This is a genomic window from Paenirhodobacter ferrireducens, from assembly GCF_004022265.1.
In the GTDB taxonomy this organism is placed as follows: Bacteria; Pseudomonadota; Alphaproteobacteria; order Rhodobacterales; family Rhodobacteraceae; genus Rhodobacter; species Rhodobacter ferrireducens.
In genome coordinates, this window is record NZ_SAVB01000031.1 from 1 (window position 1) to 43,338 (window position 43,338).

General features: G+C 68.1%; 41 protein-coding genes and 1 other RNA gene. 23 read left to right on the forward strand and 19 right to left on the reverse strand.

Annotation, left to right across the window (positions count from 1 at the left end):
- Nucleotides 1-48: 48 nt before the first annotated feature.
- The 4 genes from EOW65_RS18645 (at nucleotide 49) to EOW65_RS18660 (ending at nucleotide 3,956) form a co-directional block, all read left to right on the forward strand.
- Nucleotides 49-693, forward strand: coding sequence for a 3-oxoacid CoA-transferase subunit B (locus EOW65_RS18645; protein WP_128151000.1), 645 nt, complete (start codon nucleotides 49-51; stop codon nucleotides 691-693).
- A 245-nt stretch (nucleotides 694-938) separates the two neighbouring features.
- Nucleotides 939-1,919 (forward strand): lysylphosphatidylglycerol synthase transmembrane domain-containing protein, encoded by a 981-nt coding sequence (locus tag EOW65_RS18650; RefSeq protein WP_240664791.1) that lies wholly within the window; start codon nucleotides 939-941, stop codon nucleotides 1,917-1,919.
- Nucleotides 1,920-1,929: 10 nt separating this feature from the next.
- On the forward strand, nucleotides 1,930-3,225 hold the full coding sequence (locus EOW65_RS18655) for an FAD-binding oxidoreductase (RefSeq protein ID WP_128152014.1): 1,296 nt from the start codon (nucleotides 1,930-1,932) through the stop codon (nucleotides 3,223-3,225).
- Entirely contained in the window at nucleotides 3,225-3,956 is a 732-nt protein-coding gene (locus EOW65_RS18660) for an SDR family NAD(P)-dependent oxidoreductase (RefSeq protein WP_128152016.1), read from the forward strand. The genes EOW65_RS18655 and EOW65_RS18660 overlap by 1 nt, the downstream gene beginning before the upstream one ends.
- A gap of 171 nt (nucleotides 3,957-4,127) precedes the next feature.
- Here EOW65_RS18660 and EOW65_RS18665 read toward each other — a convergent pair whose 3' ends face one another.
- Both EOW65_RS18665 and EOW65_RS18670 read right to left on the reverse strand, forming a co-directional pair.
- Complete coding sequence (locus EOW65_RS18665) at nucleotides 4,128-5,561, reverse strand: UbiA family prenyltransferase (RefSeq protein ID WP_128152018.1); 1,434 nt, start codon at nucleotides 5,559-5,561, stop codon at nucleotides 4,128-4,130.
- A gap of 2 nt (nucleotides 5,562-5,563) precedes the next feature.
- Nucleotides 5,564-6,433, reverse strand: coding sequence for a lytic transglycosylase domain-containing protein (locus EOW65_RS18670; protein ID WP_113899650.1), 870 nt, complete (start codon nucleotides 6,431-6,433; stop codon nucleotides 5,564-5,566).
- A 352-nt stretch (nucleotides 6,434-6,785) separates the two neighbouring features.
- Here EOW65_RS18670 and EOW65_RS18675 point away from each other — a divergent pair, with 352 nt between their 5' ends.
- From EOW65_RS18675 to EOW65_RS18730, 12 genes are all read left to right on the forward strand, one after another.
- Nucleotides 6,786-6,995 carry a hypothetical protein gene (locus tag EOW65_RS18675; protein ID WP_128152020.1) on the forward strand — a complete coding sequence of 70 codons (210 nt, stop codon included), beginning with the start codon at nucleotides 6,786-6,788 and terminating at the stop codon, nucleotides 6,993-6,995.
- A gap of 207 nt (nucleotides 6,996-7,202) precedes the next feature.
- Complete coding sequence (locus tag EOW65_RS18680; RefSeq protein WP_128152022.1) at nucleotides 7,203-7,400, forward strand: hypothetical protein; 198 nt, start codon at nucleotides 7,203-7,205, stop codon at nucleotides 7,398-7,400.
- A gap of 78 nt (nucleotides 7,401-7,478) precedes the next feature.
- Nucleotides 7,479-8,348 carry a Flp pilus assembly protein CpaB gene (cpaB, locus tag EOW65_RS18685; RefSeq protein WP_128152024.1) on the forward strand — a complete coding sequence of 290 codons (870 nt, stop codon included), beginning with the start codon at nucleotides 7,479-7,481 and terminating at the stop codon, nucleotides 8,346-8,348.
- A 202-nt stretch (nucleotides 8,349-8,550) separates the two neighbouring features.
- On the forward strand, nucleotides 8,551-9,984 hold the full coding sequence (locus tag EOW65_RS18690; RefSeq protein WP_128152026.1) for a type II and III secretion system protein family protein: 1,434 nt from the start codon (nucleotides 8,551-8,553) through the stop codon (nucleotides 9,982-9,984).
- Nucleotides 9,985-9,987: 3 nt separating this feature from the next.
- Complete coding sequence (locus tag EOW65_RS18695; protein WP_128152028.1) at nucleotides 9,988-10,656, forward strand: OmpA family protein; 669 nt, start codon at nucleotides 9,988-9,990, stop codon at nucleotides 10,654-10,656.
- Nucleotides 10,657-10,891: 235 nt separating this feature from the next.
- Nucleotides 10,892-12,154, forward strand: coding sequence for an AAA family ATPase (locus tag EOW65_RS18700; RefSeq protein ID WP_128152030.1), 1,263 nt, complete (start codon nucleotides 10,892-10,894; stop codon nucleotides 12,152-12,154).
- Between the two features lie 24 nt (nucleotides 12,155-12,178).
- The gene (locus EOW65_RS18705) at nucleotides 12,179-13,651 is read left to right on the forward strand and encodes a CpaF family protein (RefSeq protein ID WP_128152032.1); all 1,473 of its coding nucleotides are present in this window, start codon (nucleotides 12,179-12,181) and stop codon (nucleotides 13,649-13,651) included.
- Nucleotides 13,652-13,660: 9 nt separating this feature from the next.
- Nucleotides 13,661-14,629 (forward strand): type II secretion system F family protein, encoded by a 969-nt coding sequence (locus tag EOW65_RS18710; RefSeq protein ID WP_128152034.1) that lies wholly within the window; start codon nucleotides 13,661-13,663, stop codon nucleotides 14,627-14,629.
- A 10-nt stretch (nucleotides 14,630-14,639) separates the two neighbouring features.
- Complete coding sequence (locus EOW65_RS18715; protein WP_128152035.1) at nucleotides 14,640-15,644, forward strand: type II secretion system F family protein; 1,005 nt, start codon at nucleotides 14,640-14,642, stop codon at nucleotides 15,642-15,644.
- Complete coding sequence (locus EOW65_RS18720) at nucleotides 15,644-16,207, forward strand: tetratricopeptide repeat protein (RefSeq protein WP_128152037.1); 564 nt, start codon at nucleotides 15,644-15,646, stop codon at nucleotides 16,205-16,207. Before EOW65_RS18715 ends, EOW65_RS18720 begins: the two co-directional genes overlap by 1 nt.
- Before the next feature lie 26 nt (nucleotides 16,208-16,233).
- On the forward strand, nucleotides 16,234-17,100 hold the full coding sequence (locus tag EOW65_RS18725) for a tetratricopeptide repeat protein (RefSeq protein WP_128152039.1): 867 nt from the start codon (nucleotides 16,234-16,236) through the stop codon (nucleotides 17,098-17,100).
- 3 nt (nucleotides 17,101-17,103) lie between these two features.
- Complete coding sequence (locus tag EOW65_RS18730) at nucleotides 17,104-17,607, forward strand: prepilin peptidase (protein ID WP_128152041.1); 504 nt, start codon at nucleotides 17,104-17,106, stop codon at nucleotides 17,605-17,607.
- 4 nt (nucleotides 17,608-17,611) lie between these two features.
- On the opposite strand, the gene EOW65_RS18735 is transcribed toward EOW65_RS18730, so the two are convergent.
- A complete protein-coding gene (locus EOW65_RS18735; protein WP_128152043.1) occupies nucleotides 17,612-19,261 on the reverse strand; it encodes a hypothetical protein in 1,650 nt (549 codons plus the stop codon).
- Nucleotides 19,262-19,377: 116 nt separating this feature from the next.
- On the opposite strand from EOW65_RS18735, the gene EOW65_RS18740 reads away from it, so the two are divergent.
- Nucleotides 19,378-20,688: an ATPase gene (locus tag EOW65_RS18740; RefSeq protein WP_128152081.1), complete on the forward strand. Its 1,311-nt coding sequence runs from the start codon at nucleotides 19,378-19,380 to the stop codon at nucleotides 20,686-20,688.
- Nucleotides 20,689-20,695: 7 nt separating this feature from the next.
- Here EOW65_RS18740 and EOW65_RS18745 read toward each other — a convergent pair whose 3' ends face one another.
- The 16 genes from EOW65_RS18745 to EOW65_RS18820 form a co-directional block, all read right to left on the reverse strand.
- Nucleotides 20,696-21,529 carry a LytTR family DNA-binding domain-containing protein gene (locus tag EOW65_RS18745; protein ID WP_128152045.1) on the reverse strand — a complete coding sequence of 278 codons (834 nt, stop codon included), beginning with the start codon at nucleotides 21,527-21,529 and terminating at the stop codon, nucleotides 20,696-20,698.
- A gap of 112 nt (nucleotides 21,530-21,641) precedes the next feature.
- Nucleotides 21,642-22,532 (reverse strand): bifunctional methylenetetrahydrofolate dehydrogenase/methenyltetrahydrofolate cyclohydrolase FolD, encoded by an 891-nt coding sequence (gene folD / locus EOW65_RS18750; RefSeq protein ID WP_128152047.1) that lies wholly within the window; start codon nucleotides 22,530-22,532, stop codon nucleotides 21,642-21,644.
- Nucleotides 22,529-22,834 carry a chorismate mutase gene (locus tag EOW65_RS18755; protein WP_128152049.1) on the reverse strand — a complete coding sequence of 102 codons (306 nt, stop codon included), beginning with the start codon at nucleotides 22,832-22,834 and terminating at the stop codon, nucleotides 22,529-22,531. Before EOW65_RS18755 ends, folD begins: the two co-directional genes overlap by 4 nt.
- Before the next feature lie 66 nt (nucleotides 22,835-22,900).
- Nucleotides 22,901-24,568, reverse strand: coding sequence for a formate--tetrahydrofolate ligase (locus EOW65_RS18760; protein WP_128152051.1), 1,668 nt, complete (start codon nucleotides 24,566-24,568; stop codon nucleotides 22,901-22,903).
- A 53-nt stretch (nucleotides 24,569-24,621) separates the two neighbouring features.
- The gene (locus EOW65_RS18765) at nucleotides 24,622-25,215 is read right to left on the reverse strand and encodes an MOSC domain-containing protein (protein WP_128152053.1); all 594 of its coding nucleotides are present in this window, start codon (nucleotides 25,213-25,215) and stop codon (nucleotides 24,622-24,624) included.
- Nucleotides 25,215-26,009 (reverse strand): methyltransferase domain-containing protein, encoded by a 795-nt coding sequence (locus EOW65_RS18770; RefSeq protein ID WP_128152055.1) that lies wholly within the window; start codon nucleotides 26,007-26,009, stop codon nucleotides 25,215-25,217. The genes EOW65_RS18765 and EOW65_RS18770 overlap by 1 nt, the downstream gene beginning before the upstream one ends.
- A gap of 15 nt (nucleotides 26,010-26,024) precedes the next feature.
- Nucleotides 26,025-27,920, reverse strand: a complete 1,896-nt coding sequence (gene ftsH / locus EOW65_RS18775; protein WP_128152057.1) for an ATP-dependent zinc metalloprotease FtsH — start codon at nucleotides 27,918-27,920, stop codon at nucleotides 26,025-26,027.
- Nucleotides 27,921-27,997: 77 nt separating this feature from the next.
- A complete protein-coding gene (gene tilS, locus EOW65_RS18780; protein WP_240664793.1) occupies nucleotides 27,998-29,221 on the reverse strand; it encodes a tRNA lysidine(34) synthetase TilS in 1,224 nt (407 codons plus the stop codon).
- Nucleotides 29,218-30,063 carry a tol-pal system protein YbgF gene (gene ybgF, locus EOW65_RS18785; protein ID WP_128152059.1) on the reverse strand — a complete coding sequence of 282 codons (846 nt, stop codon included), beginning with the start codon at nucleotides 30,061-30,063 and terminating at the stop codon, nucleotides 29,218-29,220. Before ybgF ends, tilS begins: the two co-directional genes overlap by 4 nt.
- Before the next feature lie 4 nt (nucleotides 30,064-30,067).
- On the reverse strand, nucleotides 30,068-30,601 hold the full coding sequence (gene pal, locus EOW65_RS18790) for a peptidoglycan-associated lipoprotein Pal (protein ID WP_128152061.1): 534 nt from the start codon (nucleotides 30,599-30,601) through the stop codon (nucleotides 30,068-30,070).
- Nucleotides 30,602-30,669: 68 nt separating this feature from the next.
- On the reverse strand, nucleotides 30,670-31,989 hold the full coding sequence (gene tolB / locus EOW65_RS18795) for a Tol-Pal system beta propeller repeat protein TolB (RefSeq protein WP_128152063.1): 1,320 nt from the start codon (nucleotides 31,987-31,989) through the stop codon (nucleotides 30,670-30,672).
- 107 nt (nucleotides 31,990-32,096) lie between these two features.
- Nucleotides 32,097-33,500 (reverse strand): cell envelope biogenesis protein TolA, encoded by a 1,404-nt coding sequence (locus EOW65_RS18800; RefSeq protein WP_128152065.1) that lies wholly within the window; start codon nucleotides 33,498-33,500, stop codon nucleotides 32,097-32,099.
- A 12-nt stretch (nucleotides 33,501-33,512) separates the two neighbouring features.
- Nucleotides 33,513-33,998: an ExbD/TolR family protein gene (locus tag EOW65_RS18805; protein ID WP_121532022.1), complete on the reverse strand. Its 486-nt coding sequence runs from the start codon at nucleotides 33,996-33,998 to the stop codon at nucleotides 33,513-33,515.
- A 3-nt stretch (nucleotides 33,999-34,001) separates the two neighbouring features.
- Nucleotides 34,002-34,697, reverse strand: a complete 696-nt coding sequence (gene tolQ / locus EOW65_RS18810) for a protein TolQ (protein ID WP_128152067.1) — start codon at nucleotides 34,695-34,697, stop codon at nucleotides 34,002-34,004.
- 163 nt (nucleotides 34,698-34,860) lie between these two features.
- Complete coding sequence (ybgC, locus tag EOW65_RS18815; protein WP_128152069.1) at nucleotides 34,861-35,262, reverse strand: tol-pal system-associated acyl-CoA thioesterase; 402 nt, start codon at nucleotides 35,260-35,262, stop codon at nucleotides 34,861-34,863.
- Nucleotides 35,259-35,918 (reverse strand): DUF2927 domain-containing protein, encoded by a 660-nt coding sequence (locus EOW65_RS18820; RefSeq protein ID WP_240664795.1) that lies wholly within the window; start codon nucleotides 35,916-35,918, stop codon nucleotides 35,259-35,261. The genes ybgC and EOW65_RS18820 overlap by 4 nt, the downstream gene beginning before the upstream one ends.
- A gap of 378 nt (nucleotides 35,919-36,296) precedes the next feature.
- Here EOW65_RS18820 and ileS point away from each other — a divergent pair, with 378 nt between their 5' ends.
- The 6 genes from ileS to EOW65_RS18850 form a co-directional block, all read left to right on the forward strand.
- Nucleotides 36,297-39,203, forward strand: coding sequence for an isoleucine--tRNA ligase (ileS, locus tag EOW65_RS18825; RefSeq protein ID WP_128152071.1), 2,907 nt, complete (start codon nucleotides 36,297-36,299; stop codon nucleotides 39,201-39,203).
- Between the two features lie 124 nt (nucleotides 39,204-39,327).
- Nucleotides 39,328-39,426, forward strand: an RNA gene (gene ffs, locus EOW65_RS18830) — signal recognition particle sRNA small type.
- A gap of 98 nt (nucleotides 39,427-39,524) precedes the next feature.
- The gene (locus EOW65_RS18835) at nucleotides 39,525-40,445 is read left to right on the forward strand and encodes an endonuclease/exonuclease/phosphatase family protein (protein WP_128152073.1); all 921 of its coding nucleotides are present in this window, start codon (nucleotides 39,525-39,527) and stop codon (nucleotides 40,443-40,445) included.
- Nucleotides 40,446-40,565: 120 nt separating this feature from the next.
- The gene (locus EOW65_RS18840) at nucleotides 40,566-41,054 is read left to right on the forward strand and encodes a cell wall hydrolase (protein ID WP_128152075.1); all 489 of its coding nucleotides are present in this window, start codon (nucleotides 40,566-40,568) and stop codon (nucleotides 41,052-41,054) included.
- A 114-nt stretch (nucleotides 41,055-41,168) separates the two neighbouring features.
- The gene (locus EOW65_RS18845; RefSeq protein WP_128152077.1) at nucleotides 41,169-42,011 is read left to right on the forward strand and encodes a class I SAM-dependent methyltransferase; all 843 of its coding nucleotides are present in this window, start codon (nucleotides 41,169-41,171) and stop codon (nucleotides 42,009-42,011) included.
- 94 nt (nucleotides 42,012-42,105) lie between these two features.
- A partial coding sequence (locus tag EOW65_RS18850) for a DNA polymerase III subunit gamma/tau (RefSeq protein ID WP_128152079.1) occupies nucleotides 42,106-43,338 on the forward strand: 1,233 nt, incomplete at its 3' end.

Consider the following 43,338-nt stretch of genomic DNA (forward strand, 5'->3'; position numbering starts at 1 on the left):
CGAGAAACGCATCGAACAGCGCACCGTGCGCAAGCGGGAGGAAGCGTGATGGCCGAAGTGGTGAAGGGCTGGGACCGCAACCAGATGGCCGCACGCGCCGCGCTCGAGCTGCACGACGGCACCTATGTGAACCTCGGCATCGGCATCCCGACGCTGGTGCCGAACTTCATCCCCGCGGGGGTGAACGTGACGCTGCAGTCGGAAAACGGCATGCTCGGCATGGGCCCCTTCCCCTATGAGGGCGACGAGGATCCCGACCTGATCAATGCCGGCAAGCAGACGATCACCGAACTGCCGCAGACCGCCTATTTCGACTCCGCCACCAGCTTCGGGATGATCCGCGGCGGCAAGATCGCGATGGCGATCCTCGGCGCGATGGAAGTGTCGGAAAGGGGCGATCTGGCGAACTGGATGATCCCGGGCAAGCTGGTCAAGGGCATGGGCGGGGCGATGGACCTCGTCGCGGGCGTCAAGCGCGTCGTGGTGGTGATGGACCACACCAACAAGCACGGCGAGTCGAAGGTGCTGAAGGCCTGCACCCTGCCGCTGACCGGTCAGGGCGTGGTCGACCGGATCATCACCAACCTCGGCGTGCTCGACGTGACGCACAAGGGGCTGCACATCGTCGAGCTCGCCGAGGGCGTGAGCGAGGAGCAGCTGCGCGCCGCGACCGAGGCGACGATCGTCGACTGACGCGTCCGCTGCACACCGACCCGCAAGGCCCCGCCCACCCGCGGGGCCTTTGCATTCGTCCCCCCGGCCCCCTGTCCCTCCCCGGCCTCCAATCGCCCGAAATATCCCGGGGGTGAGGCCGAAGGCCGAGGGGCCAGCGCCCCTCTCTCCGACCAGTCCCGAAGCGCCGCCCGTCCCGGAAATTGTCTCCATTCCCGCAACAGCATCACAATTCCGCCTGAATCCCAGAGTATCCGAGGCCAATGATGCACCTGCACCCCACCTCTGCCCCCTGCGAGCCCCGGCGGCGCGACCGGCTGCTCATTGCCGCGCTCGTCCTCGCGGTGCTGGGCGGGCTTGTCGGGCTGGTTGCAGGCACCGGCTGGGACGAGATCCGCGATCAGATCGGTGCGGTGCGGCCCTGGCAGCTTTGCGCGCTCCTTGGTCTCTCGCTTGCGAATTATCTCGCCCGGGCGCTGCGCTGGCACCTGCTCGCACGCCGTCTCGGCCTGCCCACCGATCTCGTGCAGGATGCCCGCCACTATCTCGGCGGCTTCGCGATGGCAGTGACACCGGGCCGGGTGGGCGAGCTGGTGCGGATGCGCTGGCTGCGCCGCGAAACCGGCTGGAGCGTGACGCGCACCGCCCCGCTCGCGCTGATGGACCGCGCGGGCGACCTGGCCGCGATGGGGCTCTTGCTCGCGCTCGCGGTCGCGCTGGCCGCGGGCGGTATCGCGGGCGCGCTGCCGGTCACCGGGCTTGCGCTGGCGGCGGCGGTGATCGCCACCCGCCCGGCGCTGCTCGCCGCCCTCGTCACCCTCGCCTTCCGCGCGCTCGGCCGCTTCCCGCGCGCCTTCGCCCGCGCCCGCGGTGCGGCGCGCTCGCTCGCCCGCTTCAGCCACGGCCCGACGCTGAGCCTTGCGCTTGCCCTCGGCCTTGCCGGCTGGGGCGCCGAGGCGTTTTCCTTCCACCTGCTGCTCGGATGGATGGGCGCCGATGTCGGGCTGTGGAAAGCCGTCGCGATCTTCGTCTTCGCCACGCTCGCAGGCGGGCTCACCGGTGCGCCGGGCGGGCTTGGCGGGGCCGAGGCGGCGATGGTCGCGCTGCTGACGCTCGAGGGCGTGCCGCTCGCCGTCTCGGTGCCGGCCACCGCCCTCATCCGCCTCACCACACTTTGGTTCGCGATCGCGATCGGCCTTGCAGCCTTCCCGCTCGCCGAACGCGCCTCCCTGAAAGCCCAAGGATAAGGGTCTGACAATGGACTGGAAACAGGCAGACTACACTGGCTGGGGCCGCGCCCTCAGCGCCCGGGGCGAGATCGCCCGCCCCGAACGGCGCATGGCGCTTGCAGGTCTCGACGCCGCTCCCGCCTTTGGCATGCGACGCTCCTACGGCGATGCCGCGCTGAACGCCGGAGGGCGGGCGATCGACATGACGCGGCTCGACCGGCTGCTCGGCTTCGTCCCCGAGACCGGAGTGCTCTCGGTCGAGGCCGGCGCCCGGATCGGCGATCTTGCCCAGGCCTTCGCACCGCGTGGCTGGCTGCCTGCGGTGATGCCCGGCACCGGCTTTGCCACGGTGGGCGGCTGCATCGCGCAGGACGTGCATGGCAAGAACCACCACCACGCCGGCAGCTTCGGCGCCCATGTCAGCGAGATCACCCTGCTGCAGGGCGGAACCGAGATCACCGTCGAACCCGGCACGGCCCTTTTCCGGGCGACGGTGGGCGGGCTTGGCCAGACCGGGGTGATCGTCGCGGCAAAGCTGCGGCTCACGGCCTGCAAGGGCGACGTCGTGCTGGTGACCGAGCGGCGCGCCCGCGACTGGAACGAACATGTGGCATTGCTCGACGGTTCGACCGCCACCTATACCGTCGGCTGGATCGACGCGACGGCGACCGGCAAGGCGCTTGGCCGCGGCATCGTCGAGGAAGGCGAGACCGGCGCCGGGCTCGTCCGGCGGCGTGAAAAGGCCCGGCGCGTGCCGATGGATGCGCCGAATTTCGCGCTCTCCGCCCCGGTCGTGCATCTCTTCAACCGCGCCTATTACGGCCGGGTGCCCGCCCGTGGCCGGACGCTGGTGAAGCCGATCGGCGATTTCTTCTTCCCGCTCGACAAAATCCACGACTGGAACCGGCTCTATGGCAAGCGCGGCTTCCACCAGTTCCAATGCGTCGTGCCGCTGGCCGCCGCGCCCGCGCTGCGCGAGATGCTGGCCGAGATCGCGACCTCGGGCCTCGCCTCGCCGCTGGCCGTGCTCAAGCGCATGGGCCCCGGGCGGGCGGGCTTTCTCAGCTTCCCGATGGAGGGCTATACCCTCGCCGTCGACTTCCCGAACCGCGAGGCCGCACGCACCCTCATCGCCCGGCTCGAGGACCGCACCGCAGACGCCGGCGGGCGGCTTTACTTCGCCAAGGATGCGCTCGCCCGCGGCGCGCAGATCCGCGCGATGTATCCCGAGCTTTCCGACTGGCAGGCCGAGGTGGGCAGGGTCGATCCCGACCGCCGCTACGAGACCGACCTTGTCCGCCGGCTGAAGCTGAGGAGTGCGTGATGGAAACCTGGATCCTCCTCGGCGCGACCTCGGCCATCGCCCGCGCCTTCGCCCGCCGCCTCGCGGCCGAGGGTGCCACCCTCTTCCTTGCCGGTCGCGACGAAGCGGAGCTCGAGGCGATCGCCGCCGATTGCCGGCTGCGCGGTGCGGCCGGGGCCGAGGTTCTGGCCTTCGACGCGCGCGACCCGGCGGGTTACCCAGCGCTGATCGGCCGGCTCGCGGCGCAGGAGGGGGTGCTGAACGCCGCCTCCTTCGTCGGTTCGATGCCCGAACAGACGGCGATCGACGCCGAACCGCGGCTGATCGCCGGCGTCATCGCCGACAGCTTCACCGGCCCCGCGACCTTCCTGCAGATGCTCGCGCCGCTCCTCGAGGCACGCGGCACCGGCACGATCGTCGGCATCGGCTCGGTCGCGGGCGACCGCGGCCGGCTTGGCAATTACGTCTACGGCGCGGCGAAAGCGGGCTTTGCCACCTACCTCTCGGGCCTGCGCAACCGCTGCGGCCGCAAGGGCGTGCATGTGCTGACAGTGAAGCCGGGACCGGTCGACACCTCGATGACCTGGGGGATGAAGATGCCCTTCATGACCAGCCCCGAGGCCGTCGCCGCCGACATCGCCCGCGCGGTGAAGCACCGGCGCAACGTGATCTATTCGGCACCGATCTGGCGGCTGGTGATGGCGGTGATCCGACTGATCCCCGAACCCGTCTTCAAGAAGATGTCGTTCTGAACGGGCAGGCAGCCGCGCCGCCGCCAGCGCCGCACGCCTCCGGCGGGAGGATTTGGGCCAGGGAAAGCCCTGGCCCTTTTTCTTGGCGAAAATACTCCCGGGGGTGGGGGGGGGGGGGGGGGGGGGGGGGGGGCCGCCCCCGCGCCCCCCCCCCCCCCCCACCCCCCCCTCTCAGCCAGCGAACCACTTCGCCCAGAGCCCCGCGGCCCAGAACATCAGGCTGAGCGTGATCATCAGAAGACCAAGCCCGAACTTGTCCTTCATCGCGAAGACGATTGGGTCGTAATCCTGCTTGCCGAACCAGCCCAGCATCACCATCCGCACGAGCCACCAGCCCATCGGCAGCATGGCGAGCCACAGCAGCCAGGTGTCGGGGTAAAGCGCCTGCCCCTGCGGCGAGACCGAATAGAGGAAGAAGATCACCAGCGCGCCGGCGACACCGATCCCCGCGACGTTCAGCAGGTCGCCCCGGTCGGGCCGGCCATAGCCGCGCCCGGGCAGCCGCTCGTCATTCTTCGCAAGCGTCAGCTCGGTCAGCCGCTTGACACAACCAAGCGCGAGGAACACCGGGAAGACGAAGATCAGCATGTAGATCGAGACATCGACCTGCCCCGCCGCGGCCCCCGCCACCACCCGGAGCGTGTAAAGCGTGGCGAGCGTCGCGATATCGACCCAGCGCATCCGCTTGAGCTTGAGCGAATAGGCCAGCGACAGCACCATATAGAGCAGCACCACGCCCACGAAACCCGCGTTCAGCGCCGCACCAAGACCCAGCGCCAGCACGATCAGCCCGGCGCAGGCGATCATGCCGACCCGGATCGGCACCGCGCCCGAGGCGAAGGGGCGGCGGCATTTCGTCGGATGCAGCCGGTCCGCCTCGAGATCGAGCAGGTCGTTGACGATATAGATCGCCGAGGCCGCGGCCGAGAAGGCGATGATGCCGAGGACGACCGGCCAGAAGGTGGCGCTGTCGAAGCGATGCGCTGCGATCAGCGGCAGCAGCAGCAGCACGTTCTTCACCCATTGATGCGGCCGCATCGCCTTCCACAGCGCGGCGGCACTCCAGCCGCCGGGCACCCGCGCCACGGTCTGGCCGAGGGTCTCGAGCTGGGTGACCTCGGCCACCTCGCCCACCACCACCGCAGCGCGGGCCGCGCGCCAGACTGGCAGATCGGCGGCCTCGTTGCCGGCATAGTCGAAGCCCGCGCGACCGAAAGCGTCGATCAGCGCGCCGGCCTTCGCCTCGCCCTTCAGGTTGGTGACGCCGTCCGAGGCGAAGACCCGCGCCGAAAGCCCGTAATCGGCGGCCAGCGCCGAGACCAGACGCCGGTCCGAGGCGGAGGCGAGGCAGACCTCGATTCCCTCGGACATCGCCTCCTCGGCCATCGCCGCAATCTCGGGGTTCAGCGGCATCAGACCGGTGCGCACCGGCGCGATCTCCGCAAGCTCGGCCTTCAGCCGTGCCGGATCGCGCCAGTATCGCGCCGCGGCGGCGAGCGTGGCCAGCGGATCGCGGCCAAGCCCGACCCAGAATGTCTCGAACAAAAGGTCCGTCTTCAGGAACGTCCCGTCGACGTCCAGCACCAGCGGCCGGGTATCGGTCATGGTTATCCTTTCAGGGCGAAGACGCAGCCGTCCGTCACCAGCTCGGGCGGCGAGAGGCACAGCCCCCGCGCCACCTGCCAGGCGGCGAGCACCTTCGGAACGTAATCGCGGGTCTCGGCATAGGGCGGCACGCCCCCTGCCCGCTTCACCGCGTTCTCGCCGGCGTTATAGGCGGCGATGACCATCAGCGGATCGCGGTCGAATTCCTTCATCAGCCAGTCGAGATAGGCCACCCCGCCGCGGATGTTCTTGCCCGGGTCGGTGCTGTCGTCGACGTCGAATCGCGTGGCCGTCGCGGGGATCAGCTGCATCAGCCCGACCGCGCCCGAGCGCGACACCGCATCCGGCCGCCCGCCCGATTCGGTCGAGATCACCGCCAGCACCAGCGCCGGCGAAACCTCGGTACCGATCGTCGCCGCGAGAATATCGCGGCCATGGCGGTCGGCGATGTCTTGCAGATGCGCCAGACGCGGCGCGCGCACGCTTTGCCCGCCCGGGCCGGAGGAGAGCGCCTCAAGCGCCTTCTGGAATCGCCCGGCGCGGTCGCCAAGCGTGGGCGAGACCGTCGTCCAGTACCAGCCATAGGAAGACGGTGCGCCCTGCGGCATCACCCCGCCCGGGGTGATGATCTCGGCCCCCGGCATCCGGGTCACCGGCGCAAAGGGACGGGACGCGGCGGCGGCCAGCTCGCGCGCCTGTTCCTCGGGGTTGATCTGGATCGTCAGGAATCGCTTCGTGCCCGGCGCGGGCGGCAGCACGCGCTTCGGCTTGAAGAAATTCACGGTCGGTGTGTCATGGCGCACCTCGGCCGCCAGCGGCGCGGCCAGAACTGCCGCGCAGACCAAGAGAGTCGCTGCCCATCTGCTGCGCATCTGCGCTGTCCTGCTCGTTGCGGGTCTGCTGCCCTTTGCTCCGTTATCCGCGAGAATCGGAAAAAAATCCAGAAGGCGGAACAGAATCGGGCGAAGCCGCGGCCGATTCGCCACCCCGCCCCCAGAAATCCTCCGGGGCGACCTTTTTCAAACCAAAATAAACCAAGCCAGATCAGAGCGTTAATGGCGCATCCGGGAAAAAGTTCATTTTCCGTAAAAACGCCAGCCCGCTGCCCCAATCGGGCCACGATCCGGGAGCTAACTGCACTCATCCCGCAAGGCGAAGCGCCAAGGTAGACACTGGCAGCCAAGGCGCGGAGCAACCAAAAACCAGATCCCAGGAGAGACAGAGATGAAATTCTTCAAAATCGCCCGCAAGATCCGCACCGAAGAAGACGGCGCCGTGACCGTTGACTGGGTCGTGCTGACCGCCGCCGTCGTCGGCCTCGGCGCCGCCGCGCTCGCCACCATCAGCACCAACACCAAGAAAGCGGCTGGCAATATCGGCAGCTACCTCGGGTCGGTGGATGTCACCACCACCACCCCCGCGGTAGACGGCTGAGCCACAGCGGCAAGCATCCGCACGGGAAGGCCGCACCTCGGGTGCGGCCTTTCCCCTTTCGGCCGGCGCCCCCCGGCTTTTCGCCCGCAGAAGACGCCCACGAGATTGCATGCCAGCGCCGCATTTTTGCCAATAAATCCGGTCAGAAAGACACGATGGCGCGGTCGGACGCGTGATGAACCCACCCTGTACAGGAGAGATACTGCAATGCAGAAGGTCCGCCACAGGCTTCGGAGGCTCCGTTCCGAGGAGGGGGCAGTCACTGTCGACTGGGTCGTTCTGACGGCCCTGCTGGTCCCGCTCGGCATGGTGGTCGGCACTCTGATCTGGGGGCCGACCGAAAATGCAGCCGAACATGTCGCAAGTTTCATCGGCGCGCAGACGACGCTGGTGCCCGGTAACTGACCGCATCCTCCCGGCGCAGGCCGGCCGGCTGCCCCTCTGACCGGGACCACCCCGGCCCCGAGCGAAAGGAAGTGTAAAATGCGCCTCGTCGTCGTTCTTGTCCTCGCTCTCGGCGTCACGCTCGCCGGCGCTGCGGTCTACCTGTTCCAGGGACAGCTGACGCAGTTTCAACAGCAGCGCGACATGCTGATGGCGGTGCAGGCGAAGATCCCGCCGCTGACCGATGTCGTGATTGCCAAGCGCGCCCTGAAATACGGCGAGCGCTTCACCATCGCCGATCTCGACATTGCCAAGGTCCAGGCCGACAAGGTGCCCGCGGGCGCCTTCCACCTGCTGACCGCACGGCAGGGCACGCCCGAAGCGCAGCTCGCCGCCTTCCTCGAGGGCGAGACGCGGCCGCGCGCCGCATTGCGTTCCTTCGAGGCGAACGAGCCGATCCTCGGCACCAAGATCACCGTTCCGGGCGTCGATGCCGGGATCATGGCCAACCTCGCCCCCGACAAGCGCGCCTTCACCATCCAGGTCGATGTCGCCTCGGGCGTGTCGGGCTTCCTGCGGCCGGGCGACCGGGTCGACGTCTACTGGTCGGGCGCCGTCAACGGCGAGCCGGTGACGAAGCTGATCGACACCAACCTGCAGCTGATCGCCATCGACCAGAGCGCCGATGCCGACCGCAGCGAGGAGACCAAGATCGCCCGCACCGTCACCGCCGAGGTCACCCCCGAACAGGTCGCGGCGCTGACGCTGGCGCAGTCGACCGGCAAGCTCACCCTCGCGCTCGTCGGCATGACCAACACCGCCGAACTCGGCGCGATCGAGATCGACCGTGACCAGCTTCTGGGCATCCAGGCACAGGAAGCGGTGAAGGTCGAGGCGCCCAGGGTCTGCACGATCAAGACCCGCAAGGGCAGCGACGTGATCGAGACCCAGATCCCCTGCACGAACTGACGCCTCGGGCCCGTGCCCGTCTGGCAACCGACTCTGCCCCGGCGCGGACACGGGCGGGGGCGCATGAATTTCACCTCACAATCGGTTGATTCTTGCAATAATTAACGCTTTCCGGCACAGTCGGCCGGAAGTGGGCATGCAAGACCCTGAAAACGGACACGCGTTCCGGGCAGTGTGACGTGATCGGAGAGGCGAGATCACAATGAAGATCAAGAGGTTCCTGACGGCTTGCGCGCTTGGCGCCGCGCTCGGGCTTGCGGTGGCGCCGATGGCCCAGGCGGAAACCCTGCGGGTGATGTCGGGCTCGACCTCTGCCCCGCTGAGCGTGCCGATGAACCGCGCCGTGGTGGTCGAAAGCGATCAGCCCTTCTCGGAGCTGTCGATCGCCAACCCCGGCATCGCCGACATCACCACCCTGTCCGACAAGACGATCTATGTACTCGGCAAGCTGCCCGGCCGCACCACGATGACCATTCTCGGCCCGGACGGGAAGCTGATCTCGAACGTCGAAGTACAGGTCACCCCCGACATCGCCGAGTTCAAGGAACGACTGAAGCAGATTCTGCCCGGCGAGAACATCGAGGTCCGCACCGCCAATGACGGCATCGTGCTGTCGGGCACCGTCTCCTCGACCGCCAAGCTCGACCGCGCGCTCGACCTGGCCAAGCGCTACGCAGGCGACCGGGTGTCGAACCTGATGACCGTCGGCGGCACGCAGCAGGTGATGCTGAAGGTGCGCTTTGCCGAAATGCAGCGCTCGGTTTCGAAGAACCTCGCGGCCTCGCTCGGCGTGCGCGGCACCGTGGGCGGCGGCAAGGCCCAGACCGGGGTGATCACCGGCACCGGCAACTTCGGCTCCGCAGGCGCGATTTCGGACGCCTTCGACAAGGGCACGATGCCGCTTTCTGGCGGCGGCACGGGCGCGCTCGGCCTCGGCTTCACCGCCGGCAACCTCGAATTCGCGGTGCTGCTCGAGGCGCTCGAATCGAAGGGCATGGTGCGCACGCTTGCCGAGCCGAACCTGACCGCGCTCTCGGGCCAGCAGGCGAAGTTCCTCGCCGGCGGCGAATACCCGATCCCGGTGATCGACGGCACCAACGGCGGCATCTCGATCGAGTACAAGCCCTTCGGCGTCGAGATGGCGTTCACCCCGCGCGTCGTCGACGGCGATCTGATCAACCTCGAGATCGCGGCCTCGGTCTCGGCGATCGACACCTCGGTGACGATGTCGAACGGCAGCTTCTCGGTCAATGCCTTCAAGAAGCGCGAGACCTCGACCACCGTCGAGATGCGCGACGGCGAGAGCTTTGCCATCGCCGGTCTGCTGCAGGACGACTTCAACGATCTGAACGACCAGATCCCATGGCTCGGTGACGTGCCGGTTCTGGGCGCACTGTTCCGTTCGACCTCGTTCGAACGCAAGCAGTCCGAACTGGTGATCATCGTCACGCCGCACCTTGTGCAGCCCACCCGCGGCGAGGCGCTGGCGCTGCCGACCGACCGGGTCCGCCTGCCGAGCGAGAAGGACCTGTTCCTCTTCGGCAAGACCACCGGTTCCGGTGCGCCGACCTCCGGCCCGGCCGCCGAGGTTGCCAAGCAGGACTTTTCCGGCTCCTATGGCTATGTGATGGAGTGAGTGATGCAGCGGGAACGTCCGGCACTGCGGTTTGGCCTGATCCTGGCAGCGGCCCTCGCGCTGGCTGGCTGCACCTCCGACCGCGAGGCCGGGGCTGATTACGAGGGCGGCGGCTTCGGCAACGCCACGATGAACAACACGCTGATGATGAGCGGCGAACGCAACATCGCCATCAGCCTGACGAAGAAATTCGCCGCCGATGTGCAGAACACGGTGAATTTCGCGTTCAACTCTGCGGCGCTCGACGGCCAGGCGCAGGACATCCTGCGCCGCCAGGCGGACTGGATCAAGCAGTTCCCCGAGGTGCGCTTCCGCGTCTACGGCCACACCGACCTTGTCGGGTCGGACGCCTACAACAAGGCGCTCGGCCTGCGCCGCGCCCAGGCGGTGGTCGCATTCCTGACCGCGCAGGGGATCTCGCGCGCCCGGCTCGAGGCGGTCGTGTCCTTCGGCAAGACGCAGCCGCTGGTCTACACCCAGGCCCCGAACGAGCAAAACCGCCGCACGGTGACCGAGGTCTCGGGCCTGATGGCGCGCAGCCCGCAGCTGCTGAACGGCAAATATGCCGAGGTGATCTTCCGCGAATACGTGAGCGGCGCGACGCAGATCCCCACCAACCAGGTCAGCAACCAGAACTCGGCAGGCGTCGGCATGTCGGGCAGCGGCAACTGAGCTTTCCGCAGAACGTCAACAGTCGGGGGGGGCTTTGCAACAAAGCCCGCCCCTTTGCATTGATCGTCGCCCGATACCCCACAATTGGAACAATCCGGCCCCAATGTCGCCCAGATTGACCGCGACCTTGAGCGCAGACGGAAAGGCACGGCATCCGAGTCGTGCCCGGATCGCATCCGCGGCAGGCCTCCCCCCAGCCCCGGGTTGCGACACGCGCAACAAAGGACGTGAGGCAATGACTGCAGCAGCTGTACTGACCCCTGACCCCGCCCCCATCGTGGCCTGCACGGTGTCCCGCGACGTCTCGAACTTCGACCTGCTGATCGAGGACATGGAAGCCGAGCTCGGCGAGAGCTGGGGTGATCTCGGCTTCGAGGATGCCATGGTCTTCCTCGGCCAGCCCGATGCCCGGAGCCTCGAATTCATCGCCATCGCCATCGACAGCGACGACGAGCATGACCTCGCCCGGATCTCGGGTATCATCACCGAGGCGAAGAACCGCGGCATCCGCGTGATCCTGATCGCCGAGGAGGTGAGCCCGATCGCGCTGCACCAGCTGCTGCGCCTCGGCGCCGACGATTTCGTTCCCTACCCGCTGCCTGAAGGCTCGCTGCACGAGGCGATCGAGCGCCTCGGCCAGTCCGAGCTGCCGCCCGAGCTGCCCGCCCATGCCGCGCCGCCAAGCTTCAAGCCGACCGGCGGACGCAACGGCGCGGTGCTCGCCGTGCACGGGCTCGCGGGTGGCGTCGGGGCCACCACCTTCGCGGTCAACCTGGCGTGGGAACTGGCCAATCCCGAAACGAGCAAGAAGAACCCGGTGACGCCGCCGCGCGTGTGCCTGCTCGATCTCGACCTGCAATATGGCTCGGTCGCGACCTATCTCGACCTGCCCCGCCGCGAGGTGATCTTCGAGCTGCTGTCGGACACCGCGCAGATGGATGCCGAGAGCTTCGGCCAGGCGCTGCTGACCTTCAACGACAAGCTGCACGTGCTGACCGCGCCCTCGGACATGCTGCCGCTCGACATCGTCGGCGGCGAGGATATCGAGCGGCTGATCGAGATGGCGCGCACCAATTTCGACTATGTCGTGATCGACATGCCGAAGACGGTGGTGAGCTGGACCGAGACGGTGCTGAACCAGGCCCATGTCTACCTTGCCCTGCTCGAACTCGACATGCGCTCGGCGCAGAATGCGCTGCGGATGATCCGGGCGCTCAAGGCCGAGGGGCTTGCCACCGAAAAGCTGCGCTACATCCTGAACCGGGCGCCGAAATTCACCGATCTGAACGGCAAGTCGCGGGTGAAGCGCCTGGCCGAGAGCCTCGACATCGCGATCGAGGTGCAGCTGTCGGACTGCGGCAAGCTGGTGACCCAGGCGAATGACCACGGCCTGCCGCTCGCGCTCAGCGCGGCGAAGGCGCCGTTGCGCCGCGACATCCAGAAGATCGCCCAGTCGCTGATCGAACGCAACCAGCAGGAGGCGGCAACCGCCGCCTGAACCGTCGCCGTCCGGAGGTAGATGATGTTTTCCCGCTACAAGAAGTCGACGCCTGCCACCCGGACCGCCGCGGCCACCGCGGCCCCCCCCACCACCGCGCCGGCCACGGGCTCTGCGCCGCCGCCGCTGCCGAAGGCCGAGACGGCCAAATACGCGGTGCACCGCAAGCCCGCCCCCACCGCCCAGGCCCCCGCCCAGGCGGTGCAGGCCGAGAAGGACCGCAAGCGCAAGGAGCGTATGGGCGAGCTCAAGGTCGAGCTGCACAAGCGCCTGCTCGAGAACCTCAACCTCGCCGCGCTCGAACACGCAACCGAGGCCGATCTCAAGTCCGAGATCGCCGCGATCTCGAACGAGGCGATGGCCGAGATGTCGGTGGCGCTGAACGCGACCGAGCGGCAGACACTCTATCAGGAACTCTACGACGAGGTGATGGGGCTCGGCCCGCTCGAGCCGCTGCTGAAGGACGAGACGGTCTCGGACATCCTGGTCAACGGCCCGCAGCAGATCTTCATCGAGCGCGGCGGCAAGCTGCAGCTGACCGACGTCACCTTCAAGGACGAGAAGCACCTGCTGCGGATCATCGACAAGATCGTCTCCGCCGTGGGCCGCCGCGTCGATGAGTCGAACCCCTATGTCGACGCCCGCCTCGCCGACGGCTCGCGCTTCAACGCGATGGTGCCGCCGGTCGCCGTCGACGGCTCGCTGGTCTCGATCCGAAAGTTCAAGAAGGACAAGCTCGGCATCGACGACCTCGTCCGCTTCGGCGCCTTCACCGAGGAGATGGCCGCCTATCTGCAGGCCGCCGTCGCCACCCGGCTGAACATCATCGTCTCGGGCGGCACCGGCTCGGGCAAGACAACGACGCTGAACGCACTCAGCTCCTTCATCGACAACTCCGAACGCATCCTGACGATCGAGGACACGGCGGAACTGCAGCTGCAGCAGACCCATGTCGGCCGGATGGAAAGCCGCCCGGCCAACGTCGAGGGCCGCGGTGCTGTCACCCAGCGCGATTGTCTGCGCAACGCCCTGCGTATGCGTCCCGACCGCATCATCGTCGGCGAAACCCGCGGCGAGGAAGTCATCGACATGCTGCAGGCGATGAACACCGGCCACGACGGTTCGATGACCACGATCCACGCGAACTCGGCGCGCGATGCGGTCTCGCGTCTGGAAAACATGATCGCAATGTCGGGCATCGAGATGCCGATCAAGGCGATGCGCTCGCAGATCGCCTCGGCCGTCAACCTGATCGTGCAGGCCTCGCGCCTGCAGGACGGCTCGCGCCGTATGGTCTCGATCACCGAGGTCACCGGCATGGAGGGCGAGGTGATCTCGATGCAGGAAATCTTCCGCTACGAGCGGCTCGGCCTGGCCCCCGACGGCAAGATCATCGGCCGCTTCACCGCGACCGGCGTGCGCTCGCATTACTCGGAACGCTTCCGGCAATGGGGCTACGACCTGCCGGCCGCGATCTACGATCCCGTTCTCGACTGAGGTGGCGCCATGGTCATTTCCCCAACCCCGATCATCTACGGCCTGATCTTCGTCGCCGTCATCCTGCTCGTCGAGGGCATCTACCTGCTCGCCTTCGGCAAGTCGATCTCGCTCAACCGCAAAGTCAACCGCCGGCTCGAGATGCTCGACAAGGGCGTGCGCCGCGAGGAGGTGCTCGAACGGCTGCGCAAGGAGGCGACGCAGCACCTGACCTCGAAAGGCATCCCGCTCTATTCGATCCTCGCCTCGAAAGCGCAGAAGGCGAATATCGCCTTCTCGCCGAAGGCACTCGTCGGGATCATGGGGCTGTTGTGCGTCGTGGCCTTCCTCGGCCTGTCGCTCGGCACCGACGCAAGCGCGCCGGTGCGCGTCGCGCTGTCGATCGCCATGGGCGTCGGCGGGATCTATTTCTGGGTGTCGTCGAAGGCCTCGAAGCGGCTCAAGCTTGCCGAGGAGCAGTTGCCCGACGCGGTCGAGCTGATCGTGCGCGCGCTGCGCGTGGGCCATCCCTTTTCCTCGGCGATCCAGACCGTCGCGCGCGAGATCCCCGACCCGCTCGGCACCGAATTCGGCATCATCGCCGACGAGGCCGCCTATGGCCGCAACGTGGTCGACAGCCTGCGCGACCTGGCCGAGCGGCTCGACATGCAGGACCTGCGCTTCCTCGCCGTCGCGGTGTCGATCCAGCAGACCTCGGGCGGCAACCTCGCCGAGGTGCTCGAGGGCCTCGCCAAGGTGATCCGTGCCCGGTTCCGGCTGTTCCGCCGCGTTCGCGCAATCACCGCCGAACCGAAATGGTCGGGCGTGTTCCTGTCGGGCTTTCCGCTTGCGGTGCTGCTGATCATCCAGATCCTCGACCCGCATTACTATGACACGGTGAAGGAAACGCCGCAGTTCATGCCCGCCGCGCTGATCGTCTTTGCGTTGCTCGGCGCGAACGTCCTGTTCATGAAGATCATGACCACGATCAAGGTCTGAGGAGGCTGCGATGAGCGACATCCTGAACATGCTGACCCGTGCTTTCGGTCCGATGGGGCCGGTCCTGGCGATGGCGGTGATCGGCCTTCTTCTCGTCGTCGCCACGCTCCCGGCGTTGCTGAAGAAACAGGCCGACCCGCTCGACAAGCTGCGCGCGACCAGCGAGATGCCGGCAGCGCCAGCGCGCGACACCGACCGCGGCAAGGCCAAGCCGCAGAAGCTGCGCGCCGACCAGGGCTCGGACAAGCTCGACAGATATGCGGGCTTCCTCGAGCCGAAGAACAAGGACGAGATGACCGAGGCGCGCAAATGGCTGCAGCGCGCGGGCTATCGCAGCCCCTCGGCGGTGCGCACCTTCCATGCGATCCAGTTCGCGATGGGGCTTGGTCTGCTAGGTCTCGGCATCGCCTATGCACTCTACATGAACGCCACCGGCCCGGTGCCGCTGACGCCGACGCAGATGATCCTTTACGTGCTGCTGCCCGGCGCCTTTGGCTACATCGCGCCCAAACGCTGGGTGAACGCCCGCGTCAACGCCCGCACCCAGGAGATCCAGGACGGCTTCCCCGATGCGCTCGACATGCTGCTTGTCTGCGTCGAGGCAGGGCAGTCGCTCGACCAGGGGATCGTGCGCGTCGCCAAGGAGCTGCAGGGCTCCTACCCGGCAATGGCCGAGGAGTTCGAGACCGTCGCGCACGAGATCAAGGCCGGCCTCGACAAGGCCGTCGTGCTGCGCGCCTTCGGCGAGCGCAGCGGGGTGATGGATGTGATGTCCTTCACCACGGTAATGATCCAGAGCCAGCAGTTCGGCACCTCGATCGCCGACGCGCTGCGCCTTTATGCCGCCGACATGCGCGACAAGCGCGTGATGCGCGCCGAGGAGGCCGCGAACAAGATCCCGACGAAGATGACCCTCGGCACGATGATGTTCACCGTGCCGCCGCTGCTGATCATCCTTGTCGGCCCCTCGGTCCATGATATGCTTGAGAACTTCAAGGCGATCGGCGTGCACTGATGTTCCCTTTCCCGCGCAGCCCGGTTGTGGCTGCCCTGCTTCTCGGCCTGCTGGCCGCCTGTTCGGGCGGTCTGTCTCCTCCGGAAAACAGCCCCTATGCCCCCGGGGCGGCGCAGGGCGAAGGCGTCGACGGGCTGATCGTCGGCCACCGACTGATGGCGGCGGGGGAATACGAGCTCGCGCTCAAGGCCTATTACCGCGCCGCGGCCGAACATGGGGCGAATGCCGATGTGCTCTCGGCGATCGGCTCGGCCGATCTCAAGCTCGGCCGGCTGAATCAGGCCGAGCAGATGCTGCGCCGCGCAGTCGAGGAGGACCAGACCTTCGTGCCCGCCTGGAACAATCTCGGCGTGGTGCTGATGGAACGCGGCAAGGTGCCCGAGGCGGCCCGCGTGTTCCAGACCGCTTATGCGCTCGACAGTGGCCAATCGGACGCGATCCGCGAAAACCTCCGCCTCGCGCTCGCAAAGATGGACAAACCCGCCTATGATCCAGCCCAGGACAAGCCGTTCAAGCTGGTCCGGCGCGGGGCTGGCGAATACCTTCTGCTGACCCGGCAATGAGGTACGAGCAAGAAGGACGCAGACAAATGCGCCACCCGATCCTGTCAACGGCGCTCGCGGGCGCCGCGCTCCTTTTCGCACTCGCCGGTTGCGGCGGTCGCCAGGATGCCGAGGCAGCGCGGGCGCTGAAAAGCGTGAATGCCGTCGACGAGACGAACCTCTCCGACATCATGCTGACGGTGGGCGACCCGCAGGAAGCGGTGAATTACTTCACCCGCACCGCGGCCGAGAACCCCGGGCGCATTGACATTCAGCGCGGTCTGGCGAAATCGCTGATCCGCAACGGCCAGCCCGCCGAGGCGGCGAAGGCCTGGGCCAAGGTCATCACGATGCCCGGCGCGACGCCGGACGACAAGGTCGGCCTTGCCGATGCGCAGATCCGCTCGAACGACTGGGCCGGGGCCAAGGCGACGCTGAACACCATCCCGCCGACGCACGAGACCTACGAGCGCTACAAGCTCGAGGCGATGGTCGCCGACAGCGAGAAAAACTGGGCGAAGGCGGACAGCTTCTATGACACCGCCGTCGGGCTGACGACGCGGCCGGGCGGCGTGCTGAACAACTGGGGTTTCTCGAAGCTGACCCGGGGCGATGCGAAGGGCGCCGAAAAGCTCTTTGCCGAGGCGCTGACCTACGAGCCGTCGAGCTTCACCACCAAGAACAACCTCGTGCTCGCCCGTGCGGCACAGCGCAAATATGACCTGCCGGTGATCGAGATGTCGCAAAGCGAACGCGCGCGGCTGCTCTACACCGCGGCGCTGTCGGCGGTGAAGCAGGGCGACGTGACGATCGGCAAGGGCCTGCTGCAGGATGCGGTCGACACCTCGCCCACCTATTTCGAGGAAGCGGCGCGCGCGCTCGAGGCGCTCGATTCCGGCTCAAAGAAGAGCTGAGCGATGCTGGCCCTTTCCGCTCCTGCTGCGGCCCTCGTCCTGCTGCTGCTGGTCACCCCGATCTGCCTGTGGGTGATCTATACCGACCTGAAATACATGAAGATCCGCAACAGCGCCGTGCTGGCGCTGGTGGCGGTCTTTGCCGTGGCGGGCGTGCTGGTGCTGCCGATCGACGTGTGGCTGTGGCGCTGGCCCCATCTCGTGGTGATCCTGGCGATCGGCATCATGCTGAACGTGATCGCGCATTTCGGCGCGGGTGACGCGAAATTCGCCGCCGCCGCCGCGCCCTTCTTCTCGTCCTCGCCCGACTCGATCCGGCTGACCGTGATGCTGCTCGCCGGGCTGACGCTCGCCGCCTTCGCGGCCCATCGGCTGCTGCGCGCGATCCCCGCGATGCGCGCCCTCGCCCCCGACTGGGTCAGTTGGCGGCGGCGCGACTTCCCCTTCGGCCTCGGCCTTGCCGGCACACTCTGGGCCTATCTCGCCCTCGTTGCCGCCCTCGGCTGAGGGCTCAGCCCCGCTCCGGGCGCAGCAGGATATAACCGTCGGTGCGCCGCTCCTCGATCAGGCGCCAGCCCGCGTCCGTGACCGCCTTCAGCATCGTCGCGCTGTATTTCGCCTGCGACGGGCAGAGCGGCACCATCAGGTAATCGGCCGCCGCAATCCCGGGTGCACCGGCATAATACCAGGGCGCGCCCCCCTCGACCGGACGGAAATCGCCGAAAAGCCACAGCCCCGACAGCAGATCCGCAACCAGCACCGCACTGCCGCCATAGCCCGCCGCCTGCAGATCGGCCGCCGTCGTCTCGAACCAGCCCTGCCCACCCAGCTCGAGCGTGCAGGTGGGCAGGGTCTCGCCATTCAGCACCACGGGCGTCGGCCGGTCTTTCTCCGGCACCCGGTCGGCCAGCGCGGCGGCGGGAGACCCGGGCTCGGCCCCGGAGATCCTGCGCTGCACGCCGTAGGCATGGGCGGCACCGACCAGAAGCCCTGCCGCTTCCGAGCGTGCGGTCAGCATCGGCACCAGCCCCTCGCGTGGCATCAGCGCCGCGCGCAGCGGGCTGAACAGCAGGTTCAGCATCGACCCCGCGCCGAGGGCCAGCGCCGCCACGCCCAGGGAGAGGACCGCCGGGCGCAGCCGCCAGCCCAGCCCGTTCGTCAGGGTCTCCCCCGGCAGCAGCGCCAGCGCCACCAGCCCGAGCAGCGGCAGCCATTGCGGGTCGTTGCCGAAATTCTGGTAGGTGACATAGAGAAAGCCCGGCACCAGCAGCAGCAGGGCAAGCCCCGCCGCCCGCTCGCCCGCCTGACGCAGGAAGATTACCGCGAAAAGCGCCAGCAGCGAACCGCCGAGGTACTTCGGCCCGGTCATCACCATCGACAAGCTGTCACCCGGCGCCGCGCGCGTCTCCGACCCCGCCACCGATATCAGGTCGCGCAGATAGCCCGCCCAGAAATCGACACCCAGCAGCACCGTCGCCAGTGCCGCGACGGCCAGCCCGGCAAGCAGCGCTGCGAACACCCCCGCCGCCTCGCGCCGCGCCATCAGGCCGATCAGCACGGCGGGGGCGAAGGCGACGAAATAGGTGATCTTCAGCAGCGCCAGCATCGCCATCGCGCCGCCGATCAGCGCCCCGTCGAGCACCGGGCGTCGGCGCCCGATCGGCGCCATCAGCGCGAGCGGCAGCGCCAGATAGGCCAGCGCCCAGGCCCAGCGGTTGTAATGCATCGACAGCGCCAGCCCCGGCACCGTCTCGCCATGCACGAGGCCAAGGCACAGCACCAGCACGCAGACCCCGTAAAGCCAGGCCAGCCCGCCCGGAAAGCGCGAGCACGCCACCCGCAGCAGCGGCCCGAAGAGCAGCGTTGCAACCAGCGCCTGCGCCGCAAGAAAGGCGTGTGCGAAATCGAGCCCCAGCCGGGCGAACCCCGCAATCGGGGCAAAGCCCAGAATGCCGAGCGGCGTCATGAAATCGCGGTGCGGCAGCTCGCCGAACAGGGCCATGCGCAGCACAATATCGACGAGGTGCAGCGCGTCGCCCTCATAGAGGGTCACCGGCAGCCCCTGCCCCACGAAGGGCAGTGCCGCCAGCGCCAGAGCAAAGACCGCCATCCCCGCCGCAAGCCGCCCCGGCCGCGCCGCCGTCCGCCGTGTCTCCGCCATCCCAGCCTCTCCGCCAAATTTCCAAGTTTTGGCCACAATAGCCGCGCAAGGTCGCGCTGTGAATCCCGATGCCGCAGCGCCGCAGACGCGCCGGCACAGCCATGGCAGGACCGCCGATGAACATGATGGCCTCGAATGTGATCGCCCCACCGCCGCCGCGCACGCTGGCCGAGGTCGGGCTGAACACGGTGATGATGCGCGACATCCTGCTGAAGACGATGTTCCGCACCAACATGGACACGGCCACCGGCCTGTCGAAGCTGATCTGCCTGCCGCTCACCCTGACACAAGAGCTGATCGACCTGTGCCGCGGCCAGCGTCTGGTCGAGGCGACGGGCACGCTGCACGCCAATTCGGGCGGCGAGATGGGCTACCAGCTCGCCGATGCCGGCAAGGCGCGCGCCCTCGATGCGCTCTCGCAATCCGAATATTACGGCGCGATGCCGGTGCCGCTGGCGATCTACCGCGAGCAGGTGAAGCGCCAGTCGATCCGCAACATCCAGCTGACACGGGCGCAGCTGACTGCGGCGATGGGGCATCTGATCCTGCCGCCGACACTGATCGACCAGCTCGGGCCGGCGGTCTCGTCGGGGCGCTCGATCCTGATGTACGGCCCGCCCGGCAACGGCAAGTCTTCGATCTCGAACGGCATCCGCGACGCGATCGGCGACCGCATCTTCGTGCCGCGCGCCGTCGAATACGCGGGCCAGGTGATCGTCGTCTATGACCCGATCGTGCATTCCGCCGCGGTCGAGAGCGAGGACGACCCGACTGCCCTGCGCAAGAGCGGCAACCGCTTCGACAACCGCTATGTGCTGTGCGACCGGCCCACCGTCATCACCGGCGGCGAGCTCAGCCTCGACATGCTCGACCTCACCTACAACCCGACGGCGCGCACCTATACCGCGCCCTTGCAGATGAAATCCTCGGGGGGCGTGTTCATCGTCGACGACCTCGGCCGTCAGGCGGAACCGCCGCAGAAACTCGTCAACCGCTGGATCGTGCCGCTCGAGGAGAGCCGTGACATCCTGGCGCTGCAATCGGGCGAGAAGTTCGAGGTGCCCTTCGACACGCTCGTCATCTTCTCGACCAACTTCCACCCGAACGAGATCTTCGACAAGGCGGCGCTGCGCCGGATCTTCTTCAAGATCAAGATCGACGGGCCGAGCCAGTCGGATTATCTCAAGATCTTCTCGCTCGTCGCGAAGAAGCGGAAGATGCCGCTCGACGAAAAGGCGCTGCTGCACCTGCTGAAGGTGAAATACCCCACCATCAACAACGTCTACGCGAATTATCAGCCGATCTTCCTGATCGACCAGATGATCGCGATCTGCGAATTCGAGGGCATCCCCTACCAGATGTCCCCCGAACTGGTCGACCGTGCCTGGTCGAACATGTTCGTGCGCGAGGAGGAAATTCTGCACTGAGGCGCACTCAGGCGGCGCGCTCCCCGGGCGGCAGCTCGAGGGCTTCGACCTGCGGCAGATAGGTGCGCGAGACCGGCACCTCGGACCCGTCGCACATCACCAGAAGCACCTTGCCGCGGCGGCGCACCCGGGCGCGGATTGCGGCCCGCGCCACCCAATGCGAGCGGTGCACCTGCAGCCCCTCGACGCCCTCCATCTCGGCCACCGCATCGGCAAAGCGCATCAGCAGCGAGCGCCGCCCGGTTGGGGTGATGACCTCGACGTAATGGTCGCGCACCTGCAGCCGGATGATCTGGCCGCAATCGGCCTCGGGCAGGCGCGCGGCAAGGCGCGGGCCGCCCTCGTCGGCGGTCGGGGGGGCGACCACCTCTGCCTCGAGATCGGGCAGCGCAGCCCCACCCTCCTCCTCCGTCCACATCCGCAACAGGTCGGAGTTCGGGTTGAAGGCGTGGCGCAGGGTCGAAACCGCCATCGAGGCGACAAAGACATAAAGCGCCATCTCGGACAGTTCTGGTGCCGCGGCACGGTCGGAGGCCACAAGGTCGGTGAGCCACCAGAAGGGCGGGGTCAGCAGCAACGCGGAAAAGAGCGCAAGCAAGGGCGCCTCGGCCGTGTACCGGCGCAGCCCCATATAATCCTGCACCAGCACCCGCAACACCGCGCCGACCAGCACACCGAACCCGATGATCACCGGCCAATAGAGGCAGCGCATGCCAAGGGAGATTGACTGCAGCGTCCCGAATGGTCCGGCGACGATGCCGAAAATCGACATCACGCCCCAGATGACGGGGACGACGGGCTGAAACAGCGCCCGCTGATACGCTTGGACGAAGGAGGTCATTCCGTCCCGGCCCCCCCGCAGTTAAAGTTTTCTTACCCTGTGCTAGCGCCTCAGCTCCAATCCCGCAACACGCTATCGGCGATTTCGCCGGACCGATGCTCTTGCCCGCGGATCAGGCGGTGAGCCCCTCGGGCTCGGGCAATCCGTTGGCGCGGCAACAGGCGGTGAGCGTGTTCGCCAGCAGGCAGGCGATGGTCATCGGCCCGACGCCCCCCGGCACCGGGGTGATCGCACCGGCAACCTCGACGGCGCTCGCGAAATCGACATCGCCCACGAGCTTCGTCTTGCCGTCGCGCTCGATCCGGTTGATGCCCACGTCGATCACCGTCGCACCGGGTTTCACCCACGCGCCCGGGATCATCTCGGGCCGGCCGACGGCCGCCACCAGGATATCCGCGCGCCGGCAGACCGCGCCAAGGTCTTTCGTGCGGCTGTGCGCGATCGTCACCGTGCAGCTGTCGCCCAGAAGCAGCTGCGCCATCGGCTTGCCGACGATGTTCGAGCGGCCGACGACCACGGCATCGAGGCCGCTCAGCGCGCCCAGATGGTCGCGCAGCATCATCAGGCAGCCGAGCGGCGTGCAGGGCACCATCGCCTTCTGCCCGGTGCCCAGAAGCCCGACATTCGAGATATGGAAGCCGTCGACGTCCTTCGCCGGATCGATGGCGTTGATGACAAGATCGCTGTCGAGGTGTTTCGGCAGTGGCAGCTGCACGAGGATGCCATGCACCGCCGGATCGGCGTTGAGCCGGCCGATCAGGCCGAGCAGCTCGGCTTCCGAGGTCTCGGCCGGCAGCTTGTGCTCGTAGGAGGTCATCCCGACCTCGACGGTCTGCTTGCCCTTGTTGCGGACATAGACCTCGGAGGCCGGATCCTCGCCCACCAGCACCACCGCAAGGCCCGGGGTGATCCCCTGTTCCTCGCGCAGCCGCGCCACATGCCCGGCCACCTGCGCCCGCACCTTGGCCGCGAAGGCCTTCCCGTCGATGATCGTCGCGGTCATGCACCGTCTCCCCTGCCCAGAACCCGTTCCTCGCGCGCGATCGACCAGTCGACCAGCGCACGCCAGATGCCTTCGACCAGCCTGGGGTCGAGCCCGCGCGCGGCGGCGGCGGCGGTCGCGTTGCCGACCACCTCCTCGACCCGCGCGGTGATCCGCGCCGGCATGCCCTCGCCGGGCTTCAGCTCGGCCGCGCGGTCGATCAGCCGGGCCCGATCGGCGAGAAGCGCGACCAGACGCACATCGAGCGCGTCGATCTCGGCGCGCAATTCGGCCATCGTCGCAATCGTGGAGGGCTCTTTCATCGGCATCCTTCGCTGTCGCTCGCCGGATCTATCGCAGCTTCCGCGCCGCGGCTCAAGCCCGCCCGCTCAGAACAGCCCCTCGATCTCGCCCGACGGGGTCAGGCCGATGCGCTCCGCCGCGGGGGCTCGCGGCAGGCCCGGCATGGTCAGGATCTCGCCGCAGATCGCCACGACGAAGCCCGCCCCGGCCGAAAGCCGCACCTCGCGCAGGGTGACGCTGTGCCCGTTCGGCGCGCCGCGCCGTTTTGGGTCGGTCGAGAAGGAATATTGCGTCTTCGCGACACAGACCGGCAGCGCGCCGAAGCCCTGCCCCTCCCATGCCGCAAGCTGGGCGCGCAACGAGGCCTCGGCAATCACCGCATCGGCGTGGTAGATCCGCTTTGCCACCTCCTCGATCTTCTCGAAAAGGCCCATCTCGTCGGGATAGAGCGGCGCGAAGCCGCCCGGCCCTTCGGCCAGACGCACCACCTCGCGCGCGAGATCCTCGGCCCCCGCGCCGCCCTCGGCCCAGTGCCGGCACAGCACCGCACGACAGCCCTGATGCGCGGCATACTCGACGAGCGCGGCGATCTCGGCCTCGGTGTCGCTGTCGAAGGTGTTGATCGCCACGACGACCGGCACCCCGAAACCGCGGGTGTTGGAGATGTGGCGGCCAAGGTTCGCACAGCCCCGGCTCAGCGCCGCGACGTCCTCGTGGCCGAGGTCGGCCAGCGCCGTGCCGCCCTGCATCTTCAGCGCCCGCACCGTCGCCACGATCACCGCAACCGAGGGCACCAGCCCGGCGCTGCGGCACTTGATGTCGAAGAACTTCTCGGCACCGAGATCGGCGCCAAACCCCGCCTCGGTCACCACGTAATCCGCGAGCCGCAGCGCCGCGCGGGTGGCGATGACCGAACTGCAGCCATGCGCGATATTGGCGAAGGGGCCGCCGTGGACGAAGGCCGGCGTGTGCTCGATCGTCTGCACGAGGTTCGGCTGCAACGCGTCGCGCAACAGCACCGCCATCGCCCCCGCCGCGCCCAGCTCAGCGCAGGTCACGGGGCTGCGGTCGGCCCGCTCGCCGATCACGATCCGGCCAAGCCGCGCCTCGAGATCGCCCAGATCGCGCGCGAGGCACAGGCAGGCCATCACCTCCGAGGCCGCGGTGATGTCGAAGCCGGTCTGCCGCGGCGCGCCGTTCGCGACGCCACCCAGCCCCGTCACGATGTCGCGCAACGCCCGGTCGTTCATGTCGATGACCCGCCGCCAGCTGATCCGCCGCGGATCGAGGCCAAGGCCGTTGCCCCAATAGAGGTGGTTCTCGATCATCGCGGCGAGCAGATTGTGCGCCGCAGTCACGGCGTGGAAATCGCCGGTGAAATGCAGGTTCATCGCCTCCATCGGCACCACCTGCGCCCGCCCGCCACCGGCCGCGCCCCCCTTCATCCCGAAATTCGGGCCGAGCGAGGCCTCGCGGATGCAGATCGCGGCGCGCTTGCCGATCCGGCTCAGCCCGTCGCCAAGGCCCACGGTGGTGGTGGTCTTGCCCTCCCCCGCGGGTGTCGGGGTGATCGCGGTGACAAGGATCAGCCGGCCCTCGGCACGCGGCTCGATCTCGTCCAGGAAGGCGCGGTCGATCTTGGCGATCTCGCGACCATAGGGGATCAGCGCGGTGTCCGGGATGCCGATCTTTGCGGCGACCTCGGGCATCGGACGTTTCGGGGCGGCGCGGGCAATCTCGATATCGGGCAGCATCTGGGTCCTCCTCGGCGGAGCCTAACCCGTTACGCCAACAGGGGAAAGCGGGCTCAGCCGCGGACGTCGGACATCCGCGACCACGCGCGCTGATCGGGGATGTGCAGGCGCAGGCTCTGACCGAGTTCCAGCACGCCCGACCGCTCGACCCAGGCGGTGACGCCGCGCCGGCCCTGTGCCGCGGGCTTGTAGCGCGGCCCGGCGCCCGGGTGCACGGTCTCGATCACCTTGCCGGGCAGCACGCAGGCGCGGTTCTCCATGTCGACGACAAGGGTTGCGCCATCGGGGCCCTGCAACCGCGACGAGGGCGGCAGATGGGTCAGATCGGGCAGGCCGCGCAGCACGATCGAGGCACCGACCCATTCGGGCGCCAGATGCGGCAGGCGCATGGCGAAGGCGGTCTCGGCCAGCTCCTCCTCGGACAGGATCGTCAGCTGCCGGGTGTTGGCGATCTCGGTGCCCGGCAGGTGCTGTTCGGTCACGCGCGAACAGCTCCCCCGGGTGCGGCCGGAATGGGCTTCCCCCGTGGCGCCGTCAAAGCCCAAAACAAGCTGCGACACCGACTCGGACGCCAGCCCCGCGCCGGGCCGCACCAGGCCCAGAAAGACGATCTCGCCGTGAAACTGGGTGGATTTCAGCGCAGGCATCAGGCGACCCTCAGGATCAGGAAGAGACGGCGGAAGGGGAAGAGCACGGCCCCGTCCGGCTCGGCCGGATAGGCGGCGTCGAGCGCGCCCTCGTAGCGCACCAGAAAGCCCGCAAGCTCGCTCTCGTTCAGCTTGGCCGCGAAGGGGCGCAGCGCGGTCGCCTCGGTGAAGCGGCGCACCGGATGCACCGCCCCCTCGGGGGCCAGACGCTGAATGTAATCGGTGGTCCAGACGTCGACCTCGCCGAGCGGGGCGAGCATCCGCGCATAGTCGAGCGGCGGCGCCACCGGCGGCACCCAGCCGGTGAAATCGAAACGGTCAGGGAACATCTCGGCGGCCAGATCGCGCAGGAAACGATGCGAGGGCGCGCCCCATTGCATCGGCATCTGCACCGCCAGCCCCCCCGTGGGCGCCAGCAGCCCTGCGAGCCGCGGCAAGAGTGTGGCGTGATCGTCGAGCCAGTGCAGCGCGGCATTCGAGAAGATCAGCGCCGGCGGCTTGCCCGGCTCCCAGCTGCGGATGTCGGCAAGGTCGCAACGATGATAGGCGCCGGTCGCCGCCGCCTTGCCGATCATCGCGGGCGAGGCATCGACGCCGACGATCTTGCGCCCGGGCCAGCGGTCGGCGAGCGCCGCCCCCACTGCCCCCGCGCCACAGCCGAGGTCGATCACCTTGCCGGCGGGCAGCTCGCCCACCCGCGCCATCAGATCGAGCGCCGGCCGCACCCGCAGATCGCGGAAGCGGCCGTAGCTTTCGGGATTCCAGTCGGCGCCTTCGGTGCGAGACCGGGCCATCGCCGCCGCCCCCGCTTACGCCGAGGGTTCCGGCGCGGCGTCGGGCCCCTTGGCGGGTTTCGTCTTCGGCACCGAGGTGACCGAAGGCAGGCCGCCCGGCGTGTTGCCGTCGTCGCCGTGGATCGCCTCGCCCGACATCACCTTGCGGATTTCCTCGCCGGTCAGGGTCTCGTATTCCAGCAGCCCCTGCGCCAGACGCTCCCAGTCCTCCTGGTTTTCCATGAGGATGCGGCGCGCCTCCTTGTAGCCGGCGTCGATCAGTTCGCGGACCTCTTCCTCGATCAGCTCCTTGGTCTTGGTCGAGACCGAGAAGCCGCCGGTGTTGCCCTGATAGCCTTCATGCGCCTCGGAATAGTCGATGTTGCCGACCTTGTCCGACATGCCCCAGCGCATCACCATCGCGCGGGCAATCGCCGAGGCCTGCATGATGTCGCCGGCCGGGCCGTTCGAGACGTGTTCCTCACCCCATTTCAGGATCTCGGCCGCCTTGCCCGCCATGGTCATGGCGATCTTCTGCTTGGCCTCGTCCTTGTGGTAGTTCAGCTTGTCCATCTCGGGCAGCGACACCACCATGCCAAGCGCCTGACCGCGCGGGATGATCGTCGCCTTATAGACCGGGTCGCATTTCGGCAGCTTCATCCCGACGACAGCGTGGCCGGCCTCGTGATAGGCGGTCATTTCCTTCTGCTCGGGGGTCAGCACCATCGAGCGCCGCTCGACCCCCATCATCACCTTGTCCTTGGCCTGCTCGAAGTCTTCCATGGTGACAAAGCGACGACCGACGCGGGCGGCCATCAGCGCCGCCTCGTTCACCAGGTTCGCGAGATCGGCGCCCGAGAAGCCCGGCGTGCCGCGCGCGATCACGCGCAGATCGACATCGGGGCCGACCGGCACCTTGCGGGCATGCACGGTGAGGATCTTCTCGCGGCCTTTGATGTCGGGGTTCGGCACGTGGATCTGCCGGTCGAAACGGCCCGGACGCAGCAGCGCGGGGTCAAGCACGTCCTTGCGGTTCGTGGCGGCGATGATGATGATGCCCTCGTTCGCCTCGAAACCGTCCATCTCGACCAGAAGCTGGTTCAGCGTCTGCTCGCGCTCGTCGTTGCCGCCGCCGATGCCGACGCCACGGGCACGGCCCACGGCGTCGATTTCATCGATGAAGACGATGCAGGGCGCGTTCTTCTTCGCCTGCTCGAACATGTCGCGCACACGGCTTGCGCCGACGCCCACGAACATCTCGACGAAGTCGGAGCCCGAGATGGTGAAGAAGGGCACGCCCGCCTCGCCGGCGATGGCGCGGGCGAGAAGGGTCTTGCCGGTGCCGGGCGGGCCGACGAGCAGCGCGCCCTTCGGGATCTTGCCGCCGAGACGCGAGAATTTCTGCGGGTTGCGCAGGAACTCGACGATCTCCTCGAGCTCTTCCTTGGCCTCGTCAATGCCTGCGACGTCATCGAAGGTCACGCGGCCCTGCTTCTCGGTCAGAAGCTTGGCCTTCGACTTGCCGAAGCCCATGGCGCCGCCCTTGCCGCCGCCCTGCATGCGGTTCATGAAGAAGATCCAGATCCCGATCATCACGATGAAGGGCAGCCAGACGCCCAGCAGCGACATGAAGCCCGACTGCGCCTGCTTCACGACATTGACCTGCACGCCCTTGTCGATCAGCTTCTCGGCGATCTCGTCCGCCTCCGGCTTCACCGTGGAATAGGTGGTGCCGTCGGCGATCTGATAGCGCACGTCCTCACCGTCAAGCTGGACGGACTTGACCTCGCCCTTGTTGACGGCGGTCATGAATTCCGAATAGGCGACCTGCCGCGCATTCATCGAGGCCTGCCCGTCTCCGAAAAGGTTGAACAGCGCGAGAATCAGCAGGAACAGCACGGCCCAGAAGGCCAGATTGCGTGCGTTGCCCAAGGGGAACCTCCAGAATAGACGGGGACCGGTCTCCGCCGGGCCTTTACCGGGTGAAAATAGGGATTACGCGGTCAGGTTCAACGTCTGATTAGCGTCTCCGCAAATGCGCCGCAGTCAATTCGCGCTTTCCAGCCGTTTTCGAGCCCGGCCAGCGGCGCCGCGATCAGCACGCCACCGTGCCAGACGGCGGGGGAGGCGAGCAGGCTTGCACGCGGCAGTCCGGTCTCGCGCCAGTGCGGACACAGGGCAAGCCCGCCCTCGCCAAGCACCGCGATCTCGCGCCCCGGTGCTGCGGGGCCGGTCAGGACCCAGCGGTCCCAACGCTCGCCCGCGGGCACCCGCAGCGCGGCGACCGCCGCCGCCTCGCGGGTCAGGCGCAGCGCATCGCGTCCCATGCGGATGCGGCAGCCATGCAACGTGCGGTCGCCCGGCACTGCCAGCCCTGCGAGCAGATCGGCCACCTTGGCCGCACGCGGGGGGTAATCGCTGCCCGAGATCCAGCGCAGCGCGGCGTTCAGAAGCCGCCGCTTCAGCTCGGGCGGCAGAGCGTCGAACCCCGCCCGCGCGATCACCACGTCGCCCGCGGGGGTCGTCACCGCCGCCTCCACGAAGCGGCACAACGTTTCGCTCAGCACCGCATCGGCGGCGGCAAGGTTGCGCACCACCGCGCCCAGCGTCGCGGGCGTGATGCCAAGGGGCGCGAGCGCGGCAAGCGCCTGCCGCGCCCGCACCCGGCCGAACCGCGGATTGTCGTTCGAGGGATCGTCGATCCAGCCAAGCCCGCGTGCGCGCAGCGCCGCGCGCAGGTCGGCGCGGGTCACGCCCAGAAGCGGGCGGTGCCAGGTGACCCCCTCGGCGACGAAGCGCCGCCGCATCCCGGCAAGGCCCTCGAGCCCCGCCTCCCGGCCAAGGCGCATCAGGAAGGTCTCGGCCTCGTCATCGGCGGTATGGCCAAGCGCGACATCGGCAATCCCGCGCTCCCGTGCCCAGGCCCCGATCAACCGCAGCCGCGCCCGTCGCGCCGCGTCCATCAGGTTGCCCTCGGCCGCGGCGCCCTCCCAGTTCAGCACGCTGTGCGGCACGCCAAGACCGGCGCAGATCCGGCCGACCTCGGCCGCCTCCTCGGCCGAGCCCGCGCGCAATCCGTGATCCACCGTCACCGCGGCAAGGTCGAAACCCGCCTCATGCAACCCGACCAGCAGCGCCGTCGAATCCCCGCCGCCGGAAACGGCAACCCCGACACGCGGGGGCGCATCGGGGCCAAATGCCTGTTTCAGGATCGCGGGCAGGTCCGGCGTCACTGGCAGCCGAGGCTCGCCTGTGCCGAGGACACCTGCCCCGCCGCCTGCGACGAGGGGAAGCGGGCCGGCACTTCGGCCAGCGTCGCGCAGGCCTCGTTCTTCTGACCGAGCTCGCCCAGCGACTTGCCGAGTTCGAGCAGGTTGTCGGCCGCGCGCTTGCCCTCGGGCGCCGCCGAGAAGGCGTCGAGCCAGGCCCGCGCCGCGCCCGGAACGTCGCCCGCCTGATGCAGCGCGTCACCGCGCAGATACATCGCGTCGTCGGTCAGGGGGCCACCCGGATAGGTTTCGGCAAAGGTCGCAAAGAGGTCAGCGGCGCCGCGAAAGTCACCCTGACCGAGCACCTCCTTGGCCCGGTCGAAATCGCTCTGCTCGTTCATTGCGAGATCGCCACCGCCCGAGGAGGAGGAGGCGGACCCGGTGCTCGGCGCCGAGGGGGCCGTCACCGCGCTTGCGGCCGGCGCAGCGCCACCAAGCGGCGCGCCCTGGCCGACGCTGGAGGGATCGCATCCCTCCTCGAGCTCGCAGACGCGGAACTCCAGATCGCCGACCCGGTTGGTGCCGTCCTTGACGACCCGGTCGATGCGGTTCTGCAATTCCTCGGTGCGGGAGGTGAGCGTGCTCAGCTCGGCCTCCATCGTGTCCATGCGCTGCAGCGCCGAGGCCCCGCCCGCCGCCTGCATGCCCTTCGCGCCCGACGCCACCAGCTCCGAGCGCAGGCCCTGAAGCTGGGCCGACAGCTGCGCGAGTTCCGCGCGGATGTCGGCCAGCGTCTGTTTGTCGGCCGCATGGGCGGGCGCTGCCAGCGCCAGCGCCACGGCCGCCCCCAGCATCACCCGCCGCATCAGATCAGCTCCCCGCGCCGAGCGAGATCACCGTGACCGCGCGGCGGTTCTTGGCATAGCAGTCTTCCGACGAGCACACCGCGAGCGGGCGTTCCTTGCCGTAGGAGACGGTGCGAAGACGCGAGCCGGCGACGCCCTGCGAGATCAGGAATTCCTGCACCGCCGAGGCGCGGCGCGCACCAAGCGCGAGGTTGTATTCGCGGGTGCCCTGTTCGTCGGCATGGCCTTCGATGATCGCCGAGTACTTGCCGTGCGCGTTCAGCCACTTCGCCTGGCCGGCCAGGATGTTGCGGGCCTCGTCGGTCAGCGTCGACTGGTCGACCACGAAGTGCACCATGTCGCCGACGGCGGCGTTGAAATAGGCCGGCGAATTCGGGTCGCTGATCGAGCCCTGCGAAACCGAGCCGTCGCCGGTGCCGCTGCCGTAAGCGCCGCCCGGATCGACCACGCCATTGCCCGAGCCGTATTTGTCGGGGTTGTTACAGGCCGCGAGGCCGAGGACTGCCAGCAGGATCACTGCCTTGGGTGCGAAGTTCATGTGTACCGCCTTTTGAGTTTGCCCTTTCGGGCGAAGGTAACAGGTTCGGAATGCCTTGTGAATCGGCCTCAGGGCAGAAGCGGCGACCAGGCCGGATCGGAGGCCCCGCCGGCGTTGCCGACCTTCTTCAGGTTCCGCCCTGAAATGTCGATGGTGAAAAGCTGAGCGCCGCCGCCCGCACCGGGGCTTTCGCGGGTGAACATGATGACACGGCCGTTCGGCGACCAGGTCGGACCCTCGTCAAGGAAGGAGGCGGTCAGCAGCCGCTCTTCCGAGCCGTCGGTGCGCATCACGCCGATGAAGAAGCGTCCGCCCGCCTGCTTGGTGAAGGCGATCATGTCGCCGCGCGGCGACCAGACCGGGGTGCCGTAACGGCCATCACCGTAGGAGATCCGGGTCGGCTCGCCGCCGCCCGCGGGCATGATGTAGAGCTGCGGGCCACCCGAGCGGTCGCTCTCGAAGACGATGCGCGATCCATCGGGGCTGAACGACGGCGCGGTCTCGATCGCCGGCGAATTCGTCAGCCGGGCCGGCGAGCCGCCCGAGGCCGACATCTTGTAGAGGTCGGTGTTGCCGTTCTGCTCGAGCGAATAGACGATCGAGTTGCCATCGGGCGAGAAGCGCGGCGAGAAGGTCATCGTGCCGGGCACTTCGGGCAGCAGCTGGCCGCTGACATTGCCGACGTTCATCAGCTTGATCCGCGGGAAGCCGGTCTCGAAGGTGGTATAGAGAATGCGGTCGCCGGTGGGCGAGAAGCGCGGGGCCAGCACGATCGTGCTCGAATCCGTGAGATAGTTCACGTTCGCCCCGTCGTAATCCATGATCGCGAGGCGTTTCAGGCGCTTGTCCTTCGGCCCGCTCTCCGAGACATAGACCACGCGGCTGTCGAAATAGCCGCTTTCGCCGGTGATCCGGCTATAGATCACGTCGGCCACCTTATGCGCGAGACGGCGCCAGCTTTGCGGGCTGGCCGCAAGCTGCTGGCCGTCGCCCAGCTGCTGGTTCGAGTAGACGTCGAAGAGGCGGAACTTGACCACCACCTTGCCGCCCGACGTCGACACGCCGCCGACGATCAGCGCCTGCGCGTTGATCGCCTGCCAGTCGGCATAGCTGACCGGGGTGTCAAAGCTCGAGAAGCGCTGCAGATAGGCGTTCTCGGGGATCTGCCGGAAGAGGCCCGTGCCGCTCAGGTCGGCATTGATGACCTGCGAGATCTGCGCCGCCATCTCGCCCGCGCCGCCGGTTTCCGCGACAAAGCTCGGCAGGGCATAGGGCAAGGGCTCGATCACGCCCTCGTCGATCTCGATGTGCAGCGGACCCTGCTGCGCCAGCGCCGCCCCCGGGCCGATCATCAGCGCCGCCAGCGCGGCCAATGCAAAACGGAACATGCTCTTTTCCCTGGCTTGGGCTTTTGCCCGTTGTATCCAATTTCTGCGTCGCGGCACATCACAAGCGGCGGAGAGCCGGATTTTTCCGACTCCCTGCGGCGCACGCGTCACTTCATCCTCATCTTGTTCGGGTCGAAGACGATCTCGATCTGCTTCCACCAGCCGTATTTCTCGGCGGGCAGCGGGAAACCGTCGGAACCACAGCGCACGATCGCGCGGCGGGCCGCCTCGAAGGCCTGTTTCGCCGCGGCTTCCGAGCCGCCGGTGAAGCCCTTCATCTTGATCGACTTCACGTCGGGCTTGCCGTTCTGGCCCATGTCGACGAGCACCGTCACCGTGGTGCGCAGCGCCTCCGAGCTGAGCGCGCCGGTGTTCCAGCACGCCTTCACATCGACGATCAGCGCCTCTTTCTCGCCGGCAGTCACGGGCGGGCCGTTCTCGGCGATGCCGAGGCCACCCGAACCGGTGCCGGTTTCCGAGGTCATCGCCTCGGCCAGCGCGTCATTGACCCCGCTCGCGCTGCCCGACTTGCCGGAGGCGCCCGATTTCGCCGGCGTGCCCGAAGCCTTGTCGGACGCCTTGTCAGTGGCCTTGCCGGTGCCCTTGTCCGTCGCCTTGCCGGTGCCAGAGGCCTTGTCCGTCGCCTTGTCCGCGGGCTTGGCCGCAGGCGCCTTGTCGGCGGGCTTGTCCGAGGCCTTGTCCGTGGCCTTGTCGTTCGAGGCGGTCTTGGTCTCGGCCGGTTTCGTCTCCGCGGGGACGGGCTTCGCGGGCCGCGTCTGCGGGCGCGGCACGCTGGCCGGCGCCGAGGTCTTGGCGGGCTCCTCGACCGGCTTCGTCTCGGGCGTGATCTCGGTCGCGGCCTCCTTCGGCGCGGCCTCGGGCTTCGGCTTCTCGACCGGCTCGGGCTTCGGCGTGTCGGCGGGCTTCGTCTCGGCGACGGGCGCCTCGGCGACCTTCGCGTCAGGCTCCGGCGCGGGCGCCGGGGTCGGCGCGACGCGTGGCGCGGGCCTTGCCACCGGGCGCGGCGAGAAATCGGGCGAGGTCGTGTCCTGCGGCTCGACCACCGGCGGCATCATCGTCGGCGGCACCTCGACCACCTCGGCGGGCGGCGTCGGCTCCGCGACCGCGGTCATGTCGGGCTGCGGCTCGGGCGCCGGGGCGGGCTTCGAGGGCGGCACGGGCGAGGATTGCGGCGCGGGCGCGGGCGCTTCCTCGGCGGGCGCCGGGGCGGGCTCGGCGGCCGCGGGGGCGGGTTCCGGCTGTGCCGGCGCATCGGTCGCGGCCGAGGCCTCGCCGCCCGCGGGCACGGCGGGTTCGCTGTTCGCGCCCTGTTTCGGTGCGGCGGCGGCGATCGCGTCGAACTCGGCCTGCGAGATCACCGAGACCTGCGTCATCTGCACCTGTTCCTGCGGCTCCGGCGGGAACCAGTCGGTGCCAAAGATCGCCAGCAGAATCACCGCGATATGCAGTGCCGCCGAGACCTCCGTGCCGATCTTCTCTGCCCTGTCCATGCGCATGGCGCGTCAGTTCCCCGAAGGAGCCTTGCCCGTCAGCGAGGGGCCGCCGGTGTCGGTGACCAGAATGATGTTGTTGAAGCCGCCCGCGTTCAGCGCCCCCATCACCTCGACGACGCGCGAATATTCGATACCGCCATCGGCACGCAGGTAGATCTTGTCGCTGTCGCGCTCCTGCGCGATGGCGTGCAGCCGGTCGACGAGTTCCGCCTCGGGCACCGTCGAGTTCATCAGCGACACCGTGCCGTCAAGCTGCAGCGAGACCGTCAGCGGCTCTTCCTGCTCGGTCGGCACCGCCTTCGCCGCCGTCTTCGGCAGCTCGAGCGGCACGCCCACCGTCATCATCGGCGCCGCCACCATGAAGATGATGAGCAGAACCAGCATCACGTCGACCATCGGCGTGACGTTGATCTCGCCCATCACGGCGTGCCGGCCCTTGCCCCCGCGCCGGCGGCGTCCGCTGCCACCGGCCTTCTTCATCACCCCCGCGCCCATGGCTCAGGCGTCCAGCTGGCGCGAAAGGATGGTGGCGAATTCGTCGGCGAAGGCCTCGTAACCCGAGGTGATCTTGTCGGCATCGCCCGAAAGCTTGTTGTAGAAGATCACCGCCGGGATCGCGGCGATCAGGCCGATCGCGGTGGCGACGAGCGCCTCCGAGATGCCCGGCGCCACAACGGCAAGCGAGGTGTTCTGGGAGATCGCGATCTCCTCGAAGGCGACCTTGATCCCCCAGACGGTGCCGAAGAGACCGATGAAGGGCGAGGTCGAGCCCACCGTGGCGAGGAAGCTCAGCCCCGAGTTCAGGTTCTCGGCCTCCTTCGCGATCGCCACATCCATCGAGCGGTCGATGCGCGCCTGTGCGCCAGCGATCAGCTCGCCGTCATGGCGGTGCGAGCGGCGCCACTCGAGCATGCCGGCGGCGAAGATGCGCTGGCTCGCGCCCTCGGGCGAAGGCCCGATCTGGTCGAAGAGCTCGTCAAGCGGCTCGCCCGACCAGAAGGCGCGATCGAAGGCATCAGCCTCGGCGCGCGCGGCGCGGAAGGTGATGAATTTCCGGATGATGATCGACCACGACCAGAAGCTGGCCATGGTGAGCATAATCATCACAAGTTTCACTGTCAGCGATGCGCGCAGGAAAAGTGCAAGCAGCGAGAAATCGATCTCCTGCCCCATCGCAAGGGTTTGCTGGTCCATAATCGTGCCTTTAGGCGTTCACTGCTCTCGGTCGAAGCCGTTTTCGCGGCTCTCTTAACAGTGATTCTATCCGAGGTTCAGGGGGAGCGCCATAACATCTGCGTCATCGCGCCACGGCTGATGCGGCATTGCAGCAGATGCAGGGCTCGTTCCGGCCCAGGTCTCAGTGCAGCGAGGGCACCAGCCGCTGGCGCAACTCGGCCGGCAGACGCGCAGGGGCGCCGGTCTCGCTCAGGCACACGATGGTCACCGCGGCGGTGAACAGCTTCTCGCCCGCGCGCCAGACCGCCTGCTCGAGGATGAGTCGCGCGCCCGCCACAGCGGACAGCCCGGTCGTCACCGTCAGCTCGTCGTCGAACGTCGCCGGCCGCAGATAGTCCGCCTCGACCCGGCGCACCGCGAAGACAAGGCCGTGATCGCGCTTCAGCGCGACCTGATCGATGCCGAGGCTGCGCACCCATTCGGTGCGGCCGCGCTCGATGAACTTCAGATAGTTCGCGTAATAGACGATGCCGGCAAGGTCGGTGTCCTCGTAATAGACCCGGACCGGGAAGTGATGCGTCATGCCGTGCCCTCCGGCCGCGGCGCGGCCAGCCGGGCGGCGAGCCGCAGCGCATGGCTCGCGTCCTGGGCGACGGCGGGCAGCACCGGGTCATAGGCGGCACGAATCAGCGCCGCCACCTCGGGGCGCAGCACCGTCACGCCGCGCGCCGTGGCAAGCGGCGGATGGGCGGCAAAGGCCGTCTCGCCCCAGAGCAGGATCATCTGCACCGCCTGGCTCAACGCGATGGTCTCGGCCGGCACCTCGTCGAGCGCCGCATCCATCCGCACGAAGGCGAAGCACGCCCGGATCGCCCCCGCCGCATCGAAGCGGAAGACCCGATACTGGTTCGCCCCCGCCCCCTCGAGCCGGGCAACGAGATCGCCGAGCCCCTCGATCATCCGGTCGAGGTTCGGCACCTCGAGGAGCTCCTGCCAGTCGCGGAAGAAGAAGATCATCAGGTTCGCGCCAAGCTCGGGGTCGGTCTCGGCCATCTGATGGCCGGCCAGCGTCACCACCGCCTCGACCGCGCCCTTCACCGTGGCAAGGGTCGACGCATCGACGCCGAAGACCACCGGCACCACCGGACGCCCCCAGCGGGCAAAGAGATAGCCCCCGCCCGCGCGCGTGAACATCGCCGCGATGTCATCGGCTTTCAGCATCCCCGTCTCGTCGCTCATCGGCCCCTCCGCAGATCGGCGCCACCCTAGGCCATCGGCCCGGCAAGGAAAAGGCCGGGTAAAGGAGGCGCCCCCCTCGGGCTTCGCCCTCACCCCCCCCCGGGAAATCTGAGGCAATTGGACGCAAAAACTTCTCGGCGCTTTCGCCTTGCCCGAAATACCTCGGGGGTGAGGGCGAAGCCCGAGGGGGCAGCGCCCCCAACCGGCGCTTGCCGCGCAGGCCGGCGCCGCCTATAAGGCGCGCCATGACCCGGCTTGTGCACATCATTCGTCGAATTACCGGCCCGGCGCTCTGACGCGTCAGGGTGGCCGGGACTGCTGCAAGCCGCGGGCGCGGGCTGCGCGCCCCCCTTCCTTCAAGCCGAGGATCTTCTTCCGATGTGCGCTGACACGCCCGAAACCACCGTCGACTATCGCGACACCGTCTTCCTGCCCGAAACCGAGTTCCAGATGCGCGCGGGCCTGCCCGCGCGCGAGCCCGAATGGCTGGCCCGCTGGGAACGGCTGGCGATCTATGACCAGCTGCGCGCCAAAGGCAGCAATGACGCCCGCCCCTCCTTCGTGCTGCACGACGGCCCGCCCTACGCGAACGGCCACCTGCACATCGGCCATGCGCTGAACAAGACGATCAAGGACATCATCGTGCGCAGCCATCAGATGATGGGCCACGACAGCCGCTATGTCCCGGGCTGGGACTGCCACGGCCTGCCGATCGAATGGAAGATCGAGGAGCAGTATCGCGCCAAGGGCCTGAACAAGGACGACGTCGACACCGTCGCCTTCCGTCAGGAATGCCGCAAGTTCGCCGAGAACTGGGTCACCGTGCAGCGCGAGGAGTTCAAGCGGCTCGGCGTGACCGGGAACTGGGCCGATCCCTATCTGACGATGGATTTCCATGCCGAGGCGGTGATCGCCGAGGAATTCATGAAATTCCTGATGAACGGCACGCTCTATCAGGGCTCGAAGCCGGTGATGTGGTCGCCGGTCGAGAAGACCGCGCTCGCCGAGGCAGAGGTCGAATATCACGACCATACGAGCCACACGATCTGGGTGCGGTTCCGCCCGGTTGCCGGGCTTGACGGGGCGGCGGTGGTGATCTGGACCACCACCCCCTGGACGATCCCGCAAAACCGCGCGGTCGCCTATAACCCGGGCATCGCCTATGGGCTTTACCGCGTCGATGCGGCGGACGAGAAATCGACCGCCGTCGCGGGCGAGCTTCTGGTGCTGGCCGATGCGCTGGCGGAAAGCGTGATGACCGCGGCGAAGGTGACGGGCTTCACCCGGCTGCGCGACGTCGCGACCTCCGAGTTTGAGGGCGTGGTGCTGAAGCACCCCTATGCCGGGCTCGAGGAGGCGCAGAGCGAGTGGGATTATGACGTGCCGATGCTACCCGGCGATCACGTCACCGAGGACGCCGGCACCGGCTTTGTCCACACCGCCCCCTCGCATGGCGACGACGACTATCAGCTGGGCGTGAAGTTCAGGCTGCCGATGACCTACAATGTAGAGGCCGACGGCACCTATCGCACCGACCTGCCGATCTTCGGCGGTCAGGCGATCCTGGATCAGGACGGCAAGGAAGGCCCGGCGAACGTCTCGAACATCAAGCAGCTCGCCTGGGCGGGTGCGCTGCTGGCGAAGGGCAAGATCAAGCACTCCTACCCGCATTCCTGGCGCTCGAAGGCGCCGGTGATCTATCGCAACACGCCGCAGTGGTTCGCCGCGATCGACCACACCCTCGACGACGGCATGGGCAGCTATGGCGACACCATCCGCGCCCGCGCCCTGCGCTCGATCGAGGAGCTGGTGAAGTTCACCCCGGTCTCCGGCCGCAACCGCCTGCACTCGATGATCGAGCACCGGCCGGACTGGGTGCTGTCGCGCCAGCGCGCCTGGGGCGTGCCGCTCACCTGCTTCACCAGGAAGGGCGCGAAACCCACCGACGCAGATTTCCTGCTGCGCGATGCCGAGGTCAACGCCCGGATCGCCGCCGCCTTCGAGGCGGACGGCGCCGATGTCTGGTATGTGCAAGGTTTCAAGGAAAAGGTGCTCGCGGGCATCGTCGATCCGTCGGATTATGAACAGGTCTATGACGTGCTCGACGTGTGGTTCGATAGCGGGTCGACGCATGCCTTCGTGCTGCGCGACCGCGCGGACGGCACAAAGGACGGCATCGCCGATGTCTATCTCGAGGGCACCGACCAGCACCGCGGCTGGTTCCATTCCTCGCTGCTGCAGGCCTCGGCCACGATCGGCCGCGCGCCCTATCGCAACGTGGTGACGCATGGCTTCACGCTCGACGAGAAGGGCATGAAGATGTCCAAGTCGATCGGCAACACCGTCGCGCCGCAAGAGGTGATCGACGAATACGGCGCCGACATCCTGCGGCTGTGGGTGGCGCAGACCGACTATACCGCCGACCAGCGCATCGGGCCGAAGATCCTGAAGGGCACCGCGGACAGCTATCGCCGGCTGCGCAACACCCTGCGCTTCATGCTGGGCGCGCTGGCGGGCTTTGACGAGGCCGAGCGGGTCGAGCGCGCCGACATGCCCGAGCTCGAACGCTGGATGCTGCACCGTCTGGCCGAACTCGATGCCGAAGTGCACGCCAACTACCGCGCCTTCAACTTCTCGGGCGTGTTCCAGGTGCTGTTCAACTTCTGCACCGTCGACCTCTCGGCCTTCTGGTTCGACGTGCGCAAGGACGCGCTTTATTGCGACGCGCCCGACAGCCTGCGCCGGCGCGCGGTGCGCACGGTGATGGACCTGCAGTTCTATCGCCTGAGCACCTGGCTTGCGCCGATCCTGCCCTTCACCATGGAGGACGTCTGGCTCAGCCGCTTCCCGTCCGAGGATGGCTCGGTCCATCTGCAGGACTTCCCGGCGACGCCCGCCGACTGGAAGGACGCGGCGCTCGCACAGAAATGGGAGGGCATCCGCCGCGCCCGCCGTGCGGTCACCGCCGCACTCGAGGTGCAGCGCACCGCCAAGGTGATCGGCGCCTCGCTCGAGGCGGCGCCGGTCGTGCATGTCGAGGACGAGGGCCTTGCCGCCGCGCTGCGCTCGGTCCGCTTCGATGACCTGTGCATCACCTCGGCGCTGACCGTGACCACCGATCCGGCGCCGAACGAGGCCTTCCGCCTGCCCGAGGTTCCGGGCGTCGCGGTGGTCTTCGAGACCGCCGAGGGCGAGAAATGCCAGCGCTGCTGGAAGATCCTGCCCGACGTCGGCACCCACGCGCATGCCCATACCTGCAAGCGCTGCGACGCCGCGCTCGGCTGAGCCGCAGGCAAATCCCGCACTCGAAGGGCGCCCCATCCGGGCGCCCTTTCGCATTCCGCCAAAGCCCTTCGTTCCGTGCAAGGCCGGGGTTGCGAATCCGGCACGGCTTGCCTATATGACCGCTTGAGAGGTTGGCGCGGGCGAGCGCCTCGCCAACCCGGTCAGGTCCGGAAGGAAGCAGCCGCAACGAGCCCCGCTTGGGTCGATGTCCAGCCTCTCACCCCTCCCCTTCCCCGCAGTCGAGACGACAGCCGTTCAGGGCTCCCCCTTGGCGATTCAGCCTTTGCCTCGGCGCGGGGGCGGTGCGATGCTTGTCCCATCATGCGCATCGCGACCTTCAACCTTCAGAACCTGAAACTGCTGAAATCCGCAGACGGGCCGCAGCTGCACGGGGCATGGGACAGCGACGCCCCAGAGGAGACCGGCCTCGACGCCATCGACCGGCGCCTGACGGCCGAGGTGCTGGCCACGATCGACGCCGATCTTCTGGCGCTGCAGGAGGTCTATGACCTTGCGACGCTCGAGCATTTCTATCAGCGGTTCATGCTTCCCGCCGGGCTGCGCCCCTATCCCGAGCGGATCTGCCTGCCCGGCAATGACGGCCGCGGTCTCGACCTTGCCCTCCTTTCGCGCCGGCCGCTTGCCGAGCTGCGCAGCCATGCCGCGCTGACGCTCGATGACTTCGACATCGCGCCGCCGCCGGGCGTCGACCCGCTCGCCCCCGTCTTCCGCCGCGACTGCCTGATGGCGACGGCGGGGCAGCTCACCCTGTTCCTGTGCCATTTCAAATCGCCCTACCCCGATGTCGCCACGGCCTGGACCACACGCCGGCTGGAGGCGCTGGCGGTTCGGCGGCTGATCGAGCGCTATTTCGAGGCGCCCGCCGCGGGGTTGTGGCTGATCGTCGGCGATCTGAACGAGCCGCATGGCGCCCTGCCCGGTGCCGAGCGCGCCATCGCGCCCTTGGAGAACGGCTTCACCGTCAACCTGATGGAGCGCCTGCCCGCCTCCGAGCGCTGGACCTATTTCGACGTGCATTCGGGGCGCTACGATTGCCCCGACGCCCTGCTGGCCTCGCCCGCCCTTGCGCACGTCTTTCCGCAGGCGGTGCCCGTGATCCTGCGCGCGGGACTGGGCCGCGAGGCGCGGCGCGACACCAGCGCGCGGCTTTCGGGCGTCGGGTCGCACCGGCCGCATGCCAGCGACCATGCCGCGGTGATGATCGACCTGCCAGGCCTGTGACCGCCCCTGACCGCGCGGCAGACCGCCGCCCCCGGCCCGCATCCCTTGGCGCGACTCGCGCGCTCTGGTATTCTGCGCGTCAACGAGGGCGAAACGCCCCGGGCAGAAAGCAGGCACATCATGGCATTCGTCACACCGGGCATGCGCGGCACCCTTGTCCTTGCCGCCGCACTGGGCGCATTGGCAAGCTGCGGGCATACGCCGCTCGATTGCATGGAGCGGGCGATGTATTTCGAATCGAACCGATCGAGCCGCGACGGCATGGTCGCGGTGGGCAGCGTGGTGATGAACCGCGTCGAGTCGCGGAAATATCCGAATTCGGTCTGCGGCGTGGTGCGTCAGCGCGGCCAGTTCGCGCCGGGGATCATGACCAAGCGGATGAAGGACAAGACCAATGTCCGCGAGGCGGCACAATCGGTGCTGCGCGGCGAGCGCCACCCGCTGATCGGCGACGCGCAGTTCTTCCACACCGCGAACCGCAGCTATCACTACGACAACATGAATTACGTCGTGACCACCGGCGGCAACGCCTTCTACGAGCGCCGCCCCGCCGCCTATGTGACCCAGCCCGTGCCCCTGCCCCCGATCGAGGGCATCACGGGGCGCTGAGGCGGTGGCGCGCCCGGGTGGTGGCGACATCGCCCGGCGCCCGGCCCCGTCACGCGAATCTCCCGCGGAAGCTGCGAACTGTGCTATTCTGCCGCAGCCAGTAGGGAGGTTCAGATGACCGACGCACAGGCCATTTCCGATCATTGGGGCAACGGCGACGTCTATTCCAGAATTCTGGAGGCGATGCGTCAGGCCGGGATCGCCCCGGAGACCGTGACGATCGAACAGCTCGCCCCGGTGGATCACTTCCACGCAAGGGGCTTTCAGGCCACCGTGGAACTTGCCGAGATCCTGCCGATCCATGCGGGAGACCGCCTTCTCGACATCGGCTGCGGGATCGGCGGGCCCGCCAGATATCTTGCCCGACGCTTCCACTGTCATGTCGACGGCATCGACATCACGCCCCCCTTCGTCGAGGCCGCCAACAGGCTGAGTGCGCTCGTCGGGATGCAGGACGCGGTGGAGTGCCGGCTCGGGGACGGGCAAACGCTCCCCTATGGCGACGCGACCTTCGACGGCGGTTACGCCCAGCACGTCACGATGAACGTGCCCGACCGCGGCGCCTTCTTCGCCGAGGCCTTCCGGGTGCTGAAGCCCGGCGCCTTCTTTGCGCTGACCGAACACGGGCTCGGCGAGGTCGGCCCCCCGCACCACCCGGTGCCCTGGTCGAAGGACGGCAGCGGCGCCTATCTGATGCGCCCCGAAGACACCGTCGCGGCACTCGAACGGGCCGGGTTCACGCAGATCGAGGTGACGGATACCGGCGAGAGATACCTGCAAAGCTACCGGGCCGCGATCGCGCTGGCGGAAACAGGCCAGGCCCCGGTTTTCGGCCTGCACATCCTTCTGGGCAAGGAGGCGCTGCAGATCGTGCGCAATACCGCGCGCAACATTGAGGAACGCCGCACCCACCCGGTTCAGATCCTCTGCCATAAGCCGGCGCCGGCCGGGTCCTGAGCGCCCCCGCGCCCGCATCGCACCGCCGACGCCCCTCATCGGTTTGACTTGGCCCGCCCCGCGACTAGACTGCGCGCCGACGAGAGGAGCACTCATGTCCGACACGCCCGCGACCGGCTATCAGGTCCTTGCCCGCAAGTATCGCCCCGCCACCTTCGCCGATCTGATCGGTCAGGAGGCGATGGTGCGCACGCTGAAGAACGCCTTCGCCTCCGACCGCATCGCCCATGCCTTCATCATGACCGGCGTGCGCGGGGTCGGCAAGACGACCACCGCGCGGATCATCGCCAAGGGGCTGAACTGCATCGGCGCCGACGGCAGCGGCGGCCCGACCACCGAACCCTGCGGCGTGTGCGAGCATTGCCGGGCGATCGCCGAGGGCCGCCATGTCGACGTGATGGAGATGGACGCCGCCTCGCGCACCGGCGTCGGCGACATCCGCGAGATCATCGAATCGGTGCATTACCGGGCCGCCTCGGCGCGCTACAAGGTCTACATCATCGACGAGGTGCACATGCTGTCGACCTCGGCCTTCAATGCGCTCCTGAAGACGCTCGAGGAGCCGCCGGCGCATGTGAAATTCATCTTCGCCACGACCGAGATCCGCAAGGTGCCGGTCACCGTGCTCAGCCGCTGTCAGCGCTTCGATCTGAAGCGGATCGAGCCCGAGGTGATGATGGCGCATCTGGCGGGTGTCGCGGCGAAGGAAAACGCCGAGATCGCGGGCGACGCGCTGGCGCTCATCACCCGCGCGGCCGAGGGCTCGGTGCGCGATGCGATGTCGCTCCTCGATCAGGCGATCGCCCATGGCGCGGGCGAGACCACGGCCGAGCAGGTGCGCGCGATGCTGGGGCTGGCCGACCGCGCCCGCGTGCTCGACCTTTTCGACATGGTGCTGAAGGGCGATGCGGCGGGCGCGCTGACCGAGCTGGCCGAGCAATATGCCGACGGTGCCGATCCGATGGCGGTGCTGCGCGATCTGGCCGAGATCACCCATTGGGTCTCGGTCATCAAGATCACCCCCGAGGCCGCCGAGGATCCGACCGTGCCGCCCGAGGAACGCACCCGCGGCCAGGCGATGGCTGCGGCGATCCCGATGCGGGTGCTCTCGCGGCTGTGGCAGATGCTGCTGAAGGCGATCGAGGAGGTCTCGGCCGCGCCGAACGCGATGATGGCGGCCGAGATGGCGCTCATTCGCATGACCCATGTGGCCGACCTGCCCGACCCGGAAACGCTGATGCGCAAGATCCAGTCCGGCCCCGGTGCCGGCGCCCCGGCGCCGGCCGGGCGCGGCCCCGCCCCGGGCGGCGGGCCGGTGCACGGCCCC

Bases quoted from the DNA above. Each gene is read 5' to 3' on its own strand.
- EOW65_RS18645 (WP_128151000.1), top strand. From the start codon at position 49: ATGGCCGAAGTGGTGAAGGGCTGGGACCGCAACCAGATGGCCGCACGC.
- EOW65_RS18650 (WP_240664791.1), top strand. From the start codon at position 939: ATGCACCTGCACCCCACCTCTGCCCCCTGCGAGCCCCGGCGGCGCGAC.
- EOW65_RS18655 (WP_128152014.1), top strand. From the start codon at position 1,930: ATGGACTGGAAACAGGCAGACTACACTGGCTGGGGCCGCGCCCTCAGC.
- EOW65_RS18660 (WP_128152016.1), top strand. From the start codon at position 3,225: ATGGAAACCTGGATCCTCCTCGGCGCGACCTCGGCCATCGCCCGCGCC.
- EOW65_RS18665 (WP_128152018.1), bottom strand. From the start codon at position 5,561: ATGACCGATACCCGGCCGCTGGTGCTGGACGTCGACGGGACGTTCCTG.
- EOW65_RS18670 (WP_113899650.1), bottom strand. From the start codon at position 6,433: ATGCGCAGCAGATGGGCAGCGACTCTCTTGGTCTGCGCGGCAGTTCTG.
- EOW65_RS18675 (WP_128152020.1), top strand. From the start codon at position 6,786: ATGAAATTCTTCAAAATCGCCCGCAAGATCCGCACCGAAGAAGACGGC.
- EOW65_RS18680 (WP_128152022.1), top strand. From the start codon at position 7,203: ATGCAGAAGGTCCGCCACAGGCTTCGGAGGCTCCGTTCCGAGGAGGGG.
- cpaB (WP_128152024.1), top strand. From the start codon at position 7,479: ATGCGCCTCGTCGTCGTTCTTGTCCTCGCTCTCGGCGTCACGCTCGCC.
- EOW65_RS18690 (WP_128152026.1), top strand. From the start codon at position 8,551: ATGAAGATCAAGAGGTTCCTGACGGCTTGCGCGCTTGGCGCCGCGCTC.
- EOW65_RS18695 (WP_128152028.1), top strand. From the start codon at position 9,988: ATGCAGCGGGAACGTCCGGCACTGCGGTTTGGCCTGATCCTGGCAGCG.
- EOW65_RS18700 (WP_128152030.1), top strand. From the start codon at position 10,892: ATGACTGCAGCAGCTGTACTGACCCCTGACCCCGCCCCCATCGTGGCC.
- EOW65_RS18705 (WP_128152032.1), top strand. From the start codon at position 12,179: ATGTTTTCCCGCTACAAGAAGTCGACGCCTGCCACCCGGACCGCCGCG.
- EOW65_RS18710 (WP_128152034.1), top strand. From the start codon at position 13,661: ATGGTCATTTCCCCAACCCCGATCATCTACGGCCTGATCTTCGTCGCC.
- EOW65_RS18715 (WP_128152035.1), top strand. From the start codon at position 14,640: ATGAGCGACATCCTGAACATGCTGACCCGTGCTTTCGGTCCGATGGGG.
- EOW65_RS18720 (WP_128152037.1), top strand. From the start codon at position 15,644: ATGTTCCCTTTCCCGCGCAGCCCGGTTGTGGCTGCCCTGCTTCTCGGC.
- EOW65_RS18725 (WP_128152039.1), top strand. From the start codon at position 16,234: ATGCGCCACCCGATCCTGTCAACGGCGCTCGCGGGCGCCGCGCTCCTT.
- EOW65_RS18730 (WP_128152041.1), top strand. From the start codon at position 17,104: ATGCTGGCCCTTTCCGCTCCTGCTGCGGCCCTCGTCCTGCTGCTGCTG.
- EOW65_RS18735 (WP_128152043.1), bottom strand. From the start codon at position 19,261: ATGGCGGAGACACGGCGGACGGCGGCGCGGCCGGGGCGGCTTGCGGCG.
- EOW65_RS18740 (WP_128152081.1), top strand. From the start codon at position 19,378: ATGAACATGATGGCCTCGAATGTGATCGCCCCACCGCCGCCGCGCACG.
- EOW65_RS18745 (WP_128152045.1), bottom strand. From the start codon at position 21,529: ATGACCTCCTTCGTCCAAGCGTATCAGCGGGCGCTGTTTCAGCCCGTC.
- folD (WP_128152047.1), bottom strand. From the start codon at position 22,532: ATGACCGCGACGATCATCGACGGGAAGGCCTTCGCGGCCAAGGTGCGG.
- EOW65_RS18755 (WP_128152049.1), bottom strand. From the start codon at position 22,834: ATGAAAGAGCCCTCCACGATTGCGACGATGGCCGAATTGCGCGCCGAG.
- EOW65_RS18760 (WP_128152051.1), bottom strand. From the start codon at position 24,568: ATGCTGCCCGATATCGAGATTGCCCGCGCCGCCCCGAAACGTCCGATG.
- EOW65_RS18765 (WP_128152053.1), bottom strand. From the start codon at position 25,215: ATGCCTGCGCTGAAATCCACCCAGTTTCACGGCGAGATCGTCTTTCTG.
- EOW65_RS18770 (WP_128152055.1), bottom strand. From the start codon at position 26,009: ATGGCCCGGTCTCGCACCGAAGGCGCCGACTGGAATCCCGAAAGCTAC.
- ybgF (WP_128152059.1), bottom strand. From the start codon at position 30,063: ATGCGGCGGGTGATGCTGGGGGCGGCCGTGGCGCTGGCGCTGGCAGCG.
- pal (WP_128152061.1), bottom strand. From the start codon at position 30,601: ATGAACTTCGCACCCAAGGCAGTGATCCTGCTGGCAGTCCTCGGCCTC.
- tolB (WP_128152063.1), bottom strand. From the start codon at position 31,989: ATGTTCCGTTTTGCATTGGCCGCGCTGGCGGCGCTGATGATCGGCCCG.
- EOW65_RS18800 (WP_128152065.1), bottom strand. From the start codon at position 33,500: ATGGACAGGGCAGAGAAGATCGGCACGGAGGTCTCGGCGGCACTGCAT.
- EOW65_RS18805 (WP_121532022.1), bottom strand. From the start codon at position 33,998: ATGGGCGCGGGGGTGATGAAGAAGGCCGGTGGCAGCGGACGCCGCCGG.
- tolQ (WP_128152067.1), bottom strand. From the start codon at position 34,697: ATGGACCAGCAAACCCTTGCGATGGGGCAGGAGATCGATTTCTCGCTG.
- ybgC (WP_128152069.1), bottom strand. From the start codon at position 35,262: ATGACGCATCACTTCCCGGTCCGGGTCTATTACGAGGACACCGACCTT.
- EOW65_RS18820 (WP_240664795.1), bottom strand. From the start codon at position 35,918: ATGAGCGACGAGACGGGGATGCTGAAAGCCGATGACATCGCGGCGATG.
- ileS (WP_128152071.1), top strand. From the start codon at position 36,297: ATGTGCGCTGACACGCCCGAAACCACCGTCGACTATCGCGACACCGTC.
- EOW65_RS18835 (WP_128152073.1), top strand. From the start codon at position 39,525: ATGCGCATCGCGACCTTCAACCTTCAGAACCTGAAACTGCTGAAATCC.
- EOW65_RS18840 (WP_128152075.1), top strand. From the start codon at position 40,566: ATGGCATTCGTCACACCGGGCATGCGCGGCACCCTTGTCCTTGCCGCC.
- EOW65_RS18845 (WP_128152077.1), top strand. From the start codon at position 41,169: ATGACCGACGCACAGGCCATTTCCGATCATTGGGGCAACGGCGACGTC.